The sequence below is a fragment of the Bacteroides sp. RTP21281st1_H5_RTP21281_210402 genome (genome assembly GCF_040918965.1).
Classification (GTDB): Bacteria; Bacteroidota; Bacteroidia; order Bacteroidales; family Bacteroidaceae; genus Bacteroides; species Bacteroides congonensis.
Genome location: NZ_JBCOWR010000006.1, coordinates 59,840 through 117,510, shown reverse-complemented (window position 1 = coordinate 117,510; position 57,671 = coordinate 59,840). Strand labels below are relative to the sequence as shown.

Here is a 57,671-nt window from a genome sequence, read left to right as displayed (position 1 = left end):
TACGAATGTAGCCCATGAGATACGTACTCCGCTGACATTGATTAAAGGCCCGTTGGAAAACATCATATTGAAGAAACAGGTAGACGCGGAAACCCGTGAGGACTTGAACGTCATGAAGCAGAACACGGAACGATTGCTGAATCTGACTAATCAATTACTTGATTTCCGAAAAACGGAAAGTCAGGGATTCCGATTGAACTTTGCAAAGTGTAATATAACGGAAGTTTTGAAAGAAACCCATATACGCTTTACCTCTCTCGCCAAGCAAAAGGGGCTGGACTTTACTTTGCAGGTGCCGGAGAAGGACTTCTATGCTCATGTTAATCAGGAAGCCTTTACAAAGATTATCAGTAATCTATTGAATAATGGAGTGAAATATGCGGAAAGTTATGTGCATATATCACTGGAAGTGCCGGAAGTAGATAGTGACAATTCATTCCGCATCCGTACGGAAAACGATGGAGTGATTATCCCCAATGAAATGAAAGAAGAGATTTTCAAACCTTTCGTCCGTTTCAATGAGCAGGAAAATGGAAAAGTGACTACCGGAACAGGAATCGGCCTTGCTCTTTCCCGTTCACTGGCCGAATTGCACCAGGGGACACTGGTCATGAGCAACGGTGAGGAAAATAATACTTTCTGCCTGACTCTGCCGATTGTTCAGGACTTGACAATCACATTGACTCCGGAAGCGGAAGTTGAAATGGACAAGATGAACGAGATTCCTATGGAACATACGGAAAAGAAGGACAATCGCCCGACTGTGCTGGTAGTGGAAGATAATCCGGATATGCTTGCTTTCGTAGTTCGCCAGTTATCGAAAGAATATACGGTGCTGACCGCCACCAATGGTGCGGAAGCATTGCAGGTGCTGGATGGTCATTATGTGAACTTGGTGGTAAGTGATGTCGTGATGCCTGTAATGGATGGCTTTGAACTGTGTAAGACGATTAAGTCGGATTTGAATTACAGCCATATTCCCGTCATACTGCTGACGGCAAAAACGAATATCCAGTCGAAGATAGAAGGAATGGAACTGGGTGCGGATGCTTATATTGAAAAACCTTTCTCGGTGGAATATTTGCAGGCATGTGCTGCCAGCCTTATTCAGAACAGGGAGAAGTTGCGGCAGGCTTTTGCAGAGTCACCTTTTATTGCTGCCAATACGATGGCTTTGACGAAAGCTGATGAAGAATTTATCAAGAAGTTGAACGAGGTTATCCAAATCAATTATACTAATCCTGAGTTCAGTATGGATGATATGGCTGATAATCTGAATATGAGCCGGTCTAATTTTTATCGGAAAATAAAGGGAGTACTGGACTTGAGCCCGAATGAATTCCTTCGTCTGGAACGTTTGAAGGCGGCGGCTCAATTGCTGAAAGAGGGTGAAAACAGGGTAAATGAAATCTGTTATATGGTGGGATTTAATTCACCGTCCTATTTCGCCAAATGTTTCCAGAAACAATTCGGTGTATTGCCGAAGGATTTCATTAATTCGAAGGAATAGCGGACTTATCGCTATGTTTTAATAATAGAATATAATGATTATGCAAAAGGCAATATGGATTGCAATGCTGGCTGCTTTGTCCGGCATGAATTTTTTAAATGCTAGTGAAACTGCAAGATGGACTATTGTTTCACCCGATAGTATCTGTTGGAGAGTGAACGGCGCTCATCATGATCATATTGAAATGAGCGGACTGAAAGTATCAACAGTATTGCGTTATGGTGTGAATGAAGCAGGCGAATGGGTGATTGACCGGAATATGGTCTTACCGACTTTTCGCACTATCCCTAATGATACCCATGGTAGTTTGCAGCATCGTTTCAATGGTGACCGGGCATATCTGTGTCTTGTAAATGGACAGCCATTACTGGGAGAGAAGGTAGAAACTATATCTTTGAGTGGGGTGATGACTGTAAAGAGTATATATGCCGATAAAGGTATTGCACTGACACGTACGCTTTTTCCTTCTACCTCGTATCCGGTTTTCTGTGAAAAGTACGAACTGCAGAATGTAACGGATCGTTCCTTGACAGTGGAATTTCCTTCGAATACCCTTTCTTATCGTACTAATGGAGCAAGGGGAGTAGAAGGTAGCTATACATTAACTGCCACTCTTTCGTCTCCGGTAAAAGAAGGCACTTTCCAATTGAAGGCAGGTGAGAAGGCTTGTTTTCAGGTTATTTATGCAGGATACAAAAAGCACGACCGGGAGCTGGCACTGGATGTTGACAAAGAACTTATGGCACGCCGGGAATTCTTGCGGCAAGTACAGAGTAATCTGGTGCTCGAGACTCCGAGTGATGTAATCAATACTATGTTCTCGTTTGCCAAGATACGCAGTTCGGAAAGTATATTTGATACAAAGGGCGGATATATGCAAAGCCCTGGTGGGGAAGCTTATTATGCAGCTATTTGGGCGAACGACCAGGCAGAATACATCAATCCGTTTTTTCCTTATTTGGGCTATCAGGCGGGAAACCGTTCGGCAATGGATTCATTCAGTTTGTTTATGCGCTACATGAATGACGAGTATGAACCTTTGCCCTCATCTATAATTGCAGAAGGGATAGATTGTTTTGGTGTGGCAGGTGATCGTGGAGATGTGGCAATGGTTGGTTATGGTGCGGCGCGTTATGCTCTGGCGTCCGGTAACAGCCACCAGGCGGAAAAGTTGTGGCCGCTGATTGAATGGTGTCTGGAATACTGCAACCGGAAGCTGAACCCTGAAGGGGTAGTGGAATCGGACTCTGACGAACTGGAGAATCGTTTTCCTGCCGGGAAAGCCAATCTGTGTACTTCTTCACTGTATTATGATGCTTTGATTTCGGCTGCTTATTTGGGAAAAGCACTGAAAAAAGATCGTGAACAGATAAAATCCTATCAAGATAAAGCTACTGAACTTTATAAAAATATGGATAGATATTTTGCCCGTAATGTGGAAGGATATGAAACGTATCGTTATTACGATGGCAATGCGGTGCTTCGCTCATGGATTTGTATTCCACTGACTATGGGGATTTATAATCGGGCAGAGGGCACTGTGGCTGCCCTGTTTTCAGATAAGTTATGGATGGAGAATGGTTTACTTACTCAATCGGGGACTTCTACGTATTGGGATCGTTCTACCCTCTATGCTTTTCGGGGAGCTTACGCTTGTGGTGCCCGGGAGATAGCTACTGAATATCTGGAGAAATATTCTGCAACCCGCTTGCTGGGTGACCATGTCCCTTATGCTGTAGAGGCATGGCCGGAAGGAAACCAGCGGCATTTGTCGACAGAAAGTGCTTTATACTGTCGCATTATGACGGAAGGTTTGTTTGGTATACGCCCTATTGCGCTGAATGCTTTCAAACTGACACCACAACTTCCGGAAGGTTGGAATACAATGTCTTTGAAACGCATTTGTGCATTTGGCACAACATTTGATATCGAAGTGAAACGTAATAAGGGTAACACGTTACTGGTTCTAATAAAAAAGGATGATAAGATTATAGAAAAATACAAGGTTGGGAATGGGAAGCCAATCGAAGTGCGTATTAAATGAACAGAACAAGCAATGCGGACTATTTTTGTGGTAAATGTCGTTAACTAATTAAATATGCTATTATATGAAGAATCTATTTATCGTATTTTTTTGTCTGGTATCAGCTCTGACTATAAAGGTAAACGGACAAGAAAGTTTGTGGAAAATACAGGCTACTGACTATCATGGAACTTATTATGGCGCAGCAGTTGCTAACGGTGGTATCGGTATCTTGCCGTGGAAAGAACCATTCTCTGTTCGTCATGTCATGCTGAATCACGTATTCGATGCTGCCGCTCCTCAAGACGTGAGTCGTGTATTGCGGGGAATCAACCCGTTCAACTTGCAAATGCAGATTAATGGACAGGCAGTGAATGGTGACAATCTCTCCGGATGGGGGCAGTGCATAGATATGAAAGCTGCCACACATAATACCCATTTCACTTATGATGGAAAAGCTGACATCTCTTATAGTATTTGTGCCTTGCGGAATATGCCTTATGCGGGACTGGTTCGTGTAGAGGTGGCTGCATTGGAAGATATGTATTTATCAGTGGCAAATCCCATTGAAGTGCCTGATGAATATAAGAACCCCGGTTCGAAACAGGTGAGTGTGAATGTCGATGGCAATGAACTGAAAATAATACGTACCTGGGCTTTATCCAAACACCGCGAACAGAAGGTGTCAGCTTCTTCCGCTTTTATATATGATAAAAATCCGAATGTGTTGCAACAAAATGAGGGAACCAACCGAATCTCCATTCCATTAAAAAAGGGAGAAAAATTTTCTTTCGCCTTATTAGGCTCTGTCTGTACCGGACGTGATTTTATAGACCCGTATAATGAATCGGATCGTGAAGTGATTTATGGTGCGAAAGAAGGTTTGAACCGTCTGATGAACGGGCACCGGAAACTTTGGAATGAGCTGTGGGAAGGGGATATTATGATTGAGGGAGATGACGAGACACAGCGTGCCGTACGCTTTGCCCTTTACAATCTTTATTCTAATGCCCGTAAGGGAAGCCGATTGAGTATCTCCCCTTTCGGGCTTTCTGCTCAGGGATACAATGGGCATATTTTTTGGGATACCGAGTTCTGGATGTATCCGCCTATGCTTTTTATGAATCAGGGCATTGCAAGGACAATGATGGATTACCGTACTGACAGACTGGAAGCCGCTTGTCAGAGAGCATTGAGCTATGGGTATGACGGAGCCATGTTTCCTTGGGAAAGTGATGATGCGGGAGAAGAATCATGTCCGACTTGGGCATTGACCGGAGCTTTTGAACATCATATCACTGCTGATATTGCTATCGCGGCCTGGAATTATTATTGCATGAGTGGTGATAAACGGTGGTTGCGTGAAGAAGGTTTCCCCTTGATGGAGAAAGCTGCAGAATTTTGGGTAAGTCGTGTAGAAAAGAATGAGGATGGTTCTTATTCGATTCGCAATGTGGTGTGTGCCGATGAATATGCTGAAGGGGTGGATGACAATGCATTTACCAATGGTGCCGCTATGCGTGCCTTGCAAGATGCTGCTAAAGCCGCCGCGGTATGCGGTGTGAAGGCACCTGCAATTTGGAAAGAGATAGCCTCGAAGTTGCGGATCCCGAAATTCGGGAATGGGGTAACTATGGAGTATGAAGGCTATAATGGGCAGGTTATCAAGCAGGCGGACGCTAACTTATTGGTATATCCGCTGAATCTGATTACCCGTCCGGAAGAAATCCGTAAGGATTTGGAATATTATGAAGATAAAATAGATAAGACCGGACCGGCAATGTCTTTCTCCGTGTTGGCTTTGCAATATGCACGTCTTGGTGAAGGAGATAAAGCTTATGACTTGTTTGTGCAAAGTTTCCGTCCTAACCAGTTATCCCCGTTCGGCGTTATTTCCGAAGGTGCAGGAGGAACGAATCCTTATTTTGTAACTGGTGCGGGAGGACTTTTACAAACTGTCATTAATGGCTTTTGTGGTTTGGAAATTACTGATAATGGCATCAAACAGCTTTTCTCAAAACTGCCGAAGCATTGGAAGAAGTTGACAATAACGGGAGTGGGACCGGATAGAAAGACTTATATCAGGACACAGAAATAACATTATTAAGTCTTAGTGTAATGAGTATATATGTCTAGCGCTGTGGGCATATATATTCATTGCGATAGCCATATATATCTATTGAAGTATACATATATACACACTGTACGAAATATTATTCATTGATTTCTACTTTCATTTAGCTCGATTGAGACTAAACTTTCATTTATTGACCTGTTTTTAATACCTGAAATAAGTGTAAACCCCTATTTTTGCTGCAGTAATAACTTTAGTATTCACACAGAACCAGTATCCTTTACTGATTCATATAATTGGGTTTGCATGAATTTTAAATGTTTGTTTTGCGGAGCGCTTATTGCACTGTATGTCGGAGTTGCTGAAGCTGTCAACTATGTTCCGGAAAATATTTCAGCGTCCATATCGTTGAAAGTACCGGGAAATGTAGCTGAAAGATATTCACTGAACTTGCAGCAATTAAAGAATGATCGTTCATCCTATTTGTTGGAAGCTTCTGAAAGCATTCCGGTTACAATCACTCAAAGGGTGGCAGATGTAAATGGAAAGTTACGGGTAAATGTTTGTATAACAGCATTAGAAGATATTTATTTTAATTATAGCCAACAGTTATCAACAGGCTACCGTCATGATGATTGTCAATTTTATATGCCGGGTTTTTGGTATCGTCGGAATCTCCGTTCTCCTAAGGATGCACCTTCGTTCCATTCTTCAGATAGTTGGTTGGTGCGTGAAGACAGGCTAAGCGCACCGCTTACAGGTGTTTATTCGGAAAAAGAAAAACACTTTGTGACTGTGAGCCGTATCGATAAGTTTGTAGAAGAAGCCTTGAGCACTCATCGGGAAGGAGAAATTATCCTTTCAGGTAAAACATCTCTAGGATTTACCGGATTTGAAAATCGAGACGGAATAACTGCGCTTTCTTTTGGCTTTCCTTATCGTGAAGCTCCCAGAAGTTATATTCGTAAGCTGACATTGGCGCCTGCGGTAGAAGCTTTTCAGTTTCTGAGAAGGGGGGAAACTGTTCTGCTAACGTGGGAGATTCAGGAGAATAAGGCTGATGATTATTCTGATTTCATACGTCATGCATGGGAATATAGTTATGACACTTATGAGCCTAAACCAGTGGATACTCCTTATTCCATAACCGATATGAAGCAAGTTCTTAGTGGATTCTTTATAAGTAGTTTCGTAGAAGGACATCCGTTGGTTTATAATTCGGGAATACATTTAATGACGGAAAATTGCCGGAGTAACGGGCAGGCGGAAGTAGGCTTTATTGGTCGTGTGCTCCTTAATGCATTCAATGCTTGGGAATATGGTTGGCAATCTGATAGGGAGGATTTGAAAGCAAATAGTATGAAAGTGTTTGATAGCTACTTGGAGAACGGCTTTACTCCGGTCGGTTTCTTCAAAGAATCGGTAGATTTTGATAAAGGCTATGAAGATCCTGTGCATAGTATACGCCGTCAGTCCGAAGGAATCTATGCTATGTTGCACTTTCTTGCTTATGAAAAAGAGAACGGGCGTCGTCATCCCGAATGGGAGCAGAAGATGAAAAACATGCTGGATATACTTTTGCAGTTGCAGCAGGCTGACGGTAGTTTCCCCCGTAAGTTTCGTGATGATTTTACGATAGTCGACAATAGTGGAGGGAGTACTCCTTCGGCTACTTTGCCACTGGTGATGGGATACAAGTATTTCAAAGACAAGCGATATCTCGGCAGTGCTAAGCAGACAGCTGATTATCTGGAGAAAGTGTTGATATCTAAGGCTGATTATTTTTCTTCCACACTTGATGCCAACTGCGAAGATAAGGAAGCGTCCCTGTATGCGGCTACGGCTACCTATTATCTTTCATTGATAACCAAAGGAGAGGAGCATCGCCATTATGCAGACCTGACGAAGAAAGCTTCTTATTTTGCCTTGTCATGGTATTATGTATGGGATGTACCTTTTGCACAAGGACAAATGTTGGGAGATATTGGTCTGAAAACCCGCGGTTGGGGCAATGTGTCGGTGGAAAACAACCATATTGATGTATTTGTGTTTGAGTTTGCTTCTGTATTGCGATGGCTGTCAAAGGAATATGCAGAACCCCGCTTCTCACAATTTGCAGAAGTCATTTCTACTTCTATGCGTCAACTTCTGCCTCATGAGGGACACTTATGCGGAGTGGCTAAGTCTGGTTACTATCCGGAAGTTGTTCAGCACACAAATTGGGATTATGGAAAAAACGGGAAAGGATATTATAATGATATCTTTGCACCGGGTTGGACGGTAGCTTCTTTGTGGGAGTTGTTCACACCGGGACGTGCGGAGTATTTCTTGAAATGACATAAATAGGTCAGAATATATATCTATTATATTTTAATTTGATTTTGAACAATTTTTTTTAATTATTGGTCTATCTGTTTTATTACATTTTGCATTGGTTACCTACTTTTGCTCTCACTCGGTTAGAGATAAAGTATTTATTATGAGATTTTTAAATTTAATATTATGGATTTGAAGAAAGCATTGTTTGTTTGCTTGTTGTTGTACTATGGGACAAGTGCCAACTCCGCTTTACCTGTACATTCTATGGCTGGTAAGACGAATCTGTCGGAGCAGGCGAAAGGTATTCGTATTAGTGGTACGATAACCGATAAAGACAAGAATCCTCTTCCTGGTGTGAATATACGCGTTATGGAAGAAGGAGGCACTGGAGTGATAACGGATATGGACGGACATTTCTATATGGATGTTCCCGGAAAGAATTCCGTAATAGAGATTTCGTATATCGGATTCAGGACTCAGCAAATAAAAGTTGGGAGCAAGATTAACTTTGATGTGATTCTTGAGGAAGATATTGAAGCGCTGGACGAAGTGGTAGTTACCGGATATGGTAGCCAGAAAAAAATGTCGGTTATCGGTTCTATCGAGACATTGCAGCCCAAAAAGTTACAAGTGGGTTCCTCACGTTCTGTTACTAATAACCTGGCGGGACAAATTGCCGGTGTGATAGCTGTTCAGCGTTCTGGTGAACCTGGGTACGATTCTTCTAATTTCTGGATTCGTGGTATTGCCTCTTTCTCTGGCGGGCAGTCGCCACTGGTATTGGTTGATGGAATCGAACGTGATCTAAATCATATCGACCCGGCGGAAATAGAATCATTCTCTGTATTGAAAGATGCTTCGGCAAGTGCTATGTATGGTGTACGTGGTGCGAATGGCGTGATCGTTATCAATACAAAACGTGGTAAGATAGGTGCTCCTTCAGTGAATCTCCGGGTGGAACATTCTATTGCAGAACCTACAAAACTTCCTGAGTTTATCGGTGCGGCCGATCATATGGCATTGTTGAATGAACTTACGGAAGACAGGACACGTTTGCCATTCAGCCAGGAGCAGATTGATAGGACTCGTTATGGATATGACCGGGATTTGTATCCGGATGTAAATTGGCTGGATCAAATAACGAAAGATTACGCTTATTCTACTCGTGCTAATTTAACGGTGTCGGGTGGATCTGATTTTCTCCGGTACTCATTGGTCGGTTCTTATTTCGGTGAGAAAGGAATTATGGAAACGGACAAGACATTGCCTTATGACACCGGAATGAAGTTGACCCGTTATAACATGCGTGCCAATGTCGATTTGGATGTTACCAAGACGACAGTACTGCGTTTGAATGTCGGTGGTTTCTTGCAGACGCACCGTAAGCAGGCTTTTAGTACGGACGATGCTTTCGACAGGGCATTTATAACTTCTCCTTTTGTACACCCTGCTCGTTATTCTGACGGAACAATTCCTATCATGAACATCAATGGAGTCAATCCTTGGGCTGCCGTGACACAAAGTGGATATGATGTGGTTACGGCTTCACAGATTCAATCTTTGTTTGCTGTCGAGCAGAACCTGAAAATGATAACTCCGGGATTGAAAGCGAAAGTGTCATTCTCATTCGATCGCTGGAATCAGAGTTCGATAACCAGAGGTAAGAATGCGACTTACTATACTATTGCTACCGGTCGTGATATAGAGGGTAACTTGATTCATTCGGTATTGAAATACGGTGATGACTCTTTGGGACATGGCAATAAAGGTGAATATGGAAATTCGAGGGTTTACTTTGAAGGAACACTGACTTATACACGTACTTTCGGAAAACATGATGTAGATGCATTGTTCCTATATAATCAGCAAAGTTTTGACAACGGTAGTGTACAGCCTTATAGAAAGCAAGGTATTGCGGGGCGTCTTTCTTATACATTCGATAGCCGCTATGTGACGGAGTTTAACTTTGGTTATAACGGTTCGGAGAACTTTGCCAAAGGAAAGCGTTTCGGATTTTTCCCTTCTCTTGCGGTTGGCTGGCTTATATCCGAAGAACCTTTTATGGACAAGTTCAGAAACACCTTGAGCAAATTGAAGTTAAGAGGCTCGATAGGAAAAGTTGGTAATGATGATATTGGCGGACGACGTTTTGCCTATATGACAACATTGAAGACAGATGCAGACACATATCACTGGGGTGATACAGGGCAGATTGAACGTAAAGGTATTTCTGAAGGAGAAGTAGGAGTGGAAAACCTTACGTGGGAGACTGCGTTGAAAATGAATCTCGGAGTGGAACTGGGCTTATGGAATGAACTGGAGTTACAAGTGGACGTATTTAAAGAAAAGCGTACTAATATTTTCATGCAACGTAAGATTATTCCGTCACAAACCGGATTCCTGACAAATCCATGGGCGAACTTTGGTGAAGTGACCAATCGTGGTGTGGAATTTTCTTTGAATTATAATAAACAAATCAATAAAGACTGGTTTGTAGGCTTCCGTTCTAATTTTACTTATGCTATCAACCGCGTGGATGAGTATGATGAACCCGAATCCGTAAAGGGTACATATAAAGGATTAACAGGACGTTCGTTGAATACTTTGTGGGGATTGCAAGCGGAAAGGCTGTTTACGGCAGATGACTTTGATGCGGATGGCAATTTGAAATTCGGTATACCGACGCAAGATGTAGGAGCTTCCAAAGTTCGTCCGGGTGATATTAAATATGTGGATATGAATGGTGATGGTTTCATTACTGACGCAGACGAAGGTTATATTGGCGGAACAGTAGACCCGCGTATCGTTTACGGATTCGGTGGTAATGTAAATTACAAGAATTGGGACTTGAATTTCTTCTTTCAGGGGACAGGCGACACTTATCGTGTAATCGGTAATACTACATACTTTATTCCAGGTAGCGGACAAACGTTGCAAGGAAATGTTTATTCCAACTATAATGACCGATGGACGGAAGAAAATCCTTCTCAGGATGTATTCTGGCCTAGATTGTCGGAACAACCTAACCGGCAAAACTACCGGACTTCTACCTGGTGGAAAAAGAACATGCGTTTTATGCGTCTGAAAACTCTGGAGTTGGGATATACTTTGCCAAAGTCTTTTACAGAAAAGATACATTCCAAGTCGATTCGTTTTTATGTAAGCGGGAATAACTTGTTCTGTTTATCTCCATTCAAACTATGGGATCCGGAACTGAATACCGACACTGGTTTACGTTATCCGGCTATGCGTTCCGTTATGTTTGGAGTTGACCTGAATTTCTAACTTTAAAAAGACAATCATGAAATTAAGAAAATATATAGTTGCCGGATTGATAGGCATCGTATCGTTGGGTTCCTGCACGTATCTTGACAAAGAACCGGATACGGAGATTGATATAGACATGGTCTTTGAAAATAAGACAAAGGTAGAATCCTGGTTGGCGAATGTATACAGCCGTATCCCCAATCCGGGAAATGATTGGCTGAATACATACGGATGGGAAGTATTTGCAGATGACCTGACTGCTTCCGCACGTTGGCAGCAGTGGGACTGGCCTAATATCACTAAGATTCTCGGTGGATGGACGCCTAATACGCAATGGGCGGGTAATTTTTGGGATGGCCTTCCACGGAAGATACGTCAGGCTTACATCTTTATTGAGCGTGTACATGCCTTGCCTGAAGCAGACTTGCCGCAGAAGGAAGTGGATTATATGAAAGCGGAAGCGCGCTTCCTTGCAGCCTACTATTGGTGGCAATTACTGGAGACTTACGGGCCTATTCCTTTCAGACCCAATTACATTGCTCCTACTGACTTTACTCTTTCGGATTTGATGGTGGGGCAAAGACCGTTTGATGAAATTGTCAACCATTTGGATAATGAAATGCTGGAAGCGGCAAAACAACTGCCGCCTGTATGGCAAAGTGTAGAGAAGTACGGTCGTATTACCTCTGTCATGTGTCTGACTATTCGTGCAAAGATGTTATTATTTGCTGCCAGTCCGTTGGTGAATGGTAATGAGTGGTACATCGGGCACAAGAATAAGGAAGGAGAAGAACTGTTTAATTCTACTTACAGTCAAGAAAAATGGGTAAAGGCTGCCGAGGCATGTAAACTGTTACTTGATGAGGCAGAACAGGCTGGGTACCGTTTGTATGTGGAATATAATGCAGAAGGAGAGATTGACCCTTTCACTTCGCTTGAGAATGTTTGGTTCACCAAGTTCCAGGACGGAAACAAAGAGATATTATTCCCTTATACGAAACAGGATGCTTATCAAAGTTATCAGTTTTATACCAATAAAGCGGTGACTAAAGAGTACGGTGGTGGAAATGGTTTGGGAGTATATCAAGGACTGGTAGATGCTTTCTTTATGAAGAATGGGCTTCCGATCACAAATAACAACGCAAAATATGTGGAAGAAGGTTTTTCTGCAGAAAAAGAGACAAGAGTTACTGAGTGGACAGGTGGAACAGGACAAAAGGGAGAAGTGACTGCCGAAGGGACTTATAATATGTATTGCAACCGTGAACCGCGTTTCTATACAACAGTAAGTTATAATGGTTCTTGGTATGCCTTAGCCGGACGTAAATATGAGTTCTTTAAGAACCAAAAAGATAATGACTATACGCACGATGCTCCCCAAAATGGTTATTTGGTTCGTAAAAAAGTATATCCTCAAGATAATCCGAAGAATGGCAGTTACAAATGGCGCCAAATGTTCCTGTATCGTTTATCAGCTTCTTTCCTTGATTATGCAGAGGCAATCAATGAGGCTTATGATAACAAAGCTTCTCGTGAAGATGCATTGAAATATGTGAATAAAGTGCGTGAACGTGCAGGCGTGCGGCAATATACATTGAATACAGTTGCGTTGGACGACCCCAAATACATCCATGTGGATGACAATCAGTTGGCGGTACGCGAGGTAGTCCGTATGGAACGACGTGTTGAACTTTGTTGCGAAGGTTCACGCTGGTCAGACATCCGTCGTTGGAGAATTGTGGAGAGTCTTCCTGAGATGTGTGGAGATGATTATGGTATGAATTATGGTGGAACGAACAGTAATGAGTTTTATAAGAGAACTGTCTTCCAAACGCGTGTATGGAAAAGGGCGATGTATTGGATGCCGGTATATTTCGAGGAGATAAATAAGAATCCTAACCTTGTTCAGGCTCCCTTCTGGAATTAATTAAATGAAAAGCATGATTATGAATAAGATAATGAAATTAATATGCTTGCTCTTTCTGGTGTCGATAGTAGCGAGCTGTAATAAAGATCCGGAGTATTATACACTGGAAACACCTGCAGACCAAATGCTATTAAAGACTTCTTCTGCTGACCTTACTTTGGAGAAAGAGAAGGAGAACGAGACTGCGGTTACTTTTACGTGGAACGCTGCAGCACAGCGTGGTGGTGCTGACGCCAGTATTGCTTACTTCTTTAGAATGTATATGGCGGACTTACACTCCAATGTCACTAGCTTATATGAAATTGAAGCTGGAGAACGCTCTATTAGCTTTACGCATAATGAACTGAATGATATTTTGGCTTCTTGGAGCATACTTCCCGGAGATAAAGTTACTATTGAGGCAGAGGTAATCGTTCAAGTGAATTCGTCTGCTCAGTATTTGAAACCGGAATTGTCGAAAATACAATTGAATGTGGTCGGGTATGATAAGAATGCTACTGCGATTTATATGGTAATGGTGGATGATGCCGGAGAAAGAACGGTTCGGAGAATGACGGAAAAAGTTGTCGGTTCGGGAATCTATCAGTCACAGGCAGAATTGAAACCATGCAAGTACTTCTTTGCGCTTAGTGCGGAATCGGATTATCCATGTTACATGAAAGGCGAAAATGGAGATAACTCTTTGCAATATGTAGCAGAAGCTGGTGATTATGAGATGCTGGAGAATACCAAGAGCGGTGCATATACGGTAATAACCGATTTGAATATGTTGGATGTGAGTATAATTCAATTGTTCTCTTTACCGCAAAATGGCATTTGGATTGTGGGTAGTGCGTGTGATGCAAAATGGAATCTTGATGATGCCCGTAGTAAGTGCGCACTTGAGAATAAGGATCCTCGCCGTCCGAATCTTTGGACATATACTGGTAACTTCTACTCTAAGGATGGAGATAATCCATCTGAGTTTAAACTCACTTTGGATTTTAATTGGGATGCCGGTAAGGGGCTTTGGTTCTTTGCTCCTTATGCAGCGGCTAATCCGGCGGTAGAACATGAACTCGGTGAGATGAGAGTCCAAAATGATGGTGGTGACTTGAAATGGACCGTAGCATCGGACGGTAAATATACCTTGACAGTAGACCTTGACCAAATGAAGATATATCTGGATCCTGCCGAGTAATCTTCACAATGAGTTAATTAAAAATATGGAAATCATGAAAAAGCTGTTTATAATAATCTGTTTGCTTGCCAATATAGTTGTGTTGGGAGCCTGCGGTGACGTAGAAAGTGCGGGTGAACCGCAACCGCGTGTACCGAGAGTGGAAGTGGAATCTGAAAATTACTATGTACAGATTGTGCAGGAGAATATCGATGGAGTTGCCTTCGTCTACCGTTGGCTAGATATGGATACGGCATCGAAATATGTCATAACTTTGGAATATGAAGGGACAACCGAAACGTTGGAAATAGAGGATAAGAGCATATTGACTTATGACGGAGTGCGTGAGTTGCTTTTTACCAACCGGCAGATAATGGAATACATGAGAACTTTTGGACTGGATGGAAAAGAAGCTCAGTTGAGCATTACATTGGAAGCGTTCCAGGCAGATGGTACGCCAATCACTTCCGAAACAGCTAAGGCATCAAAGACCTCTAAGATCAATATTATATTAGGTCCCGGTGTGGAGCTAAATCCGGATTTGGAATAGAATAGTAACAATTAACAAGAAAAACTCAAAACTTATGTATATGCAAAATATAATCGCGCTTGGAATGATTTCCCTATTCACTTGGGGGTGCGGTAATAGCGACAAGCAGAAAGGTGAAACGGTACAAACACCGTTGGTAGACAAAGTGTGGTATTCAAATCCGGTTATAGACTCCGACAATCCGGATCCAACGGTGATAAAGGCGGAAGACGGATACTTCTATCTGTACGCTACCGGAGGTAATACCTGGATACATAAGTCCAAGGACTTGGTACATTGGACTTATGTAAGTGGTGCTTATGAGGATGATAAAAAACCGTCATGGGAGCCGGATGCTGGTATCTGGGCACCAGATATTAATTATATCAATGGTAAATATGTAATGTATTACTCTTTGTCCAAATGGGGCGGTGGAGAAACCTGTGGTATTGGAGTTTCCGTTTCGGATAGACCGGAAGGACCATTTACTGATCAAGGTAAGTTATTCCGGAGCAATGAAATTGGCGTGCACAACAGTATCGACCCTTTCTATATCGAGGATAATGGCAAGAAGTATCTTTTCTGGGGAAGCTGGTATGGTATTTGGGGAGTTGAGTTGAGCGAGGATGGTCTTTCGCTAAAAGGTGGAATAGAGAATGCGAAAGCAACAAAAATCCAAGTTGCTGCCAACACTGGAAACACGAATGCTTACGAAGGCTCCTATATATTGAAAAGAGACGATTATTATTATCTGTTCTGTTCTACCGGTACCTGCTGTGAAGGTGCGAATAGTACCTATCAGACAGTTGTATGCCGTTCTACAAATCTTTTCGGTCCTTATGTAAATAAGGCAGGCGAAAAAATGAACGATAACAAACATGAGGTGTTGATACATAAGAATGATGCATTCCTGGGCACAGGGCACAATGCTGAAATAGTGCAAGATGATGAAGGTAAAGATTGGATAATCTATCATGCTTATCGGACTGCTGATCCGTCTTTGGGTCGTGTGGTCTTACTTGATAGAGTTTATTGGGATGACAATGGCTGGCCTTATCTCGTAGGGGATGGCCCGGTTGTAAAGGCGGAAGCGCCGGTTTTCAAGAATAGTAAGTAATTGGTATGGGATAGTTGTAGTTATATAGCTACAACTATCCTGATTTTATTCTCGAGTTTTTTAATTTAGTAGGTTATAAAAATGTTATGAAAAAGAAGTTATTGCTTTTACTCTGTATTTTACAAAGTTTTCTGTTCGTCATACAGGCACAAAACACACAACGGAATATTGCATATACAGATGATAATGTGAGATTTACAGTTATTTCAGATGGGGCGATCCGACTGGAATATGCTCCGGATGGGAAATTTGTGGATGATAGGTCACATGTAGTTGTGAATCGTCTGTATCCTCAGGTGGATTACAAATTAAAGACAAGAGGAGGATGGGTTGAGATAACGACTTCCAAAATGAAGATGCGTTATAAAAAAAACAGCGGGCAGTTTACGGATAAGAATTTAGTTATCACTGCTGCCAAAGAAATGTTGCCTTTTTCCTGGAAGCCCGGTATGCAGCAAAAGGGCAACTTAAAAGGCACTTATCGTACATTGGATGGTATGGACGGTGATACACAGACACAGACTTGGGTGGCTGACACAAAGAAGGGTGATAAACTGAAACTGGAAGACGGTCTGTTGGCTACGGATGGCTGGACTTTTATGGATGATTCACAGGGACTCTTGTTTGATGATGATAAGGATTGGGATTGGGTAAAGGAACGCCCGGCTAATGGCGGACAAGACTGGTACTTCATGGCTTATGGACATGATTATAAGGCTGCTCTGAAAGATTATACCCTTTTTGCCGGAAAAGTGCCGTTGCCGCCCCGCTATGCATTCGGTTACTGGTGGTCACGTTATTGGCTGTACTCCGATAGAGAGTTCCGCAATCTGATTGACAACTTCCATACGTATCAGATTCCTTTGGATGTATTGGTCGTAGATATGGACTGGCATTATACGGAACAAGGAAAAGGCGGGTGGACAGGCTGGACTTGGAACAGGGATTTGTTTCCCAATCCGAAAGAGTTCCTCGGATACCTGAAACAAAATGACGTGAAAATAACCCTGAACCTGCATCCGGCAGATGGAGTAGCTTCTTATGAAGAAAAATATCCGGGACTGGCAAAAGATATGGGAGTTGACCCTCAGTCCAGGCAAACGATTCCTTGGATAAACTCGGATAAGAAGTTTATCAAGAATATGTTCAAGAATGTATTGACGCCAATGGAGAATGATGGTGTTGATTTTTGGTGGTTGGACTGGCAGCAAGGGATATATGATCCGAAGGTGAAGAATTTGAGCAACACTTGGTGGATTAACTATGCATTCTTTAGCAATATGGAAAAGAACAGGGACACACGTCCGATGTTATATCATCGTTGGGGAGGTTTGGGTAATCATCGCTATCAGGTAGGTTTCTCCGGTGACGCTGTTGTTTCATGGAAATCATTGGATTTCCAGCCTTACTTTAACTCGACAGCTTCCAATGTATTATATGGTTATTGGAGTCATGACTTGGGAGGACATATCGGTGAAAGTATAGATCCGGAAATGTACACTCGTTGGTTGCAATTTGGAGCCTTAAGCCCGATTATGCGTACACATTCCCAAAAAAGTGCCGGTTTGAATAAGGAACCATGGGTGTTTAGCAAAGAATATTGTGATGTTCTTCGTAAGACAATCCAACAACGTTATGAGATGGCTCCTTATATTTATACCATGGCCCGTAAAGGTTATGATGAAGGATTATCACTTTGCCGTCCGATGTATTATGATTATCCGGATAGTGAGGAAGCTTATGAGTTCCGTAATGAATATATGTTTGGGGATGATGTCTTGGTTGCTCCTGCTACGGCTCCTGCAAAAGATGGTTATCTGCAGGTGCGTGTATGGTTGCCTGCAGGTGAATGGTATGAACTGCATACGGGTACTTTGCTGAAAGGCGGTCAGATTGTAGAACGTCCTTTTGCAATTGATGAATATCCGATTTATGTAAAAGCGGGTTCTGTGCTGCCAATGTACACGAGAAAGGTCATGAACCTGAATGGCAATGATGAAGAAGTCGTGGTTACTGTATTCCCGGGTGGGAACGGTGCATCTTCTTTCAGTTTCTACGAGGATAATGGAAACGACAAGAATTATGCATCTGAATATGCTGTAACTAAACTGTCGTCTTCTCGCCAGGGACAGGAACAGACAGTTGTTATCAGCAAACGTGAAGGCCGGTATAAAGATATGCCTGCTTCCCGTTCATTTAAAGTGAAAGTGCTTTCGTCGCTTGTCCCGCAATCTGTTACGGTCAATGGGAAACCTGCTAAATATGAATATTTGGGTGAGGAGTTTGCCCTTTCTGTTGATTTGCCGGTTTTGTCCTGCGATCAGGAAAAGGTCATTAAAATAGTTTATCCTGTGGAAACGGCTGATATGAATGGCCTATTAGGAGCTTCAAGACGGATTGCCAAAAGTATGGAGCAGTTGAAATATCGCGATTCTTATATTTGCTTTAAGGAAGAATTTGGTAAAATGGGAAGCTTGAGTGAGGCGGTAACTTATGCACCGGCAAAAATATCTTCTTTGGTTTCCAATTTCTGGAAAAGTTACAATGAACTTCCCGAAGTTTTGAAACGCCAAGGTTTGAATGATGCAAATAAGGCATGGTTCTTACAGTCTATTTGCTGGAAATAAAAGCGCGTGTAAATAGGTTAATATAATAGTGGGGTGAAAAAACACTCCACTATTTTTTATATAAATTACTAGATTGGTATATCTATAATACTGGAAGAAGATTCGGCACTGACTGAATCTTCTTTTTATTAGTACCTAAAAAGAACATGAAAACGTTTTAAATTCTAAAGAATCCGAATGTTGACGAACTTTTTATATTTTTGCCCTGTTTGAATTAATGTCCAGATAATGTAAGGGTAAAAAATATGGCATCTATAAAGTTGTTACTTAATAAGCAGCGAATGCTTAATGATGGTAGATTTCCTTTAGTATTTCAAATAATTCATCAAAGACGGAAATTACTTTACTATACAAAATATCGTGTATTCCAACAGCAATTTAATAATGAGTTACGGGAAATTGAATATTGTGAATCTTCTGCCTATTCTTTGAAAGAAATAGCGGAAATAAATAGGGAACTGAGGCGGGAATATAAGAAGTTAAAAAACAGGGTTCTGGAACTGGAGAAAGCGAATGAACCCTATTCCGTAGAGGATATTGTAGAATCAAAAAAGAAAGATAGCCGTCATTCTTATAATCTTCTCCAATACATAGATAATCAGATCGCTTATAAGAAAGCGATGGGAAAAGATGGCATTGCGGCCGCTTATCATAGTACACGTATTTCTTTAAAGAAATATCTGAATACGATTTCCGCACGAAAAACGGATATCGGGATGGAAAAGATTGACTGTAGTTTTGTTACCGGTTATGAAGATTGCTTATATGCGCAGGGGCTGGCTAGAAATACAATCAACTATTATTTGCGCAATTTCCGGACGATCTATAATTCAGCTATCCGGTATGGATGCAAATCTAAAGATATCAATCCTTTTGTTTATATCCATACCAAGCCCTGCAAGACAGTCAAGCGTGCCATTAATAAAAATGACATGAAAGAATTGTCATCATTGTCTTTGCCGGCCTGTTCGGGTATGGATATCGCACGTGATTTGTATTTATTTGGTTTCTATACACAGGGAATGGCTTTTGTAGATATTGTATTCTTGAAAAAGAAGGATATAAATGGTAATGTATTAAGCTATCACCGGCACAAGTCTAATCAGTTGATTCATGTTGTGGTCACTCCCCAAATGCAGAGGCTGATTAATAAATATGCAAATAATAGTGAGTATGTGTTCCCGATTATTGACACAGCTTTGCCCACGCCTGTATATGAGCAATACCGGCTGGCTTTGGGACGTATGAACCGATATTTGAAAAAGATAGCTTCCCTGTTGAATATAAATGTCCGGTTGACTACCTACACTGCACGTCATACCTGGGCAACGTTGGCCAGGGAGAGTGGGGCTCCTATATCTATTATCAGTGCCGGATTAGGGCATACTTCTGAGGAGATGACACGTGTATATCTTAAGGACTTCGATTTGGAGACATTGGCGAAAGTAAATCATGTTGTTACAAACTTGTTATGAAATGGAATGAAGATTTGTTCTCAAAATTTTGTGCGATTCAAATTAATAATCTATATTTGTGCACAATGTCTATTTTATAATAGAGCGTATCTTAGTTGCTTCTCAAAGATGATGATGCAAAATAAGTTCATTTCCAGTGAATAAGCACTATCAAAAAGTACGATAATATTCTCTTTTCATACAATGCTGGTATTTCCTCTTACAGACTGTAGATTTCTGCCTGGTAGCGGTCTATTAGTTGCTTTGGGGTACATTGGAATTGTTGTTTGAAGTAACGGTAGAGTTGTGCTTCTGATTCGAATTTGCAGACTTCCATTAATTGCTTGACACATATGCCCGGTTCTGTAATTTTCCCCAGAATACGTTTCTTCAGTTGTTTCATCATCCATTGTTTGGCTGTTGTCCCGAATTCTTCTTTGAATTTGATAAAGAAGCTCGTTCTTCCCATATTGGACAATGTGATCAATTGATCCAAATTGTTTACTTTAGTATAATTCTGCATGACAAAATCTCTGAACTCAAGTTCTTTACCGATAATAGGATGGAAAAGTGTTCCTATTTCTTCTTTCTTATAGAAGCCTTTCAGTAAAAAGAAAAGTTCACGTTGTTTTACATCATGCAGGTGTGTACAGTTCAGGTCGCTTCTTAAGCAATGAATGACTGTTTCGAGGAAAGGCATTAATGGATAACGAATAGGGATAGGCTCAAAATTATATTCCATACCTGCGCAAATGGGGGTCAAACCTTGAAATAACAGTTTGTCACAGTTACTTTGAGGTATATCAAACGCCATTGCCAACAGTTGGGATTTGGACGTTGCAGATATCTTCACCATTGATGATTTAGGTAATACTACCATTTCATTGTTGTGAAATGTATGATTACAGAATTGATCGCAGTAAACAGAGAAATCACCTTTTAAAAAGAATAAAAGATAATTCTTATGCGCATATTCTTCTACTATACTTATCCCTTCATCAAATTTAATATATTTGAATCCGTTGGAATTATCTGTCATGTCATTTTTGCATGACAAATGTCCTTGCAAGTAAAGTAATTCATTGTTTGATTGTTTTGTTTTCATATCCTTCCTTTATTAATGATTCAGAAGCTATTTTAATTTAATCTGCTTCATAATTGATTCAGCATTATGCCATATAATATGGTCATATTCAGTATATTATTAATTATATAATTGAATACTACCACCAACTTCTTTCAATATGAAACATATTGTATGGAATTATTCTTGTATAATCTATTATAAATCAATTAGATATAACTGATTTATACATCATTCATCTCTATTATAAAATAGAGATGGACAGTGCAAAGAAACCTTATATTGATTAAAGGGTTGACTATTAATGGATTATGTGAATGCTTCCAAGCAAGGATATGTAAGAAATATGTCTGGATAGATGTGGAAGATTTAACTGGAAATAGATATCCGCCGATATTTATTTGTTGAGAAAAGTAGAGAGTGAAATGAATTATTTTTTTATAGCAATATCATTTGTTTTTGCAGTATTTATGGGGTGGATCATTACTCCCCAGATTTTACTGGTAGCTTTCCGGAAGCGCCTGTTCGATTCTGTAGGTGGACGTAAAATCCATGATGGTGTAGTTCCCCGTTTGGGCGGTGTTGTCTTTGCTCCGATACAATGCTGTTTGCTGATTTTATCTATATTTTTTATGTGCAAGTTAGGCATAACAGCCGATATGCCGGAACCATCTGCTATACTTTTTCAGTTCCTGCTATTGATGGCCGGGCTACTTGTATTGTCTATGGTTGGCATTGTGGATGATTTGATAAGGATTGACTATCGTAAAAAGTTTATAGCCCAGATTGTCGGCGCTTCGTTTCTCCCTCTTTCCGGACTTTGGATCAATGACTTGTATGGTTTACTGGGAATTACGTTTTTATCTCCCTGGATTGGAATTCCCCTGACAATATTTGTGGCAGTCTTTATCATTAACGCCATTAATCTGATAGATGGCATAGACGGGCTTTGTTCCGGCCTGGTTGCTATAGGTTCCCTTACTTTCGGCTTCTTGTTTATTTATGGCGGGGCATGGTTGCACGCAACCTTTGCTTTTATTACTGCGGGAGTATTGTGTCCTTTCTTCTATTATAATGTATTTGGCAAATCAAAAGGTAAACGGAGGATTTTTATGGGAGACACAGGCAGTTTGACCTTGGGACTTTCCATGGCATTTCTGGCTATTAGTTATGCGATGAATAATCCGTTGATAAAGCCCTTTTCGGAGGGGGCGATCGTATTGTCTTTTTCCACATTGATTGTGCCGCTTTTTGATGTTGTCCGTGTGGTTTGGATACGTTATCGCCATCGTAGTCCCCTTTTTATACCTGACCGGAATCATATACATCATAAGTTCTTGCGAATAGGGGTATCCCATCATATTGCGATGATACTTATTTTGGTTCTGGCTCTTTTGTTCAGCTTCTTCAATATAATTGCAGTGCAATATGTGAGCAATAACATTGTGATTTTTATAGATGTCGTTGTGTGGGTGGTATTTCATTTCTGGTTGGACAGGCTGGAAATGAGCCGGTTAAAACATGAAATAGCAAATAATTAAGATAAATGATATGAGAATAGCTGTTATTGGTGGTTCCGGATTTGTGGGAAGTCGTTTGCTCAGCTTGTTGCAGGCTGTTTCCGGTGCCGAACTGCGGAATATTGACAAGAGGCCGAGTGAGCTTCATCGTGATGTGACGGAAATAGCGGATGTACTCGATGTACAGAAGCTGACGGAGTTGCTGGCAGGAGTTGAGGTGGTTGTTTTATTGGCAGCCGAGCACCGGGATGACGTGACTCCGGCATCGCTTTATTACAAAGTGAACGTGGACGGAATGCATAATACACTTCGTGCGATGGAGAGTAATGGGATTTCCCGGTTGATATTTACCAGTTCTGTTGCTGTTTATGGTTTGAACAAGGTCAATCCTTCGGAGTTACATCCTACTGACCCTTTTAATGATTACGGGCGTAGCAAGTGGCAGGCGGAATGTGTCTTGCAGAAATGGTATGCCGCCCATCCGTCTTGGAATATTAATATACTCCGGCCTACAGTGATTTTCGGAGAAGGTAATCGGGGGAATGTATATAATTTGTTGCGTCAGATAACTTCGGGACGTTTCTTGATGGTAGGTACCGGTGAAAACCGGAAATCGATGGCATATGTCGGCAATGTGGTTTCTTTTATAGCTTTTCTGATAGAGCATGGAAAAGAGGGGTACAATGTCTTCAACTATGTTGACAAGCCTGATTTTACAATGAACGATTTGGTATATCATGTCGGGGGTTCACTGAAAAGGCATATTCCTACCGTTCATTTTCCTTATTGGTTGGGAATGTTGGGCGGATATGGTTTCGATGTTCTGGCTAAGGTTACAAGGAAAAAACTGTCAGTGAGTTCCGTCCGTGTCAAAAAGTTCTGTGCGGTAACGCAGTTTGACTCTATTCGGATACAAGAATCCGGTTTCAAACCCACCTTCTCTTTGGAAGAAGGGTTAACCCGGACATTACAATATGAATTTGGTGCCGGAGCTAAAAAAGGCTCCTGATTGATAAACTGAATTTTCCGCCTTGAAAGGGAGGCGGAATAAACATATATAATTTGGGGGTAGCCGTCAATAATGTGACTGGCGGGAGCGGAGCGCGCTTGGAGGTTACCTTTTGATTGTATGTATCATTGAATCTGAAATAATTATTATGGGTGAAAAAGCAAAAAAATGGTTGGTTGTATGTGTGCAGAGCAACAGGGAGAAGAAAACCTATGAACGACTTATAGCGTTGGGATTCGAAGCCTTTCTTCCATTACAGGAAGAGTTGCGCCGGTGGAGTGATCGTTGTAAAAAAGTACAGCGCGTGGTTATTCCCATGGTTGTTTTTGCCCGTCTTGCTCCTGCTGAATATATTCAGGTGTTACGGCTTCCTTCTGTCAATCGCTTTATGGTATTACGTGGAGAAAGTACTCCTGCCATAATACCGGATTCTCAAATGGAGCGCTTTCGTTTTATGCTTGACTATTCCGAGCAAGCGGTTGAAATGTGTTTGGAACGTATTCAGCCGGGCGAACAAGTGAAAGTTATAAAGGGGCCGCTCACAGGACTGGCAGGAGAGTTGATCACAATGGATGGAAAAAGTAAGGTGGCAGTCAGGATTAATATGTTGGGAGCAGCTATGGTGGAAGTTCCGGTGGGCTTTGTGGAAAAAATATAGTGTGGCCTTACAAAAGGCTGTTTTGATACAACCCGTTTCATCGTAAGAGTTACTTTTCCGGTGAAGGGTTATAATAAAAAAAGTATGTAGGCTTTATGGATGAACAAATAACTGTGACACGGCCTTTGATGCCATCGCTGGAGGAGTTTAATATTTATCTGCAAGATATATGGCAACGTAAATGGATCACCAATAATGGGTACTATCATAATAAATTGGAAGAAGCGTTGGCGGAATATTTAAAGGTTCCCTATGTCAGTTTGTTTACCAATGGTACTTTGCCCCTGATCACTGCTTTGCAGGCATTACATATTACCGGAGAAGTGATAACCACTCCTTATAGTTTCGTAGCGACTTCCCATTCCTTATGGTGGAATGGCATTAAACCTGTATTTGTGGATATCGACCCTATGACCGGCAATCTTGACCCTGAAAAGATAGAGGCCGCAATAACTTCCCGCACTACTGCCATTATGCCGGTTCATGTGTATGGGATACCTTGTGATACTAGGCGTATTCAGGAAATAGCAGATAGATATGGTTTGAAAGTTCTTTATGATGCGGCTCACGCATTTGGCGTTACAGTAAATGGAAAAAACATCTTGAATGAAGGAGATTTGTCGACATTAAGCTTTCATGCGACCAAAATCTATAATACAATAGAGGGTGGAGCTTTGATTATGCATGATAAGGCAACCAAGAAACGCATTGATTATTTGAAAAATTTCGGTTTTGCGGGTGAAACGGAAGTTGTCGCTCCCGGTATTAATAGTAAGATGGATGAGGTGCGGGCTGCCTACGGGTTACTGAATTTGAAGCAGGTGGATACTGCGATTGAAGCCTGCCGGCAAGTGGTGATGCGTTACCGCGAGGGATTGCGGCAAGTGAAAGGGATTGCTTGTTTTTATGATAGGCCCGGCATAAGATATAATTATTCTTACTTTCCAATTTTGATAGATGCGGCAGAATATGGCATGACCCGCGATGAGCTTTATTTCAAGATGAAAGAGAAGAATGTGTTGGGACGCCGGTATTTCTATCCGCTGATTAGTACATTTTCCACTTATCGTGGATTGGAAAGTGCAAATCCTGAGAATCTGCCGAATGCTCACAAAATGGCAGATAGTGTGATCTGTTTACCAATACATCATGAATTAAATGAAAGAGATTTAGAGCGGGTGATACGTTTGATTGTAAAATAGCGGAATTATGAAACTAGGAGTTATGCAGCCCTATTTTATGCCTTATATTGGTTATTTCCAGTTAATGAAAGCTGTTGATAAGTATGTGGTTTATGATGATGTAAATTTCATTAAGCGTGGTTGGGTTAATCGTAATAATATATTAGTGAAGGGAAAAAAGGTGATGTTCACTATTGCATTGAAGCAAGCAAGCCAGAATAAACTCTTTAATGAGATTGAAATAGGTGATGATTTCAAGAAACTGATGAAAACTTTTCAGATGAATTATTCTAGGGCAGTCAATTATGACCAGACAATGGCATTGATGGAGAGAATAGTTTCTTTTCCCAATAGGCAGCTTGCTATATTTATTGCTAATAGTTTACGGGAAATATTAAATTATTTATCTATTGATACAGAGATACTGATGTCTTCGGATATTCCAAAAAGCAATTTGTTAAGAGGAAAAGATAAGATACTTCAACTTTGCAGAACTCTGGAGGCGAATATTTATTATAACGCTATAGGAGGTCGGAGTTTATATGATAAAGAAGAATTTGCTACGTATGGTATTACATTAAATTTTATAGATACGGTTATTTCCCCATATTCTCAATTATATACAGAAGAATTTATTTCTCATCTGTCTATAATAGATGTATTAATGAATAATACAAAAGAAGAAGTGAATCATTTACTGGATTCTTATTTAATAATACATTGATTTAGTTATAAATATGGATATAGTTGTTTGCACTGAACCTTTATCATACATTGAATTTAGAGATTTTATAATGGATTCTGCGGATTGGTTTGTACCCTCTTTGCACACAATGCCAGACTTGAATAAATGGATATTAAAAATGTTCCGGCAGGGCTTTATGTATTATTCGAAGTCAGAATCCAATATTATAGCCCTTATGGTCATTTATCATAATGTGGAAAAGCATTTTATATACATTCCATATATTTGTGTACATCCGGACTGTTGGGGATGTGGAATATCAAGACAAATTTTAAGTTACTTAATGTTACATCTTCCTGCTCATATTAATGAAGTATACCTGGAAGTAAGAAAGGACAATGAACGTGGCATTCATTTATATGAAAAATTTGGTTTCTATGAATTCGAAGACAGAGGGGTTAAACATCTGATGAAAAAAGAAATATATAAAATAAACGTTTGAACAACATATCTTTATCGTATGGAAAATATTCATCCGTTAGTTAGTATAGTCTGCTGTTCTTTCAATCATGTGCCATATATCCGTCAGTGTCTGGATGGATTTATAATGCAGACTACAAATTTCCCGATAGAAATGCTTATTCATGATGATGCTTCTACAGATGGCACACAAGATATAATTCGAGAGTACGAAAAAAAGTATCCAGATATGATAAAGCCCATATATCAGACTGAGAACCAATATTCAAAAGGGATAGAAATAAATTTGGTTTATAATTTTCCTCGGGCTAAAGGTAAGTATATAGCATTTTGTGAGGGAGATGATTATTGGACTGATCCATTGAAATTGCAAAAACAGTATGATTTCATGGAAAGTCATCCAAATTATGTGCTATGCACGCATTATTATAGGGAATTTTTTCAGATGACTAATGAATTCGGTTCTGTACTTCCCTATTATTCTACAGTAAGAGAGGAGAAAACATTTGATTTAAATTATTTTGTGAGTAATATAGAGTGGGTAACCCAACCACTTACTGCATTATTTTTAAATTCTGCTTTAGATGTGGAGTTATGCAAGAAATATGATTGTTTTACAGATGTCCTTTTATTCTATACACTCTTGAAGAATGGAAAAGGATTCCTGATGGCAGATGTTATGGGAGTATATCGCATTACAGGAAAAGGCGTTTGGACAGGCTTGGATGATAATGGTAAGAATGTGCAAAGTTTTGTTGCGAGGATAGCTATTTATGATGCAGATCCTTCACGAGAGAATGCGCTGTATTTTCTAACTCAATTTAGACAAGACACATTTAGTCGTATTTTATTTTTAAAAAATCCCATACTTGTTGTACGAATAGTTCATATACTTTGGCGTGAATTTGGTATGATAACGACTTGTAAAACCCTGTTTTCAAAAATATTAAAGTTGCCTAATATGAAATTATTATAATTTCATATTGTATAATTATAGCCATGTCCGTAGCTTTTAAAGTATCCGTTTTGATACCTGTCTATAATGCAGAAGCTTATATTGAATCCTGTGTTCGTTCTTTATTTGAACAAAGTCTGGAAGATATAGAATATATTTTTGTCAATGATTGTACTTCTGATAAAAGTCTTGATATTTTAAATGAAATAATGGATGAGTATCCGGCCAGGAAAGAGCAAGTGAAAGTTATCTCTCATTCTTGTAATAAGGGTGTTGCGTCAACACGTAATACGGGTCTGCTTTATGCTCAAGGAGAATATATAGGATGGGTTGATTCAGACGATTGGGTCGAAAAGAATATGTTTGAAATCCTTTATCTTATGGCTAAACAGGCTGATGCGGATATTGTTTGGTGTGATTATTATATTAATTCCCCTGTTGAAAAAATATGTAAACAGAAAACAGAAGAACACACGGAAATCTTATTAGACGCTATCATGAGAGAAGATATGATGGCGCCTCTATGGAATAAATTGATAAAAAGGAGGTTATTTGTGGACTCTGGAATTAGATTTCTTGATAACGTAAACATGGCAGAGGATATGAATGTGGTTGTGAAGATCTTGCAGCTTTCTTCAGTGATTAAATATATTCCTTATGCTCTTTACCATTACAATGCTGATAACAATAGTTCCTTGACTTCTAGAAAAGATGTTGGCAAGCGGCAGTGTGATCATATCACAAGCTTGGTTGATGCGGTGAAATATTTGTCCCGATCATATTCTGGCTGGATAACGGAGGAGGATATGTTGCTGTATAAATTGTTATCGAAGCGTTTGTATTTATTTTCTTTTGATGTGAATGATTTTAAATTGTGGGCTAAAACTTTCCCGGAGACTAATTCTTATATTTTCAGATGCCCGAGCACAAAATTGAGATATAAATTGCTAGGTTGGATGGCAGCTCATCGTTTGTGGTTATTGATCGAAATATGGACAAAAATGAAAGTACTTATTAAAAAGTCCATGAATTGGGTTGAACCGAATAGACGATTTTAGCAATTGATAAAAGGAAATAGTATGTTTTTGTGTCTAATAAAACAAATTTCAGAGAAATGAATATAGCATTAATTATAGCGGGTGGTTCCGGTAATCGGATGGGACAGGACATTCCCAAGCAATTTATACATGTGAGTAATTGTCCCGTCATTGTACATACAATGTTGGCTTTCCAAAAACATCCGGATATTGTGTCCATCGCAGTTGTTTGTCTGGGTGGATGGGAAACGGTTTTGCGTTCGTATGCCTGTCAGTATAATGTAACCAAATTACGTTGGATATTTCCTGGTGGCGGTAATGGACAGGAATCAATATACAATGGTATATGCGGTTTAAAAGAGAATGGCGTAGACAGAGATGCTTTGGTTTTGATTCACGATGCTGTACGCCCTTTGGTATCCCAAGGTGTTATATCCTCCAATATTGCCATATGTAAGCAATACGGATATGCTATAACCGGCATCCAGTGCAGGGAGGCAATTCTTGAAAGTGATGATGGGTTTTATTCAACTACGAGCATTCCCCGTGACAAGTTGATCAGGACACAGACTCCCCAGACATTCCGGTTTGCCAATATAATAAATGCCCATGAAGAGGCACGGCAAAAAGGAATCTTGAATTCAGTCTCTTCATGTACACTTTTGGCGGAATTGGGAGGATATGAAATGCATATAGTTCCGGGCGAAGAACGGAACATTAAGATTACCACTACTGAAGATTTGGAGATATTTAAAGTCTTGATGCAGACATCGAAGGAGGAATGGCTGAAATGATTACTTATTATGATGACATCAGGAGGGTAAAAGACCTGTGTTTACCATGGAAAACTTTAGATAAGGCGAATATATTGATTGTGGGAGCTACGGGGTTGATAGGAAGGGCGTTGGTGGATGTACTGATGCAGTTACCAGATAAAGGTTTCCATCTTTATGCGGGTGTACGTGATTTGGCTTATGCACAAAATTGTTTTGTGCAGTATGAGAATGCAGCCGCTTTCACTATTCTGCCATATGATGTAGTGACACCGATGCCGTTTGATGTTGATTTTCATTATATCATTCATGCGGCGAGTCATGCGGCTCCGGATGCATTTAGGAATGATCCGGTGGGAGTTGTCAAGGCCAATATCCTGGGAGTCGATCATTTGTTCTCTTATGGGATAAGGCATAGCCTGAAAAAGTTTCTGTATGTGTCTTCCGGCGAAGTTTATGGAGAAGGGACAACTGCTGCTTTCCGTGAAGAAGACAGTGGTACTTTCGACTGGCTTTCTTTGAGGGCATGTTACCCGTCTTCGAAACGGGCTGCCGAGACATTGTGTATTTCTTATGCGTCCCAATATCGGATAGAGACTTCAATTGCGCGTCCTTGTCACGTGTATGGTCCTTTCTTTACCCCCAAGGATGATCGTGTCTATGCACAATTCATACGGAATGTATTGGCCAAGGAAAAAATCTGCCTGAAAAGTTCGGGGATACAAAAGCGTTCCTGGTGCTATGTGGTGGATTGTGCTTTCGCTCTTCTTTATGTATTGTTAAAAGGGGAAAACGGAAATGCCTATAATGTTGCTGATGGGCAGTCGGAAGTCAGTATCTGTGAATTGGCTGAGATGATTGCTTTGAAGGGTGGACAGGATATAGTCTTTGATATACCAGAGTCATCGGTGGACTCTTCCCATGTCATATTGCGGGCAGTTTTTGATACTGAAAAAATAAACGGGCTGGGGTGGTATCCTCAATGGAAATTGGAAGAAGGGATTTCGCATACACTTGACACTTTGATTGGGGCTTGAGGATAAGATGAGGAAGATTTATAAGCTGTTATGTTCATGCAGACGGGTATGTTCCCAATTCTTCTATTTGCATACCATGGGATATAAGATCCGTAGAATCAGGCGGAAGGAAAATATAAAAGTCCTGTTTGCTGTAGCAGAAAGTGCGACATGGAAAAACGATAGTCTGTATAGAGCGATGTTGGCGCATCCCGGATTTACACCGTCAATTCTTGTCTTACCGGATGAACAGAAGGAGGAAAGTCTGTTGAAAGAAGAAGTAGATTCATGTTTTGATTTCTTTTGTAAGAAAGGATATGTTTGCAGTTATCCTTATAAAGACGGCAAGTTGGTCAGTATCCGTAAAAACCTGCAGCCGGATATTATATTTTATCAGAAGCCTTACACTTATTATCCGGAAAGTTTTCTATACAATAAGAATATGGCTGCGCTGTTCTGCTATACGAATTATGCTTTTCATAGTCTGTTGGCGGAATGGGCCAATAAAAATGATTTCTTTAAGCTTGTATGGCAGAACTATTATGAGAATGGAACTGCATTTGCAGAACTGAAGAAAAAATATCCGGAAGCGGCTTCTAATATAATAGTGACCGGATTGCCTGTTACGGACATGTTTTTAAATGGTAATCATGAAGACAGGTGGAAAATGACTGACAGGAGGTATAAGCGGATTATCTGGGCTCCCCATTTTTCAATATCTGATGGTGGATGCTTGAGCTATTCTACTTTTTTATCTATAGCAGAAGAGTTGTTGAATTTTATAAAGACAACCCGATTACCTTTTCAAATGGCTTTCAAGCCCCACCCTTTGTTGAAAAGTCAATTATATGAGCATTCTTTATGGGGAAAAGAGAAAACCGATTGGTACTATTCGGAATGGAAGAATCTGCCAAACACGCAGTTGGAGACAGGCGAATATGTTGACCTGTTCATGACTTCGGATGCCATGATTCACGATTGCGGTTCTTTTACTGTCGAATATCACCATACGTTGAACCCGGTGATGTACCTCATTAATGGGAAAGAACATACCGGAATGATGAACTCTTTTGCAAAGGAAGCCTATGACCTGCATTATAAAGGAACGGATGTTCAGGATATCCGGAATTTCATCAAGAAGATTGTTTTGGAAGGGGATGACTATCTGTTGGAAAAAAGGAAGTCTTTTTTTGATTCCTATTTAGTGTCTCCCAACCAGCAGTCGGCTGCAGACAATATAATCCATGCCATTTTAGGAACAGGGCATTATGCAGAAAAAGACGGAAACGGATAAAGATATTCGTACACTGGGATTTTCCGGCGTGAAATGGGCTTCGATAGGACGTTTCTCTTCACAAGGGATCAGTTTTACTTTGGGGCTTATTCTGGCACGTTTACTTTTGCCTTCGGACTATGGTATGTTGGGAATGCTTGGAGTGTTTACCGCGTTTGCGGGTTCATTTATCGATTGCGGATTCAGTTCCGCTTTGATACGTAAACTGAATCGTACGGATATTGATTGTTCCACTGTTTTTTATTATAATTTGGGAACGGGTTTGTTGGTATATGTCATTCTGTTTTGCAGCGCTCCTTTTATAGCGGACTTTTATAAACAGCCCTTATTGACGGATGTAGCCAGAATTGCTTGTCTGACAATACCGATAGGGGCTTTGTGCTCGGTACACAGTAATATCTTATATTTTCAATTGAGATTTAAAGACATTGCTGTCGGCAATATTTTGGCTACTATCCTTTCAGGTGGCATGGGGCTGTTCCTTGCGTATAATGGTTATGGAATTTGGGCGTTGGTGTGCCAGGGGATTGTGTCGTCTTTAGTGAACTGTGGATACCTCTGGTGGATTTCCTGTTGGAAACCATTACGGGTATTCTCGATGGGTTCTTTTAAGGAGTTGTTTGGTTATGGCAGTAAATTGATGTTGTCCGGTTGGCTCAATACCATGTATGCGCAGTTGTCTCCTTTGATTATCGGAAGGTTTTATTCTTCTTCATCCCTGGGATATTATACGAGGGCTCAAAGCTATGTGAATTTTCCGAGTGATAATATAACAGGAGTATTGCAACAGGTATTTTTTCCTGTTCTGGCAAGATTGCAAAATGAAGATGAGCGGTTAATCGGAATTTATCGGAAATATATAAAGATTTGTGCAGTTTTTATATTTGGCGGAATGGTTCTTTTGGTATCACTGGCCAAACCATTGGTTGTTTTTCTACTTACGGATAAATGGTTGCCGTGTGTTCCTATTATGATGCTTTTATGTTTTTCCTCCATGTTTTCTTTTGTGAATACAATCAATTTGTCCCTTTTACAGATTAAGGGACGATCAGATTTATTCTTAAAATTGGAAATAGTGAAAAAAATAATTTCCATTACTATGCTTCTGCTTAGTGCTTCGTGGGGAATTATGGCAATGTGTTGGGCTATGGTGATATATACACAGATTGCTATTTTTATTAACACCTATTATACCGGAAAATTGTTTCATCTGGGGTATTGGGAACAACTGACCGATTTTTTTCCTTATTTGGTTCTGGCGCTTCTGGCCAATATTCCTGCCTATTTGCTGAGGTATACCTTTTTGCCTGCCGGTATGCAGATAATACTGGGCGGATTGATGAGTTTGTCTGTCTATCTGTTTCTGTTAAAGATAAGGCAGGATGATATATATTTACTGATGAAGCATGTGTTGTCAGACTTTTATAAACACAAAATAAACAAGGTGTCAGGAGGGAGCGGGAAGTGATATTCAACTTGATAGCCGGCATATACAGGAGATATCAGGAGTATATTCATCCGGGCATATATGTTACCAGACATGGGATTTTGTATCGTGAGAAGGGATGCAGATATTATATAACTTCCCGGGGTAAACTGATGGTCGGTAAGGTATGGGTAGGAAAGATTCCTTCTCAAGAGAAAGGGCGGCTCATTCTTCATGCTGATTCGGAATTGATTGTAAAAGGGGCTTTTGATATAATCGGGTCTACTATAGTTGTGCTACCGAATGCTAAACTTGTCATAGGCTCAGGATATATCAATTTCCATTCAAAGTTGCATTGTTTCAATCATATTGAAATCGGGAATAATGTCATTATTTCCGAGAATGTAATTATTCGGGATTCGGATAATCATCAGATTATAGATGGGAATAGCATGTCTGCTCCTATTGTTATAAAAAATAATGTATGGATCGGTATGGCCGCCATTATATTGAAGGGGGTGACTATTGGAGAAGGAGCTATTGTTGCGGCAGGTGCTGTCGTCACTAGAGATGTTCCGGCGCATACGATTGTGGCGGGTGTTCCGGCAAAGGTCATTAAAAAAGATGTTTTTTACACTGTATAAAACTGAATTACATGGAAAATAATGCATTCGTATCTGTCATTGTACCTGTATATAACTCGGCGCAATATCTGGGGAAGTGTATAGATAGTATTCTGTCGCAGTCGTATAAAGACTTTGAACTTCTTCTTATCAATGATGGTAGTAAAGATGCCTCGGGGCAAATTTGTGACGATTATGCACAGAGTGACGATCGGATAAGAGTCTTTCATCAGGAGAATTTGGGGGTCAGTGCTGCCAGGAATCTGGGACTTGAAAGGCATAATGGTTCCTATTTTATCTTTATAGATTCGGATGATTATGTGCAGAGGGAATATCTGGAAGAATTGATGAAATACAAAGATTGTGATCTGGTGCAATGTTCTTGTGTAGCCGAGCCGTCAGGAAATGGCTATTTGTTTGGAGATGAGATGTTTGAAGGAAAGGTGCAAATCCACCGGTGCTTGTCAAAATATATATATCCGGAGTTTACAGTGCCTTTCGGTCGATTATATAAATCGACCATTCAGAGGACAAACCGTTTGTTTTTCAATACTTTTTTATATTCGGGCGAGGACACGTTATGGGTGAGCCAATATTTATTGTATATCCATTCGGTGAGAACTTCCTCTTATGACGGGTATATTTACGTACATCATACAGGAGAGCATTTGTCTCAAAAAGCGATTTCTTATGAACATTTGGAATGTATACTAAACAGTTTGTTGACCGCTTATGCTAATCTTGAGAAAAAATACTCTGTGGATTTAACGTGTACCCGGCTTAGTGCTACTGCCTATTTTTATCATAGGTATATAATACATCTGGCAAAGGAAGACTTTTGTAACATTGAAGAAGCATTGAGAAAGTCTTGTGCCAATCCTTTAATTAAGGATATCTTTTATGATAAAAGCTATCTTCGGAAAGGAAAGAGAATGCGGTTGTTCAACTGGTTGGTATTACATGATGCGTACCGCTTATTAGCACTTTATGTCAGACAGTGGAAACGATATATGTAACTATGATAAGGATTAAATGAAAAAAGGTGGAATGATGACATTAAAGGAATATCTTGATTCGGATCGGATGGATTATTTTCCACCACTATCAAAAGGATGGCTGTTGGACTGGCTTTTAAAGACCGAGCAATATTGGATTAGAAAGTATATGAAAGCCCTTCGTAAGGAAGAATTCTATACTGCTTATAAAAAGAACAGGCTGCTGAAATATTATTATTTCAGAAAAAAGAACATTCTGGGTGTTCGCCTTGGTTTTTTCATAAGTGCGGGTTGTTTCGATGCAGGTCTGAAAATATATCATTACGGTTCCATCATTGTGAATCCGAAATCCCGTATCGGAAAGAATTGTACCATACATGGTACTTGTTGCATCGGAAGTAAAGGAACTTTTCCCGATGACTCTCCTGTTATTGGCGACAATGTGGATATTGGACAGAATGCGCAGATTTTAGGGGGGATAATCATAGCGGACGGAGTGAAGATTGGCGCAGGGGCTGTTGTCCTGAAATCGGTATTACAGCAGGGCGTAACTGTGGTTGGGGTTCCTGCCCGTATTTTAGAAAAGCAATAATGCAAGTCTCGATTATTACAATCAATTATAATAACGGTGCAATGCTGGAGTCCACCGTCAAGTCTGTCATTGACAATAAAAGGAATCTGGACGGAGAAGCGGAGTATATTGTGATTGATGGCGGAAGTACCGATAACAGTGTGCCGGTTATTCAGGAATATGCGGAATATATAGATTATTGGGTGAGCGAGAAAGATAAAGGCGTGTACAATGCAATGAATAAAGGAGTTTCCATTGCGAAAGGGAGTTACTGTCTTTTTCTTAATTCGGGAGATACTTTCTATGAAAAAGATACTTTGCGGAAAGTCCTTCATTCGTTGGATACGGACTTTGTGTGTGGCAATGCGTGCTTGAAGTATGCGGATGGGGTTGCGGAATGGAAAGCTCCGCAAATAGTGGATATGCAATTTTTCCTGAGACGTTTTTCCGTCTGCCATCAGTCTTTATTTATCCGTACAAGCTTGCTTAAGGCTCGTCCATACAACGAATCATTGGCAATAGTGGGTGATTATGAACAGTTATTTTACGAAATGGTGGTGAATCACCGGAGCTACAAGAGAGTGGAACTGACCATCTGTTATTATGGATGTGACGGCATTTCTTCCTGCCATGAGAAATCTGATGCAGAAAAAAGGTATGTATTGAATGAATTCCGTCATCGGGGATATATAGAGCCTGATGAACTCTGCGATATAGTAAACAGGCTGAAGGCAGGCACCCGTAAGTACCGCTTGTTATTGTTTCTTGCTAAATGTATTGTAAATAATCGTATGCACTTATGGAAGTAAATATACATCAAATGAACCATACTCCTGTTCCGTTGGTAATTGCTTTTACCCCTGATTATTTTATCCCTGCGGCCACTTGTCTGTATTCAATCTTTGAAAACATGCGACCGGACGGACAGCTTCATGTCATATGCCTGCTTGGCGGGGAACTGCCGGAGCGGTTAAGGCAAAAGATACAAGTAATAGGCGGGCAGTGTGCGCGCTACTCTTTTGTGAACCTTCAAGGCCGTTTGCAAGATATCTATGTTGATGCCAAGTACACGGAAGCGGCATCTTATCGGCTATTGTTGCCGGACTTGCTTCCGGAATACGATAAAGTGATATATATTGATTGCGATGTGATAGTCCGTAATGATTTGGTTGGACTATACCATTCAGTCGAATTGGGAAGAAATTATTTAGCTGCTGTTTTTGAAGCCCCTTTAGAGTTCCAGATGGAACGTTTTAAGGCAATAGGCTGTGATCCGATGGAATATATTAATTCCGGTTTCCTGATAATGAACCTGAAACAGATGCGTCGGGACAAGATGGTCGATAAATTCTTGGAAGCTTCAAAGGCAGACTATCTGGAGTTTCCGGATCAGGACGTACTTAATCGGTTGTGTAAGGGAAGGATAATCGGTCTGGCTCCTTATCATAATTCTATCCGCACTTTTTATCTGCCCCAATATAAGAAGTCCTTTTTACAGAAATATACTGAACAGGACTGGGAAGAAGTCCGGCGCCATGGTACAGTGCATTATACAGGAGCAAAGCCCTGGAATTATTTTACGGTAGAGTTCCGGTTATGGTGGCAATACTATGACCGTTTGCCGGGGGAGATAAAAAAAGAATGGAAGATGAATAAGAAAATATGCTTATTGGCCAAACTAAACGGAATACCTTGCGTGTATTTTGTGTTGGACGGGCTACGGAGACTGTATCGTAAATTGAAATATGCATTATAGGGAAAAATGAGAATGAAGCGATGGGCAAAGCGGCTTGTTCCCGCAAAATATTGGAATACAAGGCGTAAAAAGATGATTTTGAAACAGCACCGGAAAGTGGCGGATTTCTGGTTTCCTATCATTGAAGCTTATTATCATGGGGAAATAGAAAAGTATCCGTTGAAGCCTGAAAAGAATTTGGGAACTCAGAAGATTATCTGGCAGTATTGGGGGCAGGGGCTTGATGGAGATGAATTGCCGGAGATAATCCGGCTCTGTTTTGAGTCGGTTGATAAATATAAGCAGGATTATCAGGTGATCCGACTTACGGACACAACCCTGTCCGATTATCTGGATTTGCCGGATTTCGTATTGGAAAAACGGAATAACCGGCGATTTACCCGCACTTTCTTTTCCGATTTGTTGCGTCTGGCTTTATTGGCGACGTATGGCGGTGTGTGGCTGGATGCCACCGTTCTGCTGACAGGCCCTTTCCCGGAAGAATATAAGAATGCTGATTTCTTTATGTTCCAACGTTCTGACGAAGAAAGGGACAAGAGCTATTGGGAAAATGTTTATGCTTATTATTTCGGTTGGGATCCCGCCTTTAAGGTACGGATGCTGAGCAGTGTCATTTTCGCGCAAAGGGGTAATGTTGTCATTTCGGCTCTATATGATTTGCTGTTGTATTTTTGGAAGACGGAAGACTCCCTTTCTGATTATTTCTGTTTTCAGATTTTGTTTCATGAGTTGATGGCAAACCGCCTTTCTGATAAGAATTGTGCGATAGTGAATGACTGTATTCCGCACATTCTGCAAACTAAAATCAACGGAAACTATGATAGTCTTTCATTCGAAGAAACATTTGTCTTGAGTAATATACACAAAATGGCGTATTTCGACGATGAGGCGCTCTATCGTTTGAAAGTGGTACTTGGGGTAAACCGGAAGAAGGCGTAATGAAACATGCCTATTTAATTATCGCTCACCATGAGTTTGAAGTTCTGGAGAAACTGGTTCAGTCGCTTGATGATGTCCGGAATGATATTTATATTCACTTTGACAGGAAACTGAAGAGTCTGCCGGCCTTTATAATCCGGTATGCAAGCTTATATATATTGGAAGAAAGGATAGATGTCCGGTGGGGGCATATCTCTCAAATCAAGGCGGAATATGTTTTGTTTGAAACTGCTTACAGGCATGGCGGATACAGTTATTATCATCTGCTTTCCGGTGTCCATCTGCCGTTGAAATCACAAGACTATATCCACCGTTTGTTTGAGAAGCTGAAAGATAAGGAAGTGTTGGCATATGTACCCAATAACGACTATCAGACAGATTTAAAGATGCGTAGATATAATTTCTTTATGAAGAATTTCATGCATAAGGATTATCGGGTGAGGCGGCTGAATCAGCTTTTATGGAGAATTTGTATCCGCATTCAGAAGGAGTTGCATATTTACCGGAATAGAAGGACGTTTTATGCCAATGCCGCTAATTGGGTGAGTGTGACCGGTCATTGTGTCGCCTATCTGCTGCAAATTAAAAAGAAAGTTTTGCGGAAGTACCGTTTTACATTGTGTGGTGATGAATTCTTTATTCCTTCAGAGATAGGCAGTTCGCATCTGAAAGATAATATATTGTATTATGACAAGCTCTTGAAGTGTGACTTCGGAGCGACAGGGCCTCGCACCTATAGCTTGGAAGACTATGATGTCCTGCTAGACTCAGATTGTTTGTTTGCCCGTAAATTCAGCCGTATGGACATGGATATTGTAAATAAGTTGGCACTTCATATAAAACCTGAAGGATGAAACACGCCTATTTAATCATTGCACATAATGAATTTGAAGTCTTGTCGCGGCTGCTTCAGGCACTCGATGATGTCCGTAATGACATTTATATCCATTTTGACCGGAAACTGCAAGAATATCCGCCTTGTCAATTAATACATGCGGGACTTTGTATTTTGACCGGACGCATAGATGTCCGTTGGGGAGATGCCAGTGTCGTGAATGCTGAATATGCATTGTTTGAAGCAGCGTATAAGCATGGCGGTTACAGTTACTTTCATCTGCTTTCCGGTGTTGATATGCCTCTTAAATCACAGGATTATATCCATCGTTTTTTTGAAGCTAACGCAGGAAAGGAGTTCGTCGGTTATTATCAGGGAGATATTACAAAAGAGATAAACCGCAAAGTGCGGAGATGGCATTTGTTTCCGAAAGATTTTAAGGACACAGGTGGCGTTGTAGCGACAGGAAAGAGAGCATTGCGTGCGGTCTTTATCCGGTTACAGCAGATGGTCGGCATCTATCGCAACAGAGGAACCAATTTTAAGAAAGGCACTCAATGGGTAAGCCTTACAGTTGATTGTGTCGGTTATTTGCTTCAGCAGAAAGAAGTGGTCGGGCGGATGTACAAGCATACCTTTTGTGCGGATGAGATATTTGTGCAGACAATTTGTTGGAACTCATCTTTTCGTGACCGCCTTTATGATACGGAGAATGAAGGACATGGTTGCTTGCGTGCGATTGGTTGGAAAGATAACAAACTGAATGACTGGCAAGAAACGGATTTTGAATATCTCATTCATTCGGATGCGTTGTTTGCCCGGAAGTTCAACTCCCGCCATCTGAAAGTGGTCGATTTAATCTTGAACGAGATACGATGATGATTGAAGATCCTGAAAAAAGGCAATCAGAGGTGATTGCGGCTATGAGATTCCCTTTGATGGTATTATTGCTTTTTGCCCATGTGCTTCCCGAGAAATCAATACCCATAGAGATGAACCTCTCCGGAATGAATATATATCACTTGTTTTCAGAAGGAATATCGCATAATCTGTCGAGGATACGCAACCCCTTGTTCTTTTTATTTTCAGGCTTTTTCTTTTTCCGCAAGATGGAAGAATGGAGCTCCGGCTTTTACTACGGTCAGTTGAAAAGGAGGATAATGAGTCTTATGGTTCCCTATTTACTATGGAATGTGATAATGATATTGGCCATGTACATAAAGAATTATGCTCTGATTTATCTTTTCTCGATGGAACCGGGTGAGGATTTGCTGAAGTTCAGGAATACTGCATGGCATGTGCTGTTCTGGCAGACTCCTGTCAATTATCCTTTGTGGTTTTTACGGGACTTGATTTGTATGTCCGTACTTTCACCTTTATTTTATGTTTTCTTTAAATATCTGAAGGCGTATGGTTTGCTTGTTTTGACTATCCTGTATTTGTCTGCGTGGGAGTCGAATGTGGCAGGACTGAGCATGTCTGCTTTTATGTTTTTCGGCGCAGGAGCCTATATGGGCATTTATAAAAAGAGGATATTGGAGTTCTGTTCAAGGTATCGGTACACGGTGGCGGTAACAGCTTTCTTGTTTTTATGTTGGGCTATCGTCAGCAATGGAAGAGAGGGACACGCGTATATTGTCAGGATATATGTGCTGTCAGGCATAATGACAGCTTTCAATCTGACAAATTGGTTAATGACCAGAAGATTTTGGACGGGTGTGTTTATGAAGTTGTCCGGTACGGTATTCTTTATATATGCAGCCCACGAAGTGTATATCATCAATTGGACAAAGGGTTTCTTTTCCCGTACCTCTCTGGCCGACTCCGGTAGCGGACTGATGATAAGTTATATACTGATACCTTTCATTACTTTAGGAGTTTGTCTGGGACTTTATTTTGTGTTGAATAAGATAGCTCCCGATATGCTTGCCCTGATGGTTGGCGGACGGGCGAAAACACAGGTTCTGAAGAACGTCAAATGAATATGGAGAGCATGACTGCCTCGGTGATTATTCCCGTATATAATGCGTCGGCAACTTTGGAGGCTTGTCTGGATTCTTTGAACAGGCAGACTATTCAGCATCTTGAACTTCTGTTTATAGATGATTCCAGTACGGACGGAAGCTTGGATATATTGATGTCCTATGCGGAACAATATTCCACCGGAGATTTTGTAGTCAAGGTATTGCGCCATGAACGGAACCGTGGAGTTGCGGCCGCGCGAAATACCGGTTTGGAGTATGCGACGGGAGAATATGTATATTATGTCGATGCGGATGATTTCATTGAACCGGATACATTGGAGTGCTTGCTGAAGGAAGCGCAGGAGAAAGAACTGGATATTGTCGGGCATGAATGGTTTCTGACATTCAAGTCGGATGAACGATATATGAAACAGCCTCTCTTTGTAACTCCCGATGAGGCATTGCGGCAAATGATGTGCGGAGTGATGCGTTGGAATTTATGGCTTTTTCTGGTTCGCCGTTCTCTTTATGTAGAGAATAATATCCGGTTTATAGAAGGGATGAATATGGGTGAGGACATGATGGTGATGATGAAACTGTTTGCATGTGCGAAGAGGGTGGCAATCATCAACCGGGCTTTCTATCATTACGGGCAGAGTAATTCAGGTTCATTGACCAAGACTTATTCGGCGGAACATATCCGGCAGGTGACAAACAATGTGCAGGAGGCGGAACGGTTTATTTCCGCTTCTTCCTATGCTGGTTTGCTGTCGGAATTTATTCCTCTCTTGAAGTTGAATATAAAACTCCCGCTTTTGATAACAGATGATGAATCCCGTTACAGGCAATGGACGGAGTGGTTTCCTGAAGCGAATGGATATGTGATGAAGAATAAACGCCTTCCGTTGAGGACGCGGTTGCTTCAACTGGCGGCTGTAAAAAGATACGATTTCCTGTTGAAGTTATACTATCGGTTTGTATTCAAATTGGTCTATGGGGTTATTTATAAATAGTGCGGCAGACAGATAAAGGATGGTACGTTTGTTAGCTATGTTGTTTATATCAATGATTGTGAGCGGGTATTATTTTCCGTTCAAATTTTCTTTTTTTCCTGTTGTAAATACCAAAGTGGTGCTGGCAGTTATCAGTATCCTGTTGGTTGTTTATCAAGGATGCCGCAAGCATGGAATCACTATCTCGAAGGAACTAATGGGAGCCGTCGGAATTGTTTTTATTTTCTCTTTCATATGCTTGGTGGCTATTGACCAGAATAATACCGATGATTATGCTTATGTGACTTATTTCTTCTCATTTTTTACATGGTTGGGAGGAGCTTATACAGTATGTGCCGCGATTCGCCTGTGCCATGGAAAAGTGACATTGCGTTTGTTGATCGGCTATTTGTCATTTGTATGTGTGGCGCAGTGCATATTGTCTCAATTGATAGATCGTATTCCTGCATTCAAGATGCTGGTAGATACTTACATTGTACAGGGGCAGTCCTTCTTTAATGAGATAAACCGGTTGTACGGTATCGGAGCTTCATTGGATCCTGCCGGTGTACGGTTTTCCGTTGTATTGCTTCTGATAGCCTACTTGTTGTGTGAAGACCCTGTTGTCAGGCAAAGCCGGAAGAGAATAGCTGTTTATCTGGTTTCCTTTTTTCTTATCTCGATTCTGGGAAATATGATTTCGCGGACTACTACTGTCGGAATGGTAATGGGATTGGCCTATATCATGTATTCAACCGGATTTTATCGCCTGGTCATACCGGCCGATACTATCAAGTTCTATTCTGTTTTCGGAAGTTTGCTGGTTTTATTTGTGGTCGCGGGCATCTATCTGTATCAGAACGACGATGGATTTTATCAGAGCATACGGTTTGCTTTCGAAGGTTTTTTCAAATGGGTGGAAAAAGGTCAATGGCAAACGGACTCTACTGATAAACTGAAAGCTGTCATGTGGATTTGGCCGGAGAATTTCAAAGGTTGGATAATCGGAACAGGCTTGTTTGACGGTTGGGTGTATAGCACGGATATTGGTTATTGCCGCTTTATATTGTATTGCGGATTGACAGGTTTCAGTGTCTTTGCCCTGTTCTTTGTTTACAATGCCCGGGTATTCTCCCGTAAATTTCCGTCATTTCGTTTATTGTCTGTTTGTATGCTGGCCTTGAGCTTTGTTATTTGGTTGAAAGTAGCAACCGACCTTTTTCTCATTTACGCATTGTTTTATTGTCTGGACTGGAAAGAAGAACAGGATTCCGAACCATTACTTGAATGAAAATAGCTTATTGTATAGCCGGAACCTATAACTCCGGAGGAATGGAACGGGTATTGGCAAATAAAGCCAATTATCTGTCCGGTCGTGGTCATGAGGTAGTTATCATCACTACGGAACAGCGTGGGCAATCGCCTTTTTTTAAACTGGATGAACGCATACGGTGCCATGATTTGGGAATTAATTACGAAACAAATAATGGAAAATCACTCTTGAATAAAGTTATCCGTTATCCGCTGAAACAATGGAAACATAAAAGACGCCTGACAACCACTCTGAAACAAATAAAGCCTGATATTACCGTTTCCATGTTCTGCAATGACGCTTCTTTTTTATGGAAGATAAAAGATGGCAGCCGTAAAGTGCTTGAAATTCATTTTTCACGTTACAAACGTATGCAATACGGGCGTAGGGGGCTTTGGAAAATCGTAGACCGATGGAGAAGCCGGAGGGATGGGAATACAGTGAAGAAGTATGACCGCTTTGTTGTACTGACACATGAGGACAAATCCTATTGGGGGGATTGGCCTGATATTGCGGTTATTCCGAATGCGCTCACATTTCCTGTAGCCCGGCCCGCGCTATTGGATAATAAAAGAGTGATTGCTGTCGGCAGATATAGTTATCAGAAAGGATTTGATTACCTGATTGACGCCTGGGCTATAGTCCATTATTTTCAGCCGGAATGGAAGTTGGATATTATCGGCGACGGTGAATGGGAGGAACGCCTGCAACGGCAGATTGATGAAAATAAGCTCAATCATTGTGTACGTTTGAAACCATCTACCGGCCATATAGAGAAAGAATATGAACAAGCTTCCATACTGGTAATGTCTTCCCGCTATGAAGGTCTGCCTATGGTACTGCTGGAAGCGCAGTCTTTCGGATTGCCGATAGTCTCTTTTGCTTGCAAATGCGGCCCTAAAGATATAATCACGGATGGAGAAAATGGCTTTTTGGTGCCGGAAGGAAGCCTTCCGACATTAGCCGACCGGATTCTGAGATTGATGGAAGAAGAGGAATTGAGAAAACGGATGGGGATGCGTGCATTCGTCCGTTCCAAGGCTTTTTCGGAAGAACGGATTATGAGGCATTGGAACGATTTGTTTTATGAACTGGTTTCCGGAAATGCATAGGGGAAGAAGAACAATCGTGGTTTCGGCGGTGAGTTTGCGCAAAGGAGGTACGCTGGCCATTCTCAGGGATTGCTTGTGTTATCTTTCTACTTTAGCGGATAGCGGTGAATATCGTGTGGTTGCGCTGGTGCATAAACGGGAACTGGCGGACTATCCGGGGATAGAGTATATCGAGATGCCGGACATCATTAAAGGATGGGGACGTAGGCTGTGGTGTGAATATGTAACGATGCGCCGGATTTCAAAGAAATTGGCTCCTGTATATCTTTGGTTGTCCCTTCACGACACAACCCCCGCAGTGATAGCGGAACATCGGGCGGTCTATTGCCAGACTTCATTCCCTTTTTACAAATCTTCCTGGAGAGATTTCCGGTTTGACTATAAGATCGTGTTATTCGCTTTGTTCACCCGTTTTGCTTACCGGATCAACGTCCGTCGGAATGACTATTTGATTGTTCAGCAAGAATGGTTACGGACAGGATTCAGCCGAATGTTGGGAGTAAAAAAAGAGAAGTTTATAGTATCTCCCCCCGAACGCAAGGATATACAGGTCGTTGCCGGGAATATCCGACTCCCTTGCTTTACATTTTTTTATGCTTCTACCCCTGATTGCCATAAGAACTTCGAACTGTTGTGTGCGGCCGCCAGTCTGTTGGAGCGGGAAATGGGGACGGGTAAGTTCAAGGTTGTGCTGACTGTGAGTGGAAAGGAAAACAGCTATGCGCAATGGTTGTACAAGAAGTACGGAGAAGTGGATTCCATCGACTTTGCGGGATTTATGAGCAAGGAAAAACTCTTCGGTTACTATAACGCGGCGGATTGTCTGGTATTTCCTTCGAAAATAGAAACATGGGGCTTGCCCATTTCCGAATTTATGGTGAATGGCAAACCGATGCTGCTGGCTGATTTACCTTACGCGCATGAGACTGCCGCAGGAGGGAAGGCTGTCGCTTTCTTCAGCCTGTCAGCTCCGGGAATATTGAAAGGGCAGATGCGGAAACTACTGGAAGGGGATTTCTCTTTTTTGAATCCCGTACCGGACTTTGGGAAACAGGAACCGGCTGCCTGTTCCTGGGAAGATATGTTTGATATTTTATTGGAAAGGTCTTTTATATCATAATGAAAATTCTACAAATTGGTAAATTCTACCCTATTCGTGGCGGTATAGAGAAAGTGATGTTTGATATCATGACGGGGTTGTCACAGAAAAATGTCTATTGCGATATGCTGTGTGCGTCGGCGGAAGGGCAGTTGCCCGGAGATATCAGGCTGAATGAATACGCCCGGATATTGTGCGTGCCCACATGGAAGAAAGTGGCGGTGACCATGCTGTCTCCTGCCATGATACTCCGGTTGCGCAAGATACACGAAGAGTATGATGTGATCCATATTCATCATCCTGATCCGATGGCGTGCCTTGCTTTGTTCCTGTCCGGGTATAAAGGACGGGTTGTGCTTCATTGGCACAGTGACATATTGAAACAGAAGATGCTGCTGAGGTGCTATCGCCCCTTGCAGGACTGGCTGCTTCGGAGAGCTGATGCGATTGTCGGGACGACATCGGTGTATGTGGAGGAATCTCCCTTTTTGCGGAAAGTGCAACATAAAGTTTGTAGTATCCCTATCGGAGTGGACGAGGTGAAACCCACCCCGGAACTGGTGAGGGAAATCAGGCGGAAATATGCCGGAAAGAGGATTATCTTCTCTTTAGGACGTCTGGTAGAATATAAAGGATATGAATATCTGATACGCGCCGCCCGCCGGCTGAATGATGATTGCATCGTGCTGATAGGCGGCAAAGGCCCGCTCCGGACATATTTGCAGGCATTGATCGAGAAGTTGGGAATCGTGGATAAGGTGAAATTGATAGGTTTTGTAGGGGATGAGGAACTGTCCGGTTATTTCGGCGCTTGTGATGTGCTTTGTCTGAGTTCTGTCCGGAAGACAGAGGCATTTGGTATCGTGCAGATAGAAGCCATGTCCTGCAGGAAGCCGGTAATTGCTACAGAAATCCCCGAATCAGGGGTGAGTTGGGTGAACGCGGATCTCTTGTCGGGCATAAATGTGGAACCGGAAGACCCGGAATCATTGGCTCAGGCGATAACTACACTTCTGGCTGATGACAGTTTGTACGGCCGGTTGTCCGAAGGGGCCCGCCAACGGTATGAAACGATGTTTACCAAAGAATTAATGATAGAACGATGTTTGAACCTTTATCAGAAAATAAAATAATAAGAAGAGTATGAAAAAAAATGCATGTTCAGGATTGTTCTTCCTCGTATTGATACTGACGTCTTGTGTGAATACGAAGAAGATGGTGTATCTGGAAAATATGAGAGAGGATATTTCTTATCCGATGAACGCTCAGGTGGATATGAAAATTCAGCGGGATGACCGGCTTGGTATTGTAGTGAACTCCCGCAATCCGGAGCTGGCGGCACCTTTCAATATTTCTACCGGAGGAGGTTTTCAGGTGACGGATGAAGGGGAAGTAGCCGCTACCAATGCTCCGAAGCAGGAGAAAGGGTATCGGGTGGATTTGAATGGATATATCGAACTTCCGATTCTCGGAAAGATGAAAGTGGTGGATTTGACCCGCAAAGAGGTGGGGGATATGATAAGGGAACGGTTAATCAGCGAAAACCTGATTAGTGACCCGTTGGTGTTTGTGGATATCCTGAATTTCAAGATTACTGTAATGGGGGCTGTAGGAAGCCCGACCGTGTTGCAGGTAGAGGACAGCCGGATCACTTTGCTGGAAGCCATCAACCGTGCCGGCGGCTTGTCGGCGAATGCGACGATGGACAGGGTGGCGGTAATCAGGGAAGAAAATAATGAACGGAACATGTACCTGCATGATGTCCGTTCGGTGGATGTGTTCTACTCTCCCTGCTATTACCTGCGGCAGAATGATATTGTCTACGTGCAGCCGAAGTTTGCCGAGGCTACCGTGAAGGAACGGCGTACATTGGGCTTTTATACATTGCTCCTGAGTATTATTTCTTCCACTGTTTCACTGGGCATATTATTGACGAAATAACTAACGATGGATGAACATGGAAAAACAAGTTAAGAAAATACTTGCCGAAGAAGATAAGTCGATAAATCTGGTCGATATTTTAATGTATCTGCTTTCCTATTGGAAATGGTATGTTCTTTCCATATTGATATGCGGCGGATATTTCTGGTATGACTATAGCAGGACACCGTTTGTGTATAGCCGTTCGGCGACGGTGATGATCAAGACTCCCGCCAATACTCCTTCTGCCATACGGCTGATCCGTAGCGGTGACTACATGGGGCAGGTCAATATGGCGACCGAGCGGCTGCAATTCCAGTCGAAAGCATTGATGCGCAAGGTAATCAGCCGTTTGAATGCGGACGTCAGTTATGCGGTGCGTGACGGCTTGCGTCAGAAAGAACTGTATATGGCTGCTCCCGTCCGGGTACATTTCCTTGTATCGGAGCCGGAAGCTGAATTATCCTTGCTCGTCACGCCGAAAAATGAACGGCAGGTCGAACTCTCGGACTTCTCGCGTGGCGCGGAAAGCAGGAAAACGGTGAATATAAATGATACGGTAGAAACTGCATTGGGCAGACTGGTCGTATCTGCTGCGGAGAATTATGATTCTTCCTGTTGGGGCAAACCGGTCAAGGTGAGCAAACAGGCGCGTGAGAAGATGGTCTATTTTTTCCTCTCTAACTTGTCAATCAAGCAGGTGAACGGGGATGTAGCCCTTCTGAATATCATGATGGATGATTTCTCGCCGTTACGTGCGGGTGATGTGCTGAATATGCTGATTACTGTCTACAATGAAGAAGCTATTGAGGACAAGAACCGGATTGCTGTCAATGCGGCACAATTTATCAGGGAACGGATTGAAATCATTGAAGATGAATTAGGAAGTGTGGAAACGGATATTGAGGTGATGAGAAAGGAGAGTGACTGGGGGGATATTAATACGGCGGCAAGCATGTATGTGTCGGACGGGCGGAAGTATGAATCGTCACTGAAAGAACTGGATACGCAACTGCAACTGGTTTCCTTTATCAAGCAGTATCTTCAGGATGCCGCGAAGGAAGACGAGCTGATTCCCGGAGATATCGGGTTGACCGATGCTGTCATAGAAGGGCAGATTGCCCGTTATAACGAGGCATTGCTGAGGCGTAACCGGTTGAGGAGCGGAAGCGGGGGCAACCTCCGGTAGTGCAGGAATTGACACGTTCCGTTGAAACTATGCGGCAAAATATCAACAGGTCGATAAATAATCAGGTGACCAGTCTGAAATTGAAGCGGACGGAAATATCCGGTCAGGAAAGGCTGGCACGCCGGAAAGTACGGGATGTACCGGGCAAGCAGCGTGAGATGCTTTCCGTTGAACGGCAACAGAAGGTAAAGGAGTCACTGTATTTGTTTTTGTTGAATAAACGGGAGGAGAATGCGCTCAACCAGTCTATGGTGGATAATAACGCGCGGATTATCGACTCTGCTTCCGGAAGTAATGCTCCCTTTTATCCCAATAAGTATAAGAAGTTGCTGTTGGGAGGCGGGATGGGAATAATTATTCCTACTGTCATTCTGCTGTTGATATTGATTGTGGATACGCGTGTGCGCAATCGCAAGGATATGGAGGCTGTGGTTAGCGCCCCTTTTCTGGCGGAGATTCCTAAAAGTGCGGAGAAGGTTACGGAGATAAATGACATCATGGTACGTGCCCGCGGGCAAGATGCGTTGTCGGAGTCGTTCCGTATTCTGCGTACTAATCTGGGATTTGTGGCATCGCAGTCGCCGGGGCAGAAGGTGGTGACATTGACCTCTTTTAATGTATCGGCAGGTAAGACTTTTGTGTCTGTCAACCTCTCTGCCAGCCTGGTGCAAGCCGACAAGAAAGTTATCCTGATAGACTTGGATTTGAGGAAAGCTACACTGAGTTTGATTGCTAAAGCCAGAGGCAATGGTATCAAGGGGATGGCACATTATCTATCCAACAAATCCATAAGCATGGACGATATCATCATGAAAGACGGGTTTGGCGAGGGAATCGATTTGATCCCCGTAGGGGTGATTGCTCCTAATCCGGCGGAGTTGCTGTTAAGTGGCAGGCTGGATGAACTGATCGGACATCTTCGGGAAAGATATGACTATATAATTGTGGATGGGGTACCGGTTGGGATGGTAGCGGATGTTTCTATCAGTAACCGTATTTCTGACGTGACCCTGTTTATTGTACGTGCCGGAAAGTTGGATAAACGCCAGTTGCCTGAACTGGAACGTTTGTATCAGGAACATAAACTGAATAATATGGCCGTGGTACTCAACGGTACGAAGCAGGGAAGGAGAGGTTACGGATACGGTTATGGCTATGGTTACGGCTATGGCTACAGCTATGGGAATGATGAGAAGAAAAAGAACTGGTTTTTTGGAAAAAGAAAGAAGGAGAGCGTATAAAGTGAGAGTGTTATCGGATTTTATGCTAGCGATAAAATGGAAAAAAAGCTCGTACTTTGCAATTGTAATTTGGTGATATTGGAAAATATGGTAAAAGGAAATAGTTTATGAGAAGAGTAATTGTAATGTGTTCTTTCTTTTGGGTGCTGGGTTTGAATGTTTGCGCACAGGAAGACTTTTCAAGATCTACTGCAACTACAACGACCATTGTCGAAAATCCCGATAAATATAAGGTGGAAACAAACCGGTTCTGGAGTAACTGGTTTGTAAGCGTAGGCGGAGGTGCGCTGATGTATTTCGGCGACCATAACAAGCAGATGTCTTTTGGTGACCGTTGGAGTCCGGCATTGGATGTTGCTTTCGGAAAATGGTTTACGCCGGGCATTGGTGTACGTGTGATGTATAGCGGGTTGACTATCAAAGGAGCCACTCAAAATGGAAGTCATTCCACTGGAAAGGTGTATGATGCGTCGCAGCGGCTGGAAGAACAGAAGTTTGACTTTATGAACATTCACGGAGATGTGATGTTCAATATGTCCAATATGCTTTGCGGTTATAATGAGAAGCGTCTATGGTCTGTGTCTCCTTATATTGGCGTAGGCTGGATCGTTACATGGGAAACTCCGCGTGCACGTAACTTCAATGCCAGTCTGGGGTTGGTTAATACGTTCCGCCTGAGTTCGGCGTTTGACTTGAATCTGGATGTACGCGGTACCGCAACCAAGGATGAATTTGACGGAGAAAGAGGGGAGCGTAAAGAGGAAGGCTTATTGTCCGTGACATTGGGGGTGACCTATAAATTTCCGCGGCGAACCTGGGGACACAGTACTGTCAAGACAATTACTTTTAGTGATGAAGAGTTGCGTCTTATGCGTGAACAGTTGAACGCTATGAATGAGGAAAACAGCCGTTTGAAAGACGAGTTGGTCGAAGCTTCCAACAAAGCGCCGGAGAGGGTGGTGGAAACGAATATTCTCGCAGCTCCTTATCTGGTGACTTTCAAGATTTCAAAAAGTTTCCTGAGCAACGAAGCGCGTGTGAATCTCGGTTTCCAAGCTAAATTAATGAAAGAGAATAAGGATGCAGTCTACACGATTATCGGTTATTGTGATAAGGGTACGGGCACTAAGGAGTTTAATCAACGGTTGAGCAAAGCTCGTGCGGAGGCTGTCTACGATTGTCTGGTCAAAGAGTTCGGAGTACCGGCTTCACAACTGAAAGTAACTTATGAGGGAGGTGTGGATAATATGTACTATGATGATCCGCGGGTGAGCCGTGCAGTAATAACGGTTATCAAATAGATTATAAATGGGTGGAATGAGATGGGATACATTAAATAAACCCGCTATATATAAGATGTAAAAGCGTCTGTTGAAATTATGAAGTTTATCCTTATGGAATGCTTTGTAATATACCGTCTGTGAAGATAGTAACTATTGTTTGTTTTGTTTGTGTGAGCATCTTTCCCGGCGGGGAAAGGTGCTTCTATTATTTTTTCCGGCCGGAATTTGTCAGGGGCTTGACAAATGCGTTTTAATGTTGTATCTTTGTAGTTCATGAAAATGGTTTTCTGTCGGATAATAAATGAAAAAATAGATAAAAATGAATATGAAAATAGTATAATATAGTGACAATATGGCTCTCTCTTCTTGGCTTTCGTTAAGAGGTAGGGCATCTGATATAGGCTGAAGGCTGCGGGTTCTATGGAATCCGCAGCCTTTTCTGTTATAAAAAATGAACATTAAAAACCGAATTTGCAATTTGAGAGTTTATAATAAACTTGGATACCGTTTATAATAAACTGCTCAAAAGTTTATTATAAATGCAGTATGTATTTGTGCATTAAGCTGTAAGTATTTTTGCAAGAAAGACTTTTCTTATACGGAATCTTCTGAACTTAAGGTAATTATAGCGTACAAATGATGCAGTAGCATACTTTTACAAGATGGCGCGAAAGGCGTCCCTTTATCCTGCCCAGTTCTCCCTGTCGAGATTCCGGTAGCTGATAGCTTCTGCCAAATGTGAGGGAAGTATTTGTTCGCTTTCCTCTAAATCTGCGATAGTCCTTGCTACTTTCAATATCCGGTCATATGCACGGGCGGAGAGGTTGAGCCGTTCCATCGCGTTCTTCAGTAAGGCGAGGCCTTTGTCATCCGGTCGGGCGTATAATGATAATAACTTGCTGTTCATTTGTGCATTGCAATAGGTTCCGGGGAATCCGGCATAGCGTTTTTCTTGTATCTGGCGGGCTTTAATGACCCGTTCACGGATGGATGCGCTGGACTCTCCTCTTCGTTGGTCGGAAATCTTATCAAAAGGAACAGGAATAATCTCAATCTGAATATCAATCCTGTCGAGCAAAGGGCCTGAAATCTTATTCAAGTATTTTTGTACCTGTCCGGGGCTGCAAACGCATGCTTTGGTCGGATGATTGTAGTAGCCGCAGGGGCAAGGGTTCATAGATGCCACTAATGTGAAACTGGCAGGATAGTCTACGCTACTTTTTACACGTGAGATGGTTATTCGTCTGTCTTCCAGTGGTTGACGTAGTACTTCAAGTACATTTTTCGAAAACTCTGGGAGTTCGTCTAGAAATAAAATCCCGTTATGAGCCAGGCTTATCTCTCCCGGTTGGGGAAAGCTGCCACCGCCCACCATTGCAGATTGTGAGATGGTGTGGTGGGGAGATTGGAACGGACGTTGGGTTATTAGCGAAGAGTTCCGGTTCAATTTTCCGGCTACCGAGTGTATTTTGGTCGTTTCAAGGCTTTCTCCCAGAGAGAGTGGGGGAAGGATAGATGGTAATCGTTTGGCCATCATTGATTTCCCGCTTCCCGGGGCACCCACCATAATTATATTATGTCCGCCGGCTGCGGCTACTTCCAATGCCCTTTTTACATTCTCCTGCCCTTTTACATCAGCGAAATCAAATTCAAAGTTGCTTTGTCGGGTGTAGAATTCTTCCCGTGTATTGACGATGGTCGGTTCTAACTCACGCTCGTTATTGAAAAATTCAATGACTTCTTTGATATTGCTGACACCATAAACTTTCAACTGATTGACGACAGCAGCTTCCCGTGCATTTTGTTGCGGGATGATTAATCCTTCAAATCCATCTTCACGGGCTTTGATGGCAATAGGGAGTGCCCCTTTGATGGGTTGTATGCTTCCATCGAGACTTAGTTCGCCCATTAACAGGTAACGGGGGAATTTTTCAGCGGAGATGGTTTCATTCGCACCCAGCAGACCGATGGCTAGTGGTAAGTCGTAGGCTGACCCTTCTTTGCGGATATCTGCCGGCGCCATATTGACTACCAGGTTACTGGTCGGCATTTTGTAACCATTGACTTGAAGTGCGGAAATGATACGCTGATGGCTTTCCTTGACCGCAGAATCCGGAAGGCCGACGAGATAGAACATACAGCCGCGCGAGCTGTTTACTTCGATTGTGATGAGTGTTGCATCAATACCTTGAACAGCCGCTCCGAATACTTTTATTAACACGTTTGGTTACTGGTTATTTTTTCTTTTTATTGTTTTGCTTTTCTTTTTCTTCCGCTGCGGAAACGACTTCCTCGATTTTCTTTTTCAATTCTTCTCCTGTGAGATTCTTGGCGAGAATCTTACCGTCTGCTGACAAAAGAATGTTGGCGGGTATTTGTTTGATGGAATATTGTTTGGCAATTTCGGAATTAAGTCCGCCGAAGTCGCATACTTGTTCCCAGTCCAGCGTATCGCGTTTGATGGCATCTTTCCACTGCTCTTTGTCCATATCGAAAGAGATGCCAAGCATAGCTATATGTTTATTCTTTTTGTACTGTTTATAGAGGGCTTTCAGTTCGCTGTTACTGCGATGATTGGAGATGCTGTCACTCCAGGAAGCCCAAAAGTTGATTAGCAGATTTTTCTTCTTGAAATCTTCGGATGAACGGGTGATCTTTATTCCTTTTGTATTGGGCAGGCTGAAGAACGGCGCATATTTGCCGATTTCCGTTTTTTCGGCTTGTGATATGCTTTCATTCAGCCGTTCAATATAAAGTTTATCTTGTAATATACCTGTCATGACTTCAATCAGCTTCTTTATCTTATTAAAATCAGGAGATTCCTTTTGGACAAAGTATTTATCTAGCAGGTAGAGGCTGACAAATGACGAATGATGCGTTTGTATGAACTCTTCCGCCTTTTCTTCCATGGCTTGTTCGGATGGACTATCGAGGGCATCCAGTTCTTTCTGAAAGGCTGTAAACTCTTCATTATATATGTTTCCGTCAATTGTCAGGACTTCAGGGTTACTAATATTCCCTTTAATCTTGATTTTGTTTCCTTTATCAAGGAATATTGGGTATTCAGTCTGGTTCCTGATGAGAAGAAAAGCTGAGGTGATAGTATCTATCGGGGCTGAATAAGAGAATTTGTCGTCTTTCACCAAAATAGTATCTATACGGTCGCGGATTTCGTCCATTCCATATAGGTAAAGCGTATCTGTACCCAATCCTTTGATTTCTCCGGTTATGCTCACTTCTTTTTGGGAAGTCTTGCCACAACCGAACAAACAGATGGCTATGAGGATTAAAATGCTGCTCTTTTTCATTGTTTTGATTTCTTTTCTGCGAAAGTACGGTTTTTACGGATAAAAAAAAAGAATTGCCCGTCATTTATAATGACAGGCAATTCTTAATATTTAAAATAGAGTGGTATTTCTATTATTTAACGATGCTCATGAAATCTGCATTTGTGAAGTATTTTGCAAATTCCAGGTCAGTAGCTGCTTTCTTAGCTAATGAAGAATCTTTGGCAACTGCGCTCTTCAAGCTGCTTGTTACCATAGAAGAATTGTTAGTTCTAGCACCCAAAACTGCCATCAGGTAGTCTGTGTAAGCATCCGGTCTTTCTACGTTAGCCAAAGTGTTTTTAGCTTTGTTGTAGTCCTTAGCAAGGATCTGAGCCAAAGCAGCACTGTTAGTCTTAGAGTCACCGAATGAGTTGACTGCTCTTTCATATTGACCTTGAGCGATGTACAGGTTACCCATAGATTCGCCAAGTTCTTTAGTTCCGGCTGCTTTACCGAATGATGCTTCAGCAGCAGCTTTGTCACCCTTCATCAAAGCGATCAAACCTAAGTTCATGTTAACTTCAGGAGTAGCGTTTACGCTGGCAGCTTTCTTGAAGTAAGATTCTGCTTTGTCGTAGTTACCGGCTTGGTAAGCTAATTTACCCAAGTTGTTGTAAGCACGGTAATCGTTCGGGAATTGTTTTGTAGCTTGAGCATAGATAGCTTCTTGCTTAGCAGGATCGTTAGTCAGTGTAGCAGCGTACAGCAACTCTTCAACGTTCAGTTCAGAAGGATTAGAAGAAGCCAGTTTAGAGATTTCTTCGTCAGACTTGCCGATGATTTCGTAGTTCAAAGTCAAACGGGAACGACGCAACTGAGGAAGGATTTCGTCAGCCAAAGTCTTGTAAACAGAAGAAATGTTTTTGATTTCCTGTTCTCTCTGTGCAGGATCCTGGTACATTGACAATACGCGGAGAATCAACTCTTTGTCCTGGATGTTGGATTTAGAAACCAGTTCTTGGAAACCTTCCCAGTCCTGTGCAGTATATTTAGCGTCAACCGGAGCATCAATTTTTGCTTTCTTCAGGTCTTTGTTCAACATCTTGGTTGTGTTGCTTTCACGGTTTTCAGCAAGAGTAGTATTCAAGCTTACACCACCATCAGGAGAAGCATATGAAGATACTTCGATGTTGCTGATCTTCTTGTTGGCAGCTTCGTTTACGTTAGCCACTTCTTTGTTGAATTCTTTAGCAGTCTTCAACTCGCTTGAACGGATGTTAGCCTGTTGGATCAAGAACATGATGTTAGCATCGTGCTTTTCTTTGATGATACGTTGGAAAGCGTCTTCGCCCAGTGCAGGGTTTGCGTTACCTAATGTATTGTTCACCAACTCAGAAGTAGAAATTACACCATCAGCTACTTTCACAGCAGGGATAGTAACCACTTTCTTACCGATAGTAGCTTTAAATTCGAGGTACAATTCTGACTTAGCCATTTCAGGAACATAGTCGAAAGAAGTTTTCATTGTGTAGCTACCACCCATCTTGTAAGAGATAGACTGGTCGTTACCTTCTACTTTTTCGCCTTGGAAAGTAGCTGGCTGGCCTTTAGCTTCGCCGCCATTCCATTTCAAAACCGGAGTAACTTCTACAACAGCTTTCTTGTTGAAATACTTTTCAGGAAATTTACCATTGATGGTAGCAGGAACTTTACCTCCTACTGCTTCCAACACTTGCGGAGTAACAGTGAAGTAATCAGCTGACAGTGGACCCATTTTTTTGTTACAAGAAGAGAATAATGCAACAATCATTGCCATGAGTAAAGGCAAGTACAACTTCTTAGTCATTTTAGGTATAAATTAAATGTTTGTAATTGAAATTTCGCCTATTCGCAAACCTCTTTCTGTTCAGCACGGAAAAAGTAACGCAAAGATATTAATTCTTAATATAATTATATAGATAGAGGGGCGATTTTATCATAATTTAATGAAATAACGACTCTTTTTCTTTCCGATATTTGATATTTCGGGGATGATGCTCAATAATCTCACTGCGAAGCATATTACGGTCGATGTGCGTATAAATTTCGGTAGTTGCGATAGACTCATGTCCGAGCATGCATTGGATGGCCCGCAAATTGGCGCCACCTTCCAGTAAATGAGTGGCAAAGGAGTGCCGGAATGTGTGCGGACTGATATTCTTGGTAATGCCCGCCTTTTGCGCTAATTCTTTTATCATGTGGAAGATCATGATCCGGGAAAGTCCTTTGCCTCTCCGCTGGCTGACGAAAACGAAATCTTCGTGCCCTTTCTTCACTTCTATTTGGTTGCGGTCTGTGATGTAAAGTTTTATTTCGTTAATCGCTCGCGGGGAGATGGGGACAAGGCGTTGTTTGCTTCCCTTCCCTTCTACTTTGATGAAGCCTTCGTCGAAATAAAGATCGGACAATTTGAGGTTGACAAGTTCAGAAACACGAAGTCCGCAACTGTATAGTGTTTCCAGAATAGCCCTGTTGCGTTGCCCTTCGGTTTTGCTGCGGTCAACGGCGGAGATGATCCGGTCAATTTCTTCCACTGTGAGTACTTCGGGGAGTTTGAAGCCGAGCTTAGGACTTTCCAGTAGCTCGCTGGGGTCTGCTTCCAGATAATCTGCCATGATGAGAAAACGGAAGAATGATTTGATTCCCGATAAGATGCGGGCTTGTGAACGGGGGTGGATGCCGATGTCGTGCAGTCCGGCTGCAAAACGTTGAAGGTCAGCGAGGCATACGTCCAGGACGTCTATCTCTTCTAACATTAGAAAACTCATCAATTTGTCCAGATCCGTGAGATAGGCATCCAGCGTGTTGGGAGACAAGGACTTTTCCAGTTTGAGATACTGCTGGTACTTCCTGATTATCACGTCCCGTTGCTCCTTCTTCTTCTTTTTTTCGTTGATTTCCATTTCTTTTTTCTACCTTTGCACCTTGAAATATTGTTCTTTGGATACAAAGGTATAAAAAAACAGGATTGCGCGATGAAGATACAAATTATTAATGGCCCGAATATTAATCTGTTGGGTAAGCGTGAACCTTCCATTTACGGAAGCGTTACATTTGAAGATTATCTGGCTGAACTTCGCAAAAGATACGCTGACGTGGAGATCGACTATTTTCAATCGAACATTGAGGGAGAAATGATAGACTGCATTCAGCAGGTAGGATTTGATGTGGACGGCATTATTATGAATGCGGGTGCATATACGCATACTTCCATTGCTTTGCAGGATGCGATTCGTGCGGTGACAGCTCCGGTGATCGAGGTGCATATATCCAATGTGCATAGCCGTGAGGATTTCAGGCATGTTTCTATGATTGCCTGCGCTTGCAAGGGAGTTATTTGTGGCTTCGGGCTGAACTCGTATCGTTTGGCTTTGGAAGCATTGCTGGAGAATAAATAAGGTATAATAT

The 57,671-nt window shown here is 41.7% G+C and carries 47 protein-coding genes (1 of these 47 cut by a window edge); 42 read left to right on the top strand and 5 right to left on the bottom strand.

Annotation, left to right across the window (positions count from 1 at the left end):
- From AB5443_RS11010 to AB5443_RS10960, 11 genes are all read left to right on the top strand, one after another.
- Positions 1-1,510: the 3' end of a two-component regulator propeller domain-containing protein gene (locus tag AB5443_RS11010; protein ID WP_368113422.1), read on the top strand. Its footprint begins 2,516 nt before the window's first position; only the last 1,510 of its 4,026 coding nucleotides appear in the window; its start codon lies beyond the left edge, outside the window; its stop codon occupies positions 1,508-1,510.
- A gap of 40 nt (positions 1,511-1,550) precedes the next feature.
- Positions 1,551-3,554 (top strand): hypothetical protein, encoded by a 2,004-nt coding sequence (locus tag AB5443_RS11005; RefSeq protein ID WP_368113423.1) that lies wholly within the window; start codon positions 1,551-1,553, stop codon positions 3,552-3,554.
- 64 nt (positions 3,555-3,618) lie between these two features.
- Positions 3,619-5,631 (top strand): glycoside hydrolase family 65 protein, encoded by a 2,013-nt coding sequence (locus AB5443_RS11000; protein ID WP_368113424.1) that lies wholly within the window; start codon positions 3,619-3,621, stop codon positions 5,629-5,631.
- A 282-nt stretch (positions 5,632-5,913) separates the two neighbouring features.
- On the top strand, positions 5,914-7,944 hold the full coding sequence (locus tag AB5443_RS10995) for a hypothetical protein (RefSeq protein WP_368113425.1): 2,031 nt from the start codon (positions 5,914-5,916) through the stop codon (positions 7,942-7,944).
- 165 nt (positions 7,945-8,109) lie between these two features.
- Complete coding sequence (locus tag AB5443_RS10990; protein WP_195406153.1) at positions 8,110-11,211, top strand: TonB-dependent receptor; 3,102 nt, start codon at positions 8,110-8,112, stop codon at positions 11,209-11,211.
- 16 nt (positions 11,212-11,227) lie between these two features.
- Positions 11,228-13,120: a RagB/SusD family nutrient uptake outer membrane protein gene (locus AB5443_RS10985; RefSeq protein WP_368113426.1), complete on the top strand. Its 1,893-nt coding sequence runs from the start codon at positions 11,228-11,230 to the stop codon at positions 13,118-13,120.
- A gap of 19 nt (positions 13,121-13,139) precedes the next feature.
- Positions 13,140-14,300, top strand: coding sequence for a SusE domain-containing protein (locus AB5443_RS10980; RefSeq protein WP_368113427.1), 1,161 nt, complete (start codon positions 13,140-13,142; stop codon positions 14,298-14,300).
- A gap of 25 nt (positions 14,301-14,325) precedes the next feature.
- Positions 14,326-14,829, top strand: a complete 504-nt coding sequence (locus AB5443_RS10975; protein WP_195406150.1) for a hypothetical protein — start codon at positions 14,326-14,328, stop codon at positions 14,827-14,829.
- Between the two features lie 34 nt (positions 14,830-14,863).
- Positions 14,864-15,925, top strand: a complete 1,062-nt coding sequence (locus tag AB5443_RS10970) for a family 43 glycosylhydrolase (RefSeq protein WP_195406149.1) — start codon at positions 14,864-14,866, stop codon at positions 15,923-15,925.
- A gap of 86 nt (positions 15,926-16,011) precedes the next feature.
- Positions 16,012-18,552: a TIM-barrel domain-containing protein gene (locus AB5443_RS10965; protein ID WP_368113428.1), complete on the top strand. Its 2,541-nt coding sequence runs from the start codon at positions 16,012-16,014 to the stop codon at positions 18,550-18,552.
- A 245-nt stretch (positions 18,553-18,797) separates the two neighbouring features.
- Entirely contained in the window at positions 18,798-20,027 is a 1,230-nt protein-coding gene (locus AB5443_RS10960) for a phage integrase SAM-like domain-containing protein (protein WP_368113429.1), read from the top strand.
- A 199-nt stretch (positions 20,028-20,226) separates the two neighbouring features.
- On the opposite strand, the gene AB5443_RS10955 is transcribed toward AB5443_RS10960, so the two are convergent.
- Positions 20,227-21,111 (bottom strand): AraC family transcriptional regulator, encoded by an 885-nt coding sequence (locus tag AB5443_RS10955; protein ID WP_277134791.1) that lies wholly within the window; start codon positions 21,109-21,111, stop codon positions 20,227-20,229.
- A gap of 404 nt (positions 21,112-21,515) precedes the next feature.
- Here AB5443_RS10955 and AB5443_RS10950 point away from each other — a divergent pair, with 404 nt between their 5' ends.
- The 30 genes from AB5443_RS10950 to AB5443_RS10805 all read left to right on the top strand — a co-directional run bounded on the left by AB5443_RS10950 (position 21,516) and on the right by AB5443_RS10805 (position 50,973).
- Positions 21,516-22,631: an MraY family glycosyltransferase gene (locus AB5443_RS10950; RefSeq protein WP_277134790.1), complete on the top strand. Its 1,116-nt coding sequence runs from the start codon at positions 21,516-21,518 to the stop codon at positions 22,629-22,631.
- A gap of 10 nt (positions 22,632-22,641) precedes the next feature.
- Entirely contained in the window at positions 22,642-23,619 is a 978-nt protein-coding gene (locus AB5443_RS10945) for an NAD-dependent epimerase/dehydratase family protein (RefSeq protein ID WP_277134789.1), read from the top strand.
- A gap of 148 nt (positions 23,620-23,767) precedes the next feature.
- Positions 23,768-24,277, top strand: a complete 510-nt coding sequence (locus AB5443_RS10940; RefSeq protein ID WP_277134788.1) for a UpxY family transcription antiterminator — start codon at positions 23,768-23,770, stop codon at positions 24,275-24,277.
- 95 nt (positions 24,278-24,372) lie between these two features.
- On the top strand, positions 24,373-25,479 hold the full coding sequence (locus AB5443_RS10935) for a DegT/DnrJ/EryC1/StrS aminotransferase family protein (RefSeq protein ID WP_277134787.1): 1,107 nt from the start codon (positions 24,373-24,375) through the stop codon (positions 25,477-25,479).
- 7 nt (positions 25,480-25,486) lie between these two features.
- Complete coding sequence (locus AB5443_RS10930; RefSeq protein ID WP_277134786.1) at positions 25,487-26,182, top strand: WbqC family protein; 696 nt, start codon at positions 25,487-25,489, stop codon at positions 26,180-26,182.
- A gap of 13 nt (positions 26,183-26,195) precedes the next feature.
- Positions 26,196-26,645 carry an N-acetyltransferase gene (locus tag AB5443_RS10925; protein ID WP_277134785.1) on the top strand — a complete coding sequence of 150 codons (450 nt, stop codon included), beginning with the start codon at positions 26,196-26,198 and terminating at the stop codon, positions 26,643-26,645.
- A gap of 18 nt (positions 26,646-26,663) precedes the next feature.
- On the top strand, positions 26,664-27,599 hold the full coding sequence (locus tag AB5443_RS10920; protein WP_277134784.1) for a glycosyltransferase family 2 protein: 936 nt from the start codon (positions 26,664-26,666) through the stop codon (positions 27,597-27,599).
- Positions 27,600-27,622: 23 nt separating this feature from the next.
- On the top strand, positions 27,623-28,636 hold the full coding sequence (locus AB5443_RS10915) for a glycosyltransferase family 2 protein (RefSeq protein ID WP_277134783.1): 1,014 nt from the start codon (positions 27,623-27,625) through the stop codon (positions 28,634-28,636).
- Between the two features lie 56 nt (positions 28,637-28,692).
- Positions 28,693-29,409: an IspD/TarI family cytidylyltransferase gene (locus tag AB5443_RS10910; protein WP_277134782.1), complete on the top strand. Its 717-nt coding sequence runs from the start codon at positions 28,693-28,695 to the stop codon at positions 29,407-29,409.
- On the top strand, positions 29,397-30,425 hold the full coding sequence (locus AB5443_RS10905; protein ID WP_277134781.1) for an NAD(P)-dependent oxidoreductase: 1,029 nt from the start codon (positions 29,397-29,399) through the stop codon (positions 30,423-30,425). The genes AB5443_RS10910 and AB5443_RS10905 overlap by 13 nt, the downstream gene beginning before the upstream one ends.
- Before the next feature lie 76 nt (positions 30,426-30,501).
- Positions 30,502-31,698, top strand: a complete 1,197-nt coding sequence (locus tag AB5443_RS10900; RefSeq protein WP_277134780.1) for a CDP-glycerol glycerophosphotransferase family protein — start codon at positions 30,502-30,504, stop codon at positions 31,696-31,698.
- Positions 31,673-33,166: a lipopolysaccharide biosynthesis protein gene (locus tag AB5443_RS10895; protein ID WP_277134779.1), complete on the top strand. Its 1,494-nt coding sequence runs from the start codon at positions 31,673-31,675 to the stop codon at positions 33,164-33,166. Before AB5443_RS10900 ends, AB5443_RS10895 begins: the two co-directional genes overlap by 26 nt.
- Before the next feature lie 131 nt (positions 33,167-33,297).
- Positions 33,298-33,768 (top strand): DapH/DapD/GlmU-related protein, encoded by a 471-nt coding sequence (locus AB5443_RS10890; RefSeq protein ID WP_277134778.1) that lies wholly within the window; start codon positions 33,298-33,300, stop codon positions 33,766-33,768.
- 11 nt (positions 33,769-33,779) lie between these two features.
- Entirely contained in the window at positions 33,780-34,763 is a 984-nt protein-coding gene (locus AB5443_RS10885; protein ID WP_277134777.1) for a glycosyltransferase family 2 protein, read from the top strand.
- Between the two features lie 31 nt (positions 34,764-34,794).
- Positions 34,795-35,334, top strand: a complete 540-nt coding sequence (locus AB5443_RS10880; protein WP_277134776.1) for a serine acetyltransferase — start codon at positions 34,795-34,797, stop codon at positions 35,332-35,334.
- Positions 35,334-36,122 carry a glycosyltransferase family 2 protein gene (locus AB5443_RS10875; protein WP_368113430.1) on the top strand — a complete coding sequence of 263 codons (789 nt, stop codon included), beginning with the start codon at positions 35,334-35,336 and terminating at the stop codon, positions 36,120-36,122. The genes AB5443_RS10880 and AB5443_RS10875 overlap by 1 nt, the downstream gene beginning before the upstream one ends.
- Positions 36,113-37,069, top strand: coding sequence for a glycosyltransferase family 8 protein (locus AB5443_RS10870; protein WP_022139183.1), 957 nt, complete (start codon positions 36,113-36,115; stop codon positions 37,067-37,069). The genes AB5443_RS10875 and AB5443_RS10870 overlap by 10 nt, the downstream gene beginning before the upstream one ends.
- A gap of 72 nt (positions 37,070-37,141) precedes the next feature.
- Positions 37,142-38,008, top strand: coding sequence for a capsular polysaccharide synthesis protein (locus AB5443_RS10865; RefSeq protein WP_368113431.1), 867 nt, complete (start codon positions 37,142-37,144; stop codon positions 38,006-38,008).
- Positions 38,008-38,862, top strand: coding sequence for a beta-1,6-N-acetylglucosaminyltransferase (locus AB5443_RS10860; RefSeq protein WP_195406133.1), 855 nt, complete (start codon positions 38,008-38,010; stop codon positions 38,860-38,862). Before AB5443_RS10865 ends, AB5443_RS10860 begins: the two co-directional genes overlap by 1 nt.
- Positions 38,859-39,722, top strand: a complete 864-nt coding sequence (locus tag AB5443_RS10855) for a beta-1,6-N-acetylglucosaminyltransferase (protein WP_368113432.1) — start codon at positions 38,859-38,861, stop codon at positions 39,720-39,722. The genes AB5443_RS10860 and AB5443_RS10855 overlap by 4 nt, the downstream gene beginning before the upstream one ends.
- The gene (locus AB5443_RS10850; RefSeq protein ID WP_368113433.1) at positions 39,719-40,825 is read left to right on the top strand and encodes an acyltransferase; all 1,107 of its coding nucleotides are present in this window, start codon (positions 39,719-39,721) and stop codon (positions 40,823-40,825) included. Before AB5443_RS10855 ends, AB5443_RS10850 begins: the two co-directional genes overlap by 4 nt.
- 2 nt (positions 40,826-40,827) lie before the next feature.
- Positions 40,828-41,820: a glycosyltransferase family 2 protein gene (locus tag AB5443_RS10845; RefSeq protein WP_368113434.1), complete on the top strand. Its 993-nt coding sequence runs from the start codon at positions 40,828-40,830 to the stop codon at positions 41,818-41,820.
- Between the two features lie 19 nt (positions 41,821-41,839).
- Positions 41,840-43,090 (top strand): hypothetical protein, encoded by a 1,251-nt coding sequence (locus AB5443_RS10840; protein ID WP_368113435.1) that lies wholly within the window; start codon positions 41,840-41,842, stop codon positions 43,088-43,090.
- A complete protein-coding gene (locus AB5443_RS10835) occupies positions 43,087-44,223 on the top strand; it encodes a glycosyltransferase family 4 protein (protein ID WP_368113436.1) in 1,137 nt (378 codons plus the stop codon). The genes AB5443_RS10840 and AB5443_RS10835 overlap by 4 nt, the downstream gene beginning before the upstream one ends.
- A complete protein-coding gene (locus tag AB5443_RS10830; protein WP_368113437.1) occupies positions 44,198-45,343 on the top strand; it encodes a glycosyltransferase family 4 protein in 1,146 nt (381 codons plus the stop codon). The genes AB5443_RS10835 and AB5443_RS10830 overlap by 26 nt, the downstream gene beginning before the upstream one ends.
- Positions 45,343-46,455: a glycosyltransferase family 4 protein gene (locus AB5443_RS10825; RefSeq protein ID WP_368113438.1), complete on the top strand. Its 1,113-nt coding sequence runs from the start codon at positions 45,343-45,345 to the stop codon at positions 46,453-46,455. Before AB5443_RS10830 ends, AB5443_RS10825 begins: the two co-directional genes overlap by 1 nt.
- A gap of 10 nt (positions 46,456-46,465) precedes the next feature.
- Positions 46,466-47,263: a polysaccharide biosynthesis/export family protein gene (locus AB5443_RS10820; protein ID WP_368113439.1), complete on the top strand. Its 798-nt coding sequence runs from the start codon at positions 46,466-46,468 to the stop codon at positions 47,261-47,263.
- A gap of 16 nt (positions 47,264-47,279) precedes the next feature.
- Complete coding sequence (locus AB5443_RS10815) at positions 47,280-48,431, top strand: hypothetical protein (protein ID WP_368113440.1); 1,152 nt, start codon at positions 47,280-47,282, stop codon at positions 48,429-48,431.
- A 29-nt stretch (positions 48,432-48,460) separates the two neighbouring features.
- Positions 48,461-49,672, top strand: coding sequence for a polysaccharide biosynthesis tyrosine autokinase (locus AB5443_RS10810; RefSeq protein WP_368113441.1), 1,212 nt, complete (start codon positions 48,461-48,463; stop codon positions 49,670-49,672).
- A 107-nt stretch (positions 49,673-49,779) separates the two neighbouring features.
- Entirely contained in the window at positions 49,780-50,973 is a 1,194-nt protein-coding gene (locus AB5443_RS10805; protein WP_368113442.1) for an OmpA family protein, read from the top strand.
- 664 nt (positions 50,974-51,637) lie between these two features.
- Here AB5443_RS10805 and AB5443_RS10800 read toward each other — a convergent pair.
- The 4 genes from AB5443_RS10800 to xerD form a co-directional block, all read right to left on the bottom strand.
- Complete coding sequence (locus AB5443_RS10800; RefSeq protein ID WP_044655174.1) at positions 51,638-53,176, bottom strand: YifB family Mg chelatase-like AAA ATPase; 1,539 nt, start codon at positions 53,174-53,176, stop codon at positions 51,638-51,640.
- A 13-nt stretch (positions 53,177-53,189) separates the two neighbouring features.
- Positions 53,190-54,263 (bottom strand): thioredoxin-like domain-containing protein, encoded by a 1,074-nt coding sequence (locus AB5443_RS10795; protein WP_368113443.1) that lies wholly within the window; start codon positions 54,261-54,263, stop codon positions 53,190-53,192.
- A 112-nt stretch (positions 54,264-54,375) separates the two neighbouring features.
- Positions 54,376-56,070: a tetratricopeptide repeat protein gene (locus AB5443_RS10790; protein ID WP_022139168.1), complete on the bottom strand. Its 1,695-nt coding sequence runs from the start codon at positions 56,068-56,070 to the stop codon at positions 54,376-54,378.
- A 136-nt stretch (positions 56,071-56,206) separates the two neighbouring features.
- On the bottom strand, positions 56,207-57,166 hold the full coding sequence (xerD, locus tag AB5443_RS10785; RefSeq protein WP_333698651.1) for a site-specific tyrosine recombinase XerD: 960 nt from the start codon (positions 57,164-57,166) through the stop codon (positions 56,207-56,209).
- A gap of 72 nt (positions 57,167-57,238) precedes the next feature.
- On the opposite strand from xerD, the gene aroQ reads away from it, so the two are divergent.
- Positions 57,239-57,661 carry a type II 3-dehydroquinate dehydratase gene (gene aroQ / locus AB5443_RS10780; protein WP_022139166.1) on the top strand — a complete coding sequence of 141 codons (423 nt, stop codon included), beginning with the start codon at positions 57,239-57,241 and terminating at the stop codon, positions 57,659-57,661.
- Positions 57,662-57,671 lie beyond the last annotated feature (10 nt).

Coding starts and splice junctions, on each gene's coding strand:
- AB5443_RS10885 (WP_277134777.1), top strand. CDS start 33,780: ATGGAAAATAATGCATTCGTATCTGTCATTGTACCTGTATATAACTCG.
- AB5443_RS10975 (WP_195406150.1), top strand. CDS start 14,326: ATGGAAATCATGAAAAAGCTGTTTATAATAATCTGTTTGCTTGCCAAT.
- AB5443_RS10960 (WP_368113429.1), top strand. CDS start 18,798: ATGGCATCTATAAAGTTGTTACTTAATAAGCAGCGAATGCTTAATGAT.
- AB5443_RS10830 (WP_368113437.1), top strand. CDS start 44,198: ATGAACTGGTTTCCGGAAATGCATAGGGGAAGAAGAACAATCGTGGTT.
- AB5443_RS10870 (WP_022139183.1), top strand. CDS start 36,113: ATGGAAGTAAATATACATCAAATGAACCATACTCCTGTTCCGTTGGTA.
- AB5443_RS10810 (WP_368113441.1), top strand. CDS start 48,461: ATGCGGCAAAATATCAACAGGTCGATAAATAATCAGGTGACCAGTCTG.
- AB5443_RS10915 (WP_277134783.1), top strand. CDS start 27,623: ATGTCCGTAGCTTTTAAAGTATCCGTTTTGATACCTGTCTATAATGCA.
- AB5443_RS10850 (WP_368113433.1), top strand. CDS start 39,719: ATGATGATTGAAGATCCTGAAAAAAGGCAATCAGAGGTGATTGCGGCT.
- AB5443_RS10995 (WP_368113425.1), top strand. CDS start 5,914: ATGAATTTTAAATGTTTGTTTTGCGGAGCGCTTATTGCACTGTATGTC.
- AB5443_RS11000 (WP_368113424.1), top strand. CDS start 3,619: ATGAAGAATCTATTTATCGTATTTTTTTGTCTGGTATCAGCTCTGACT.
- AB5443_RS10835 (WP_368113436.1), top strand. CDS start 43,087: ATGAAAATAGCTTATTGTATAGCCGGAACCTATAACTCCGGAGGAATG.
- aroQ (WP_022139166.1), top strand. CDS start 57,239: ATGAAGATACAAATTATTAATGGCCCGAATATTAATCTGTTGGGTAAG.
- AB5443_RS10820 (WP_368113439.1), top strand. CDS start 46,466: ATGAAAAAAAATGCATGTTCAGGATTGTTCTTCCTCGTATTGATACTG.
- AB5443_RS10795 (WP_368113443.1), bottom strand. CDS start 54,263: ATGAAAAAGAGCAGCATTTTAATCCTCATAGCCATCTGTTTGTTCGGT.
- AB5443_RS10935 (WP_277134787.1), top strand. CDS start 24,373: ATGGATGAACAAATAACTGTGACACGGCCTTTGATGCCATCGCTGGAG.
- AB5443_RS10880 (WP_277134776.1), top strand. CDS start 34,795: ATGATGACATTAAAGGAATATCTTGATTCGGATCGGATGGATTATTTT.
- AB5443_RS10965 (WP_368113428.1), top strand. CDS start 16,012: ATGAAAAAGAAGTTATTGCTTTTACTCTGTATTTTACAAAGTTTTCTG.
- AB5443_RS11005 (WP_368113423.1), top strand. CDS start 1,551: ATGCAAAAGGCAATATGGATTGCAATGCTGGCTGCTTTGTCCGGCATG.
- AB5443_RS10840 (WP_368113435.1), top strand. CDS start 41,840: ATGGTACGTTTGTTAGCTATGTTGTTTATATCAATGATTGTGAGCGGG.
- AB5443_RS10925 (WP_277134785.1), top strand. CDS start 26,196: ATGGATATAGTTGTTTGCACTGAACCTTTATCATACATTGAATTTAGA.
- AB5443_RS10905 (WP_277134781.1), top strand. CDS start 29,397: ATGGCTGAAATGATTACTTATTATGATGACATCAGGAGGGTAAAAGAC.
- AB5443_RS10860 (WP_195406133.1), top strand. CDS start 38,008: ATGAAACATGCCTATTTAATTATCGCTCACCATGAGTTTGAAGTTCTG.
- AB5443_RS10910 (WP_277134782.1), top strand. CDS start 28,693: ATGAATATAGCATTAATTATAGCGGGTGGTTCCGGTAATCGGATGGGA.
- AB5443_RS10815 (WP_368113440.1), top strand. CDS start 47,280: ATGGAAAAACAAGTTAAGAAAATACTTGCCGAAGAAGATAAGTCGATA.
- AB5443_RS10970 (WP_195406149.1), top strand. CDS start 14,864: ATGTATATGCAAAATATAATCGCGCTTGGAATGATTTCCCTATTCACT.
- AB5443_RS10980 (WP_368113427.1), top strand. CDS start 13,140: ATGAATAAGATAATGAAATTAATATGCTTGCTCTTTCTGGTGTCGATA.
- AB5443_RS10890 (WP_277134778.1), top strand. CDS start 33,298: ATGGTCGGTAAGGTATGGGTAGGAAAGATTCCTTCTCAAGAGAAAGGG.
- AB5443_RS10930 (WP_277134786.1), top strand. CDS start 25,487: ATGAAACTAGGAGTTATGCAGCCCTATTTTATGCCTTATATTGGTTAT.
- AB5443_RS10855 (WP_368113432.1), top strand. CDS start 38,859: ATGAAACACGCCTATTTAATCATTGCACATAATGAATTTGAAGTCTTG.
- AB5443_RS10990 (WP_195406153.1), top strand. CDS start 8,110: ATGGATTTGAAGAAAGCATTGTTTGTTTGCTTGTTGTTGTACTATGGG.
- AB5443_RS10920 (WP_277134784.1), top strand. CDS start 26,664: ATGGAAAATATTCATCCGTTAGTTAGTATAGTCTGCTGTTCTTTCAAT.
- AB5443_RS10900 (WP_277134780.1), top strand. CDS start 30,502: ATGGGATATAAGATCCGTAGAATCAGGCGGAAGGAAAATATAAAAGTC.
- AB5443_RS10985 (WP_368113426.1), top strand. CDS start 11,228: ATGAAATTAAGAAAATATATAGTTGCCGGATTGATAGGCATCGTATCG.
- AB5443_RS10875 (WP_368113430.1), top strand. CDS start 35,334: ATGCAAGTCTCGATTATTACAATCAATTATAATAACGGTGCAATGCTG.
- AB5443_RS10895 (WP_277134779.1), top strand. CDS start 31,673: ATGCAGAAAAAGACGGAAACGGATAAAGATATTCGTACACTGGGATTT.
- AB5443_RS10790 (WP_022139168.1), bottom strand. CDS start 56,070: ATGACTAAGAAGTTGTACTTGCCTTTACTCATGGCAATGATTGTTGCA.
- AB5443_RS10845 (WP_368113434.1), top strand. CDS start 40,828: ATGGAGAGCATGACTGCCTCGGTGATTATTCCCGTATATAATGCGTCG.
- AB5443_RS10945 (WP_277134789.1), top strand. CDS start 22,642: ATGAGAATAGCTGTTATTGGTGGTTCCGGATTTGTGGGAAGTCGTTTG.
- xerD (WP_333698651.1), bottom strand. CDS start 57,166: ATGGAAATCAACGAAAAAAAGAAGAAGAAGGAGCAACGGGACGTGATA.
- AB5443_RS10950 (WP_277134790.1), top strand. CDS start 21,516: ATGAATTATTTTTTTATAGCAATATCATTTGTTTTTGCAGTATTTATG.
- AB5443_RS10825 (WP_368113438.1), top strand. CDS start 45,343: ATGAAAATTCTACAAATTGGTAAATTCTACCCTATTCGTGGCGGTATA.
- AB5443_RS10940 (WP_277134788.1), top strand. CDS start 23,768: ATGGGTGAAAAAGCAAAAAAATGGTTGGTTGTATGTGTGCAGAGCAAC.
- AB5443_RS10805 (WP_368113442.1), top strand. CDS start 49,780: ATGAGAAGAGTAATTGTAATGTGTTCTTTCTTTTGGGTGCTGGGTTTG.
- AB5443_RS10865 (WP_368113431.1), top strand. CDS start 37,142: ATGATTTTGAAACAGCACCGGAAAGTGGCGGATTTCTGGTTTCCTATC.
- AB5443_RS10955 (WP_277134791.1), bottom strand. CDS start 21,111: ATGAAAACAAAACAATCAAACAATGAATTACTTTACTTGCAAGGACAT.